This window comes from Thermomicrobiales bacterium (genome assembly GCA_037045155.1).
In the GTDB taxonomy this organism is placed as follows: Bacteria; Chloroflexota; Chloroflexia; order Thermomicrobiales; family CFX8; genus JAMLIA01.
The window spans coordinates 575,791-632,493 of sequence record JBAOIG010000002.1; the positions used below are offsets into that span (position 1 = coordinate 575,791).

The window sequence follows — 56,703 nt, forward strand, 5'->3', positions numbered from 1 at the left end:
TGCGCTCGTTCAAGCCAACCGGCCACCGGCACTCAGCCGAGGTGATCCAGGAGCTGTCGGTCAACGGCTTCTGCCCGAAGGTCAGCTTCACCGCGACCTCGGTCGAGGCAGTCCGCGGCATCCTGGCGACGGCGCATGCCTTCACAAAGGAACCGGTGACGGACAAGGATCTCTGGAAGATCTACCGTGGCGTCTATGGCAGCGAGCCGTTTGTCCGGATCGTCAAGGAGACGCACGGTATCCATCGCACGCCAGAGCCGAAGATCCTGTCGGGAACGAACTTCTGCGATGTCGGCTTCGATGTCGATCCGCACGGCAACCGGGTGGTCGTCACGGCTGCGATCGACAATCTGATGAAGGGCGCGGCCGGCCAGGCGCTGCAGGCGATGAACATCCGCATGGGCTTCGAGGAGACGCTCGGCCTGGAGTTCATGGGTCTGCACCCGATCTAGCTCAGCGGATTCGCTTACTCCCCTCCCTTCACAGGGGAGGGCGGGAGCCCTTTGGGCAATGGAGGGGTATGCTCGTCATCAAGCTCGGCGGCAGCGCCGGGATCGATTCATCCATGACGCTCGACGATCTGGCCACGCTCTGGCCTGGCGAGCGCATCGTGTTCGTCCACGGCGCGAACGCCGCGCTGGACGCCTTTCAGCGCCAGGTCGGCCACGAGCCCCGGTTGGTGACCTCGTCCACCGGCCAGGTTAGCCGCTTCACCGATCCGGAGACGATGGACGATTTTCTGGCGATTTACGCCGGCCGGACGAATAAACGTCTCGTCGAGGGGCTGCAGATGCGCGGCATCAACGCCGTCGGGCTGACGGCGCTGGATGGCGGCATCGCCCGCGGACCGCGCAAGGACGCGATCCGTATCGTCGAGGACGGCAAGCCGAAGATCCTGCGCGGCGACTACGCCGGCAGCATCAAACAGATCGATACACGACTGATCGACCTGCTGCTGGACAACGGCTACCTGCCGGTGCTGACACCGCCGGCTGTCAGCCTGAACGGCGAGGCGATTAACGTCGACGGCGACAAGCTCTCGCTGCGCCTGGCCGAGGCGTTGCAGGCCGACGCGATGGTCCTGCTTTCGAACACGGCCGGCCTGCTGGCGAATCTCGACGACCCGGACTCGCTCATTCGCGAGATCGACGTCGCCAACCCGGCCAGCGTCGAGGCAGCGATGACGGCGGCCGGCGGGCGAATGAAGAAGAAGGTCCAGGCCGGCATCGACGCCGTTGCGGCTGGCATCGGCCGCGTTGTCTTTGCCGACGCACGCGTCGAGCGGCCCGTCAGCCGGGCGCTGGCCGGCGAGGGAACGGTTGTGGGGTAGGAGTAGGAACCCCTCCCCCAACCCCCTCCCCTGTGAAGGGAGGGGAGATGGAGCTTAGTGCCCGCGGAAGGCTACGTCACGATGCCTCCCCCGTGGAGACGGGAGAGACGAGAAGAGCGGGTCGTGAACTGGACAGCAGGTCTCGTCTCTTCGTCCCCCTCCCCTCGAAGGGGAGGGGCGAGGGGAGGGGTCATCCCTTTCACTATAAGGAGCAACCATGACGATTACGACGGACATCATCAATGCTGACCGGACGCTCCAGCCGCCGCTGTATGCCAAGCGCGAGGTCGTGCTGGCGCGGGGCGAGGGGGCGACGCTGTGGGACAGCGAGGGCAACGCCTTTATCGACATGATGAGCAACTACGGGGTGAACGTGCTGGGACACGCCCACCCGGCTGTGACCGAGGCGATCGCCCGGCAGGCGGGGCTGCTCGTGAGTTGCCACCAGTCGTTCGTCAGCGACATTCGGGCGCAGTTTCTGGAGACGTTGATTGGGCTCGCGCCCGACGGAATGACGCGGGCGTTTCTGTCGAACTCGGGAACCGAGGCGATCGAGGCGGCGCTGAAGTTCGCCCGCGTCGCGACCGGGCGAGACGGCATCGTCGCCACGCGGGGTGGCTATCACGGCCGGACGATCGGCGCGCTGGCGGCAACGGCGGAGAAGAAGTATCGGGAGCCGTTCGCGGCGGTTCTTGCGCCAGCGACCCACGTGCCGTTCAACAATCTCGACGCGCTGGAGGCAGCGGTCAACAGCACGACGGCGGCGGTGATCCTCGAGCCGATCCAGGGCGAGGGCGGCATCGTTGTTCCGGACGATGACTACCTCGCCGGCGCGCGCCATATCGCCAGCGCGGCCGGCGCAATGCTCATCCTCGACGAGGTGCAGACGGCGTTTCGGACCGGGACATTCTTCGCCTGCGAGCCCAGTGGGATCGTGCCGGACCTCCTCTGCACCGCCAAGGGGCTGGCGAACGGTGTCCCGATCGGCGCGACGCTGATGACCGAGGAGGTTGCTGGCGTTCTCGGCGGCGGTGTCCATGGATCGACGTTCGGTGGCAACCCGCTGGCCTGCGCGGCCGGCCTGGCGACGATCGATGCGATCCGCGCCGAGGGGCTGCTGGAACGCAGCGTCGCGCTCGGCGAGCGGCTGCGCGGAGGGATCGAGGCGCTGGCGCATCCGAAGGTGCGGGCAGTCCGCGGCCAGGGGTTGATGACCGGGGTCGAGTTCCGCGTGCGGGTGACACCGGTGCTGAAGGGGCTGCAGGACCGCGGCGTGCTGGCGCTGCCGGCCGGCAGCCTGGTGATCCGGCTGCTGCCGCCGCTGGTGATCAGCGAAGAGCAGATCGACCGGGCTGTCGCCGCGCTCGGCGAGACGCTGGATGCGCTCGGCGGCTGATGACGCAGCCGGCAGCCAACAGCAATGCCGCGCGTCGAGTACCATACGCATCTATCGAGTTCCGATTCACGATCAGGGATGGCCAGGTCATGGCTGTCCCTGTTGTGTCCCGTTTGTGGGCTATTGAGCGATACAGGGGTGTGAGAGCGTGGATATTACCTATGTGGTCGTGTTCACGATCGTCGCCGGCTCGCGATTCATCGTGCCGTTGTTCATCCCTCGGTTCCCGCTGCCGGCCACGCTTGCCGCCCTGGTGATCGACGCCGTCGACAAGTCGATCTTCCAGATCTTCACCGACGCCGATCTCGAGGGCTACCAGTCCTACGACAAGGCGCTCGACGTCTACTACCTGGCGATCGCCTATATCGCCACAATGCGCAACTGGACGAATGTCTACGCATACAAGACCAGCCGATTCCTCTGGTACTACCGGCTGGCCGGCTCGACACTCTTCGAGCTGACCGGCTGGCGAGCGCTGCTGCTGATCTTCCCGAATGCGTTCGAGTACTTCTTCCTGTATGTCGAAGGCGTGCGGACACGATGGAGCATGCGCCGGCTGACGAAGAAGCACATCCTCGGGGCGGCGGCCTTCATCTGGATCGTCATCAAGCTGCCGCAGGAGGCGTGGATCCACCTGTTCCAGCTGGACGTCACCGACGCATTCAAGGAGCATATCCTGGGGTCGTCGCTCGACGAGAAGCTGGGGCACGGCAATCGGCAACAGCCTCTGGATCTTCCCGGTGCTGATCGCGCTCGGCGTCGCGTTGTGGTTCGTCATCCGGCGTGTTTCCGCCCAGCTGCCGACCGGAGACTGGCCGGCCACATATGACTCGGACGCGCATGCGGATAACCAGATTGCGATCCCGCTGAAGCCGGCCGCCGACCGGCACTGGCGCGAGGGGCTGGCCGAGAAGGTTGTGCTGGTCGGCTTGCTGGGCGTGATCTTCGCGCAGATGCTGCCGAACGTCCACGTCGGCGCGTTGCAGATGCTGATTGGCGTCGGCGCGGTCGTCGTCGCGAATGCGGCGGTCAGCCACTGGCTGGCCGCACGCGGGACGAACTGGCGCTCTTCGGCGACACAGTTCCTCGCCTTGACGGCGATCAATGTCGGTCTGGGCGTGCTCTACATGGTGATCACGCCCTCGTTCGGAGCGGATCTCGGGCGCGCCGGTCTGCTGTTCTTCGGCCTGTTGCTGACGACGCTTATCACGCTCTACGACCGGTATCGGCCGATCATCGATGCGCGGATGGCGGCTGAAGCAGCGGCTACTGCGTCTCGACCTGCGTCCGGGCCGGCAGCGCGCGCCTGACGAGTGCGACTGGCGACCAGCCGAGCTCGCCAGTCGGTTCGACACCGCGCCAGCGCTGGATGCGCTCGACGAGCTTCGGGATATCCATGCGGAACAGCAGGAAGACGCCGATCGTGCTTGCGACCTGCGTCGCGATGATCAGCGAGCCGGCGCCGGAGAGCGAGAACAGGTCGCCAAACGAGGTCACCGTCGTCTCGGCCGCCAACAGCGCGCCGAAGTAGATGCCAGCGCGGGCGACACCGTAGACGACCGCGCCCGGCAGGAGCGGGATTCGCGCGATCCCGGCGGCCATGAAGAGCATCGCTTTGGGGATCGGGCCGAAGGCGAACATCGCCAGGGCCGGCAGATTGAGCTTCGTGTTCTGGCGGATCATCTCAGCGTAGCGTTGGGCGTCGGCGCGCTGCCGGGCGGGGATAATGCGCTCGCCGAGCCAGCGGCTGGCCAGGGCAAGGATGATGCGGCCGAAGGTCGAGCCGACTGCGCCGACGATGGCGACCGGCAGGATCGGCAGGTTGTAGTGGACACTGAACCAGGCCAGTACTCCCCAGGTGGGCGGAGCAAGCACCGGGGTCACGTTGCAGAGCGCCGCGAGCGCCGCCACCAGTAGCCAGATCCAGAGGTCGCCTGGGAGCATCGCGGGGCCGCCTTCCGATTGCCGGCCGTCGCCAGCGCCACACGGGCGTTACCCCCGCGTCTATAACAATGCGCGCGGCGTCGGATCGTTATGCCTCACGCCGATCGACACTGGCCCGGCTAACGCGTGCGCGACAAGGGCGCAGCGCCATCGCTAGGAGTTCGGGATGTGGAGGATCATCCGGGCGACGGTGAAGTAGATCACCAGTCCGGTGCCGTCCACCAGCGTCGTGATGAATGGCGCTGAGACCACGGCAGGGTCGATCTTCAGCTGGCGCAGGGTCAGCGGTAGCACCGCCGCGACGAGCGCCGACCAGAGGACGATCAGCACAACGGTGATGCCGACGACCATGCCCATATCGACGCCGACATGCAGCGTCATCGCGCGGCCGAAGGTCACGACCGACAGCACCGCGGCGAGCATGATCGCGGTCAGAACCTCCTTGCGGACGATGCGGAACAGATCGCGAATCCGCACCTGGCCAAGGCCCATCGCCCGGACGAGCGTGGTGACCGTTTGCGAGCCGACGTTGCCGCCGGTGCCGATCAGCAGCGGGATGAAGAAGGCGAGCGCGACGGCGTTGGACAGCTCGTGCTCGAAGTGGCGCAGGACGGTGCCGGTGTAGGCCTCGGCGACGAACAGCGCCAGCAACCACGGAACACGCCGGCGAAAGAGGAGGAACGGCGTCGCGCGCAGGTACGGCTCTTCCAGTGGCTGCGAGCCGCCGAGCCGCTCGATGTCCTCCGTCGCCTCCTGTTCGAGGATATCGGCGACATCGTCGGCGGTGATAATGCCGAGCAGCCGGCCTTCGCTATCAACAACCGGCAGGGCCAGCAGATCGTGCTCGTTGAGTAGTTGCGCGGCCTCCTCCTGGTCGGCGGTGACAAGGATCGTGTAAACGTCCTCGATCATCAGGTCCCGGACGCGCGAATCCGGCCGGGTCAGGACGAGGTTGCGCAGCGAGAGGACGCCCAGCAGGCGCTCGTCCTCCTCCTGCACATAGATGTAGTTGATCGTCTCGGCCTCCTCGGCGACACGACGCAGGGCGACGACGGCCTGGTCGGCGCGCAGCTCGGGGCTGACCGAGACGTAGGCGGGAGTCATCCGGCCGCCGGCGGTGTCGGGCGGGTAGGCCAGCAGCTCGCGCAGCTCCTCGGCCTCCAGTGGCTCCATCGCGACCATGATCTGGCTGGCGGTGGCCGGGACGATCTCGCCGACGACATCAGCGGCCTCGTCGGGCTCCATCGCCTCCAGCACGTCAGCGGCGTGGGCGAGGGGGAGACGCTCCAGCAGGTCAGCCGCGTCGGTCGGGTCGAACTCGCCGAGCAGGTCGCCGACCTCGTCCGCCCCGAGGGCATGGGCGAAGCGCTGGAGATCGCGGGGGGAGAGCTGGTCGAGGTACTCGACAGGATCGTCGCCGGCCTCGTCGATCTGCCTCAGCGCCTCGGCGATGGCCGTGGCGTCGCCACGGTCGATGGCGTCGCGCAGTAGCACCCGGCGGTCGTCTTCAGTCAGCACGCGCCCTCCCATCTGGCCTCACCCGTCGCGCAGCGTCCCAGTGTACAACCATGGCACGAAGAGGGCCGCGCGTCAGCGGGGTTGCCGTAGAGAGACGACGCCCCGGCGAGTTACCCGCCGGGGCGTCGCTACGTTGAGTTCGCGTGATGACGCGGCGCTAGTTGGATTCGGTCAGGCCGCCGGCTCTCCAATTATCCTGGCCTGACGCCGTGTGAGTTGATCCGCCGCTGACGCTGGAGTAGTCGCCACTGGCTTCATTAGTTTCCCCACCGCTGACGCTAGAGGCGTAACCGCTAGCGGTGTTGCTGTACCCGCCGCTGACGCTGGAGTTGCCGCCGTTAGTAGTGTTGGACCCCCCGCCGCTGATGCTGGAGTAGCCACCACTGGCGGTGTTGCTGTACCCGCCGCTGACGCTGGAGGCCCAACCGCTGGCCGTGTTGTACTGCCCACCGCTGATGCTGGCGTACCCGTCGTTGGCGGTGTTGCTGGCCCCGCCGCTGACGCTGGAGGCCCAACCGCTGGCCGTGTTGAAGTACCCACCGCTGATGCTGGCGTACTTGCCGCTAGCAGTGTTACCGGTCCCACCGCTGATGCTGGCGTACTCCTTGCTGATGCTATTGTCGTTCCCAGCGACGAACCCGCCGTAGCTGCTATACGTATGACGTGAGCCGACGACGAGATTGTGTGATCCCGTTCGATTGTCGTCGTTGTCTTCGTTGTAGCCGACGATCAGGTTGCCGGTCGCGTTGGTTGTCTCGGTGCTGCCCAGACCGTTGACGATCTGGACGTTGCAACCGCTGAAGAGGGCCGTGCCGTCGTTAGCCGTCGACAGACAGGCCGGCACCTGGGCGCGGAGACTCGTATTTTCGGCTTGTAGCGTGGCCACCTTGCCTTCGAGGGTCGCCAGCCGCGCTTCGATGCCGGAGAGATCAGCGCCGCTCTGCCAGGAGGTGGCAGTCTCGTTGCGCAGGCAGGGCCGGCCGTTGGAGACGATGCGGACGAAGCCGGACATCTTGCTGACACAGGCGGAGACAGTGGTGGGCGGGCTGCTGGCCAGAGCGCTGTTGACGCCGATGCCGATAGCGACGCCGAGCGCGAGCGCGACGACAACGCTGGCGACGAGCCGCAGGGACGACGGAACCATCGCGAACTGACGCATGGGGGCAACCCTCCTGCTATTGACGGCCGCCGGTAGGCCCGGTTCAGCCATTATGTTGATGGAGACGGCGGCAGTATGACATGAACGGATTGTCATGTCGAGAAGGCCTGAATCAGCGTGGAAAACACAAACCAAGACGCCCCGGCAGATCGTCGGGGCGTCACTGCTTTGACTCTGGCTTGGCAGGGCCGGGCTATTGTGCCTCGGAGAGGCCTCCGCCGACCCACATATTTTGGCTAGCAGCTGTGCGATTACGCCCGCCGCTGACCGTGGAATAGATGCCGCTGGCAGTGTTGGTGTCCCCACCGCTGACGCTGGAGCCGATACCGGTAGCCTTGTTGATAGCCCCGCCACTGACGCTGGAGTAATTGCCGGTTGTAGTGTTGTAGTATCCGCCGCTGACGCTGGATTGGTGGCCGCTGGCGGTGTTGTTGTATCCGCCGCTGACACTGGAGGAGCGGTCACTGGCGGTGTTGTAGTATCCGCCGCTGACGCTGGATTGGTGGCCGCTGGCGGTGTTGCCCTCCCCGCCGCTGACGCTGGCGTAGTCGCCGCTGATAATGTTGTCGTACCCCGCGACCAACCCGCCGTAGCTGCTGTACGTATGACTTGAGCCGACGACGACGTTATGCGAGCCGGTTCGGGTGTCGCCATTGTCTTCGTTGTAGCCGACGATCAGGTTGCCCTTCCCGTTGACCGTAGCGGTGCTGCCCTGACCATTGATAATCTGGACGTTGCAGCCGCTGAAGAGGGCCGTCCCGTCGTTTGCGGTCGACAGGCAGGCCGGCACCTGGGCCGTGAGGTCGTCAATTGTGGCTTGCTGGGACGCGATCGTAGCCTGCTGAGTAGTTACGAGACCCTCCAGCGCGGTGAGCCGCGCTTCGACACCCGACAGATCGGCGCCGCTCTGCCAGGTCATGAACCGTTCGGTGCGCATGCAGTATCGATCGCTGGAGACGATGCGGACGAAACCGGACATCTTGCTGACACAGGCAGAGACAGTGGTGGGCGGGCTGCTGGCCAGGACGCTGTTCACACCGATGCCGATGGCGAGGCCGAGGGCCAGTGTCACGATGGCTCCGACGAGGAGTCGCAGGGACGTGGGGACAACCACGAGCTGACGCATTGGACAACCCTCCCGCTATTGATGGCTGCGGCCTGAGTTGGCGCAGCCCCTCCTGATGATAAAGATGAGAATAGCGTAGCAGCCGCTGTCAACATTGCGTACCGGTCGCGTCGGGACTTACGCGGAGCGATCATTTGTCGGAGAAGGGGGCGATGCAGATGCTGGGTCTCATGCAATGGCCCGTTGCACGTCGGGGATGAAGACATCGTCACGTAGCTCGTGCGTGTTGCGCCATCGCGCGAGCACGGGTATACGATAGCGGGCTATCTGGCCGGAGGAGGGAGAAACGCGGGTGCCGGTATCGAACGTGGAGCGCGGTTTGCATGCCGGGATGGTGGGCGTCGGGAATCCGTATCAGGTGCTGACGCCCGAGCGGCTGCCGCTGCTGCCAGCGTTGCTGGAGTATCCCGAGGTGGCGGGGCTGGCGGTTGCGCTCGGCCGGCCGGCCGGCGAGGTGCGCGCCGATCTGGAGGCATTGGCGGCGTCCGGCATCGTCGCGCTGGAGGGCGATCGCGCGAGGCCGCTGGCGCTGATCGTGAATGCGGATGAGATCGCGCGGGTGGACAGCCTGGCGGCGCGGGCTGGCGCTCAATTGGCGCAGGGAGTCGCCTCGTCCTGGCCACTGATCGAAGCACTCTGGCCCCGGCTGGATATCTCCCGACGATACACGCTGGCCGAGGTGTCGTTTCTGCTCGTCGGTGACCGGCTGCTGGACATCGGCCTGCTGGATGCGCTGGCGGACGACGGCCGGCTGATGCCGCCAGCCCCGCCGCGCGGTGGCCGCGACGATCCGGCGGCCCGCTACTATCTCTACGTCGTCGAAGGAGACGAAACAGCATTGGGCCAGTATGGTCAGCGAGTGACGGCGCTCCCCTGGCCCGATTGGGCGCACCTGACGTTCGGTCGCTACGGAACCACGGTGGCGCCGAACCGGGAGCGATCGCGTCACGACGAACGGCTCCGGGCCGCGCTCGACAGAGCGGATCCTCCGTTCGATGCGGCCGCGCTGGCCCGACAGGTCGGGCTGCCGTTTGTCGATGAGCACGACTCGCGGGTCTGGAGCAGGTTTGCTGGCGCGCTCGCCCGCGATCTGGTCGATGGCTACCGTAGCCTGCTCGGCGAGCTGACCGTGCTATACGATGGCCTTCGCGCGGCTCATGCGGGTGTGACGACGTTCGGCGAGTTTTTCTGCTGGTTCGATCACCTGGCCTACGCCTACGCGATCGATGAGCTGGTTGCGTCAGGCCGGATCGTGATGCCCGATGGCGGGGTCACGGCGGCGATTTGGCACGAGCAGGCCGGCGACGCCGCCTGAACCGAGCGCTCCCGGCGTGCAATACTCCCGTGCTGATCTGATACGAACGGACGACGGTGTCCGACGACCGACGGAGTGCGATATTCCATGACCAGGCTCCCCCTGGCCGGCCGGCTCGCAACACTGCTGCTGCTCGTCGTCGTCGGCGCCAGCCTGCTGCCCTCGCCGGCCAATGCCGCAGAGCCCCAGGATGGCAATCCCTTCATCTATGGCATCGCGGCGCACGCCTGGTGGCTCGACCCGGACGTCTACGGTAGCCAACTCCTCCCGGCGCTGGACGACCTGAACGTGACGACGGTCCGGCTGTCGATCGACTGGCGGCGCTTCGAGCCGACCCAGGGGACGTTCGACTGGCGGCTGTACGACGATGTTCTCGGCGAGCTGGCCAGACGCAACATCGTGGTTGTAGCCGATTTCAACACGATCCCCGGCTGGGCGTCGGTCGACAAGCCCGGCTGCGATAGCGCGCTCACCGAGATCTACCTCTGTGGCCTGCGCGAAGATATGGCGCCGGCCTTTCAGAACGCAGTGCGGGCGGCAGTCTCGCGATATGCCTGGATCGAGCACTGGGAGTTCTGGAACGAGCCGGAGATGTGGCAACTGCTGGGGCAGGATGCGACGGTCTATCTGCGTAACCTGCGAATGTTCTACGACGTAGCCCACGCGGTGAATCCGGAGATCGTCGTTGCCGCCCAGACGCTGGTCGGATCGGAGTACATGGACTGGATCTACAACCTGAGCGAGGCCTGGTATGGCAACGGGAATGAGCCGTGGGACGCAGTTTCGATCCATCCATACAACTGGCACTTCATCGCCGGCCCGGGCATCGAGCCGGAGGAGATCAGCTACCGGCGCATCGGTGATCTGCGCAACCTGATGGTCGCCCGCGGCGATGGGGCCAAGCCGATCTGGATCACCGAATACGGATGGGTGACGGATGTCGAGAACCAGGCGCGTAACCTCCGCGCGGCAGTCGACTGGATGAAGCGCCAGCCATACATCGAGTTCGCCCATCTGCACATGCTTCACGACTGGAACGAGGTTCCTGTCGATCTGTTCGGGCTAATGGAGATCGTGCCAGATGAGCATGGCGGGCGCTGGCTGGGGCCGCACACGACATTCCGGCCGAAGCCCGTCTACTACGATGCATTCAAGCACCTGCCGCGGGACGGCCGGCCAGCCACTACGTGGGACGCGACGGCGCAGCTCTTCCCGGAGACCGGGCAGTCGATCGATGGCCGATTCCTGCGCGCCTGGCAGCAGCGCGGCGGTCTGCGCATTCTGGGCCTGCCACTGACACGCCCCTACCCGCGCCTTCAGCCGGACGGACGATGGCTGCTGGCGCAGGACTTCGAGCGTGCCCGGCTGGAGTTCCATCCGGAATATCTCGGCCAGTGGGGCGAGGTCCTGGGGACGCTAGCCGGCAGCGCAATGGCCGCCGGCAGGGAGGGGGAAGCGCCATTCCAGCCGCTTGGCGGCTGCGCGCCCGGCCCAGAGCGCGCCTGCTTCGATGCCACCGGCCACTCGCTCTCCCACGGCTTCAAGGCATTCTGGGACGCACGCGGGGGGCTGGCGACGTTTGGCTATCCGATTTCCGAGGAGTTCTCGGAACGGAACCCCGACACCGGCGAGGTCTACACCGTCCAGTACTTCGAGCGTGCCCGTTTCGAATACCACCCGGAGTACGCCGGCACCGAGTACGAGGTTCTGCTCGGCCGACTGATCGCCAACGAGTTGGCTACCGACGGCTGGCTCTCCCCCGACCCTGCCAGTCGCCTCCCGACGAGCCGATCCTATCGGTAGCGGGGCGTGATCGGCGGACGCATAGGGACAGGATCCGGCCCCTGCTATGGAATATCTGGCTCGTCCCTCGTCCCCGCTAGCAGCCAGACGCCGGCTACCGCGATAAGCGCGAGTGCGACGAGGAATGCAGTCGACTGAGCGGTATTGAAGCCGATGCGCTGGAGGTGGAACGTGACGACGCTGATGTCCCGTCCTTCCCAGAGCCGTTGGGCTTCGACGACGATCGGCGAGGTCGAGAGGCGCCAGTAGATGTCCGGATCTGCGTTGCCGCGGCCGGCCGCCTCGTATTGCGCATGGATCTCGATCAGATACAGGTTGAAGTCAACCAGCGACCCCAGCAGCGCCACCCCGAACCCGAATCCCGCCAGCGCCCAGGCAGCCGTCCGCGCGCGGGCCGACGATCGCAGCAGTGGCCCAAGGCCGAGGATTGCGAACGGCAGCAGCGGCACGAGCAAGCGTGGCCCCCAGACCCAGCCACCCCACCACGACCACCACTTCGCATTCTGGACCAGCACGACCGCGGCGATCGCGGCGTAGAGCACGGCCTCGGCCCGCCGCTCGCGCCAGAAACGCGGCCAGCCGACGACCGCTAGCGCCGTCAGCGGCGCGTAGAGGAAGATACTCTTGCCCGGTGAGACGAGCAGTCCGGCCAGCCCTGACAGGAGCGGCGTGTCGAACCGCTCGCCCGTATAGCCGTTGTCGAACGGGCTGCCGAAGCGGACAGCGTTGTGCCACAGCAGCAGCGCCAGGCAGGCGGCCGCCGGGATGCCGAAGGCCAGCGCCGCCGCGAGCGCCGAGCGCCACCAGCCTGTCTCACTGGCCGGCCGCCGGATCAGCCGGCGCAGCGGCTCACCCTCCGGATGCGGCAGCGCGGCCCAGGCAGCGTAGGCGAGGAACGGCGGCAGGAGCAACGCCCCGACGACCCGCGTCAGCACGGCGTAGCCGAGACCGAGACTCGCCAGCGCCAGCCAGCCGTAGCGCCAGCGGTTGCCCTCCTGTCGGTAGGCCAGCAGCCCCAGCGCCGCCAGTAGCAGGCAGGCGGTGAACAACGGCTCGCTGAAGAACGTCTTCGAATATGGCCAGGCCAGCGTCGTCAACCCCCACGCCAACGCCAGCCCGACCGCGAGGCGGATGCCGTTGCCCAGACGGACGGCCAGTAGAAAGACGAGCGCGCCGCTGGCCGCGGTGACGACCTGGTTCAGTAGCGAGACAGCGTAGATGGAGAGCGCCTCATCGAGCACTCCACTGAGGATTGATTCACGGAGCGCCTTTGCCAGCAGGATCGGGATCGTCGCCAGTAGCGGCTGCCCCAGCCCATACTTCGAGAAGTACAGCCCGTGCTGCCCCCGGACGATCTGCCAGGCCACGTCGGGGTTCGGCGCCAGCACGATTGTGTGCTGCAGCGCCAGCGCCTTTGCCGTCGCATACATGACATAACCGTCGGAACTGTAGAACGTCCCGCCGTGGGTGAGCAGATAGCACGCGAGCAGGGTGAGGAAGACACCTGCGGCCGGCCGTGTCAGCGCCTTGCCGCTCGTTCCCACGCTCTCCCCGTTCTGCCTACCAGCCCGGCGTCGCCTCGAGCGCGGCGCGGCGGTATCGCTCCGTCGACGTGTCGGGCGGGGCGGCGTCATCGTTCAGATAGTATGTCATCGACTGCATTGCCCCGGTCGGGTCGATCTCTCGCACCCAGACATCCTCCGGCACGCGGAGGATCACCGGCGCGTAATTCAGGATGGCGCGCACCCCGCCCGCGACCAGCGCATCCGCAACCTCCTGGCCGGCGGATGCCGGGACGGCGATGATACCCATCCGGATATCCCGCTCCCGCACCACGCGGGTGATCTCGTCGGCAGTCAACACCGGCACGCCGTCCTCTGATGTCTGGCCGACCTTCGCCGGGCTGCGGTCGAAGATGGCGACGATCTCGAACGTCGTAGCGCCGAAGCCGCGGTAGGCGGCCAGCGCCTGCCCGAGGTGGCCGAAGCCAACCAGCGCGACATCCCACTGCTGATCAAGATGGAGAATATGCTCGATCGTGGCGACGAGCGTCGCCACGTTATACCCCTTGCCCTGTTTGCCGAACCTGCCGAAGTAGGACAGGTCTCGGCGAATCTGCGCCGCAGTAACGCCGATCAGGCGTGCCAGATCGTCGGACGAGACGGTCGGAATCCCCTCGCTGGCGATCAGCCGCAGTGTCCGAACGTAGATCGGCAGCCGCCGGATGACGATGTCGGGAATTGCGCGATCCGCGCGCGAATCGCTCGCTGCCTGTCCCATGGTTAACCCTGCTGCTCGTCGCACGGCCGGCCTGATCGCCGCCGTGTCCCGTTCCCCTCACCACGAGGATGCCCGTCGCTCACGGCGCCTCGATGCTGCCTGGGCGTTGCTGTCGATCCAGGCGTTCGAGCGGCACGGCCGTGCCGAGGCAATACCTGAAATGCTACATCGCAGGCAAACCAACGTTCAACCGGGACAATCCGACGCCAGATCCTCGCGCAGGGTGGCGACCTCCCTGTCGATGCGCGCGACGAGCTCCGCGCGCTCGCTGTCCGGCAAGAAGGCCGCCTCGGCTGCCCGCCGAGCCATTGCCGACAGCTCATCGATGTCGAAGCCGGCTTCCTCGGCCAGGGCGACGTACTCGCCGGTCATCGTCGCGTCGAACATCGGCGGATCGTCGGTGTTCACCGTTACCGGCACCCCCGCGTCGTGAAGCGCCCGGATCGGGTGAGTCGCGTAGCTCGACGCCACTCCAAGGCGGATGTTGCTGGTCGGTGAGACCTCCAGCACCACCCGGTTTGCCGCCAGGCGGCGGACAAGCTCCGGGTCGTGGATGCTCGTGACCCCGTGGCCGATCCGTTCCGCGCCGCTCTCCAGCGCGTCCCAGACGCTCTCTGGCCCGACTGTTTCCCCCGCGTGCAGACTGACCCGCGCGCCATTGCGACGCGCAAATTCGATCGCTGCCGCGTGAGGGGCTGCTGGATAGCCGATCTCGGTGCCGCCCAGCCCGATCCCGACCAACCCGTCGCCCAGATTCGCGACGCACCATTCGGCGATCGCAGTTACCTCTTCCGGCGCACGGACCCTGACCGCATCGACGATAAACTGGATCCGAACACCGAAATCGTCCCATCCCTGGCGCGCTCCGGCCCGGCAGCCGGCCAGCACAAGATCGGGCATTGCCTTCGTCCGTGGCTTCAGCGGCGAAGTCGGCGAGATCGTCACTTCCAGGTACGGGATATTCTCCGCGCGGGCCGTCTCGGCCAGCTCCCACGTCACCCGCTCGTAGTCTTCGCTGGTCTGGAGGCTATCGCAGACTGCCATGAAAACCTCGATAAAGTGGGGAAAGTCGCGGAACCGATACCAGTCACGCGCGCCGTTTGTGTCGTCGAACGGGTACACGACCCCGTGTCGTCGCCCCAGGTCGAGCAACGTCTCGGGTCGCACGGAACCCTCCAGGTGGACGTGCAGCTCCGGCTTCGGCATCCGTGCCAGGAACGCGCGCTCAGCGCCGGTCAGGCGAGTCGGGGTCTCTCGCATCGATGGATCCTTCCGATCGGGAGAACGAATGACGATTGTAGCAGCCGACCCTGGCGCGACGGGGGATAATGAGGCAGGTATTGGGAACGGACAGAAGAGGAGCACGCCAATATGGCAAGTTGGGTCGAGACCGCCAGCTTTATTGCCAGCAGTCCGGTGCGGGTCGGAGTCATGATCGCGCTGGCCCAGTCCGGCCAGACGCTTGACGAGATCACGCTGGCTCAGACGGCCGGCCTGTTGCACCAGCACATCACTGGTCAGCCGATCGAGACGGCGATCGTCATTTCGCAGATCAGCGAGCTCTCGCGCCACGGCGCTATCGCGCGCGACGATAGCGGCTTCCGCTGGCAGCTCACCGCGATCGGCACCCTCGTCAGCCGCCAATGGGCAATCGCGAGCCTGGAGCCGGAGGGAGACGCCCCGCTCGATCACGACGAGGTCCGCGCCTGGCGTGATGCGCTGATTGCACAGCTCGAGGAGGATTCCGACCTCGCCGAGGAGGCCGATATCTCGCCCGAGGAGCTGCTTGCCGGCCAGACCTCGAGGCTGTCCGAGCTGCGCGTCCTGAATCGCGTCATCGGCGACGAGCGGTTGCCGGAGTGGATCTCTGCGCTGGCGCGCTAGCATCGGGGTGACGGTCGATGACGATCTACGACGACCTGGGAATCCGTCGAGTACTCAACGCCGATGCGCGGCTGACTCGCCTCGGCGGATCGTTGATGCCGGACGAGGTCCGCTGGGCGATGGATGCAGCCGCGCGCAGCTACGTCGATATCGTTGAGCTGCACGATGCCGTCGGCAAGCGGCTGGCCGCGCTCACGCGAAACGACGCCGCTTGCGTCACGACTGGCGCAGCGGCCGGCCTGACCCTCGCCACCCTCGCCTGTATGACCGGCAACGACCCGGTCGCCATCGCCAGGATGCCCGACCGCCCCGGCCTTCCGTCGAAGATCGTCTACCAGCGTCCGCACCGCATCCCCTACCTTCCGTCGGTCGCGCTGGCCGGCGCGACGCTGGTCGAGATCGGAGTCGAGCCGGAGGTCCACCCGGTCGAGCTGGAATTGGCGATCGACGCCGACACCGCCGCGGTGCTCTTCGTCGCTGGCGAGCATCTCGCCGAAGGGGCTCTTCCTCTCGCAGAGGTCGTCCAGATTGCCCATGCGCGCTCCGTGCCGGTAATCGTTGATGGAGCGGCCCAACTTCCCCCGCCCGAGAATCTCTGGCGCTACACCCGCGAACAGGGCGCTGACCTCGCCATCTTCAGCGGTGGCAAGGATCTGCGCGGGCCACAGGCCAGCGGGCTGGTCGTCGGCCGGCCCGATCTGGTCGCCGCTATCCGCCAGCATGGGTCGCCAAACCCGCGGCTGGGTCGCTCGATGAAGGTCGGCAAAGAGGAGATGGCCGGCCTGCTGGCTGCCGTCGAGCGCTACCTGGCCGAGGATCACCTCGCGCGCATCGCAGGCTACGAAGCGGATGTCACCGGCTGGGTTGCCGCGTTCTCTGCGGTCCCCGGAGTCCGCGCCGAGCGTGAGTTTCCAAACGAGGCCGGCCAGCCGATGCCACGCTGCCGAGTGATCCTCGACGGCCGAGCAGCGACCTCTCGTCGTGACGCGGTCGTCCGCGCGCTTTGGGAGGGCGACCCGCGCGTCGCGGTCAAGGCGGCCGGCGATGACGCCATCTCGCTGACCCCCGACACCCTCGAGCCCGGAGAGGCCGCCACCGTCCGCGATCGCGTCGTACTTGCGCTGTACGCAAGTTTCCCATCCTAATACTCCCTGACAACGCACCTTCCGTTCGCCAGTCTGAACGTCAGTTTCCGCATAGGTGCGCACGTTCGCATGTTCGTACATGGTTGACGGACGTGGTTGTGGCGGTGTATCTTCAGGGTAGCTCGGATGGTTGATTTCTCATGTTGGCAATAGTTGCCAGCGAGTCACAGCAAGGAACCATCCGGCCGGTCGAGCCGGCAGCCAGCCGGTAGCCGTCAATGGCGTCGGGACGCGGAATTCGGGACCCCGTGGGCCAGCGCATCGCGATCGAGTGAATGTGAGTCGCCGGCCGAGCCGTGCCAGACAGGCATCGCCGGGCGGTGGCAGGAGAGTGACGAGAGATGCAGGCTCGAACAGGACGAACCGGCGCGCTCGCCATTGTGGCGCTTCTGGCATCGACGCTTCTGCTGGCCGCCTGCGGCTCTGCGGATGGAACCAGCCCGAATGGCGCGGCCGGCACCCCCGGTCGGCAGTTGGCCCAGACCACGCCAACCGCGCCGCCCCCGCCGCCACCAACCCCGACCCTGGCGCCGACGCAGACCGTTGTCCGCCCGGCAGCCACTCCGACCGCGATCCCTGCGCCGAAGCCGGCCATTGGCGACACCGTCACGACCGACGGCTGGGAGCTGACCATCACAGGCTACGATCTGTTCAAGAAGATTGGCGATAGCACGGCCGACGGGATGTTCCTCTACCTTCAGCTGACGGTGAAGAACACGCTGACCGTCGCGCGGCCCTTCCCCTACGACGGGCTGGTCGTCGTCGACATCGCCGGCAACTCGTACTTCCTCGCCACCAATGCCACCCGCGAGTCGCTCACCTACGACAAGGGCCTCGACATGACCGCGCCGATTGACCCGACGCAGGAGGTGCAGACCGCCGCTATCTTCGATACTCCCGAGAGCGCGACCGGTTTCACCCTGACCACCCCGTCGCGCGTCTTCGAGATCCTGCTGCAATACAAGCAGCCGTCGAAGTAAACCGGATACCAGTCGCAACGCCCCGCCCGGTTCAACCGGACGGGGCGTCTGCCTGCCAGACCGCTAGCCCGCGGACGCGCTCCAGCGCCGCTCGGTCGGAGATCGGCAGATCGAGCGCCAGCAGGCAGCGAAGCGCCCGCGCCAGCTCGGCCCGGATTGTGGCGGGGCGGTCGTCAAAGCGACCAGCCCCGGCGTTGAAGAATCCGTCCGACAGCGCGACCAGCAGCGTCCAGGCGATGGCCGGCCGGAGGTCGCCCATGATCGTCGTCAGCGACGCCCGTCCGGCCGCGTCCCCCTCGGGATCGTCGCGAAACAGCGTCGCCAGCCCAAGGATCACCTCCGCGCCGGTTACCGCCGGAACGCGCCCCACCACGAGCTGCAGCAAGTCCCCCTGCGCTGCCTCGACTAGCTCCCAGCTTGCTGTCGTGTGCGCCCGGAACGCGAGCCGATACGCCTCCGGCGTCGCATCCGTGCGCGCCTCCCAAGTGTCACCCGGCCCGCCGATACACACACCGGTCTGATTCCCTGTTGTCGCCATCCTCTCGATTCCCGTCCTCTCATTGCCTTGATGATTCGAGTTTTACAGTCCATCGTAGACCGACGAAATCCTGAGTCGCGGTCGTTGACGGTGACGTAAGACAAGGACATGCATCATGTTTTCACTGGATCATAGAACCAGCTATGGTATATTACGCTGTAGTACTGATACAGAAACTTTGACACATTTATGATACCGATTTGATGTCACAGGATCGTCGTTTGCGTCAGCCGGGAGGTAGTCAGTATGCGGGGCGACACCGACGCAACAATGGCCTACGCCCATTCCCGTAATCAACAAGGTAACCGACACTTGCTACTCGACCATCTTATTACCGTCGCTCAGACGACGCAGGGATTCGCGGAGGCCTTCGGAGCCGCGGAGTTAGGCTGGTGGGTCGGCCTTTGGCATGACCTGGGGAAGTACCATCCCGAATTTCAGCAATACCTCCTCGGTGTTGAACGTGACTTGTATACCCGGCGACGCGGCCCCGACCACAAGGCCGCAGGGGCGAAGCTGGCCGCACAGTATGCACCGCCACTCACCCAGCCGATCGTCGGACACCATGGCGGGCTTCGTGATCAGGAGACCGAGTTACGTGTGTGGCTGAATGAACGACTCCCGGAGCAACGTGTGAATGAAGCACTGGCGATCGCGCGGTCGGTCATTGCTGACTTGGAGCCGATGTCTCCGCTAGCAGCGCCACCCTGGCTGCGGTCACCCCTTTCGCTGGAATTTTTTCTCCGGATGCTCTTCTCCGCGTTGGTCGATGCCGACTTTCTGGATACCGAAGCGCACTTCGACCCTGGGCGGTATGACTCACGGCGCGCGACACTCCCGTCTATTCCAGAGTTAACTCACGAGCTCGAAGCCGATCAGAGAAGAATTTCGGGCAAGGGCGATAACGTCGTTGCCGATGTTCGGCACAGCGTCTATCTCGATTGCCTGAATGCAGCGATTCAGCCCCCGGGCTTCTTCCGGCTTTCTGTCCCGACTGGTGGAGGGAAGACTCGCTCTGGGCTTGCATTCGCGCTGCGTCACGCCGCACAACACGATCTCAAGCGGGTGATCGTCGCGATTCCCTATACGTCGATCACCGACCAGACCGCAGCCACCTACCGTTCGATCTTTCAGTCGTCGCATGCCGTCCTTGAGCACCATAGCGCAATCCAACGGTCCGAACCAGATGACGACATCGATCGCGATTGGGAACGGCTCGCGGCCGAAAACTGGGACGCGCCAATCGTCGTAACGACCACGGTCCAACTCTTTGAGAGCCTCCTCGGTAAATCGACGAGAGCGTGCCGCAAGCTGCATAACATCGCCAACAGTGTGATCATTCTGGATGAAGTACAGACGCTGCCGGAACGGTTGCTTGCTCCGATCCTGGATGTCCTTCGCGAACTCGTCACCAACTACGGCGTTACTGTCGTCCTCAGCACCGCGACCCAACCGGCGATTGATGCGAGTGCCGGATTTCGTGGACTCCCGAACGTCCGTCAAATTGTCTCCGATCCGATTGCGCACTTCGACCGGCTGAAGCGGGTTGTCTACCATCTGCCGGCTGCGCGCGGAGAGCAGTGGGCCTGGGAACGCGCCGCCGACGAGATGCGGACGAGCCCGCAGTCGCTCGCGATCGTCAATACGAAGTCCGACGCGCTAGCGCTGCTCGACGTGTTGGGCGATCCTGATGCGCGCCATCTGTCGACGCTGCTGTGTGGCGCACATCGGCGCGATGTCCTTTCGGAAGTAAAGGATCGCCTGCACAACGGTGAGCCATGTCGCGTCGTTGCGACCCAGGTCGTGGAGGCGGGGGTTGATCTCGACTTCCCGCTGGTATTGCGCGCCGTTGGCCCGCTCGACCGTATCGTGCAGGCGGCCGGCCGCTGCAATCGTGAGGGTAAGCTCGAGAGCGGCCGTGTTGTCGTTTTCCAGCCTGAAGAAGGCTACGAACCGCCGGGCGCATATCGGACGGGCACGGATATTGCTCGCGCGATGCTCTCCCGTCCGGGCTTTGACTTTCATGATCCCGCTGTCTATTGGGACTACTTCCGCGCTCTGTACGACCGTGTTTCACTCGATGCGCCGAGGATCCAGGAGGCACGCGCGAACCTCGAGTACTCCACTGTGGCTGAACGCTTTCGTCTCATAGCAGATGACACGGCATCAGTGCTGGTTCGGTACTGGACGACACTGCCGGACGGAGAGGAGGTGGATAACGCGATCGACCGTTTGCGGACCCGGCGCGGGAACCCGCGACTGATCTGGAGGTTGCTTCAGCCGTTGATCGTGAATGTCCGGTCGACGGTGCTATCGGGATACGCCCGAGAGGGACTCGCCGCCGAGATTGTCCCCGGCCTGTGGGAGTGGTTGGGGGAGTACGATCGCATCCGAGGTCTGGTCGGCGACCGCCGTGACCCCGAAGCTTTGGTGATCTGAGCGAAGAATGACAGGTGAGCTATGGCCGAACGTTCTCTCCTGGAAGTGAAGGTGTGGGGTGACCTGGCCTGCTTCACGCGGCCAGAGATGAAGGCCGAACGGGTGAGCTACCCGGTGATGACGCCGTCTGCGGCGCGAGGCATCCTGGAAGCGATCTTCTGGAAGCCGGAGTTAGCTGGATCGTGCGAGAGATATGGGTGTTGAATCCGGTCAGTTATACGCCCATCATGCGGAACGAGGTTCAGACACGGCAGTCATACCGTACCGCTACCGGTTGGGCCGCGGCTGGAGCCGGAAACTTTGTCGCTCCGGACGACAGGACGCAGCGTCACACACTTGCGCTGCGCGACGTCGGGTACGTCATCCGCGCTGACATGCAGCTTCGGGCGGATGTCCCCGATAACATCGCCAAGTACCGGGACCAGTTTCGTCGTCGGGTCGCGCGCGGCCAATGCTTCAGCATGCCGTATCTTGGCTGTCGCGAATTCTCGGCATCCTTTGGTCCGCTCGATGGCAACGAAACGCCAGTCGCGATCAGCGACGATCTTGGCGGGATGCTGCACGGGATCGACTACGACTTGACCACGCAGGGCGCGGGCACGCCGCGCTTCTTTGCTGCCCGCCTCGACCATGGGGTGCTGCGCGTGCCACCGGCTCCTGAGATTGGGGCGGACTGATGCTCCTGCAAGCGCTTCGTGACTATTCAACCCGGCTCGACGATCTCGGGCCACCGATGTACAAGCGTACGCCGATCAAGTACGAGGTTCAGCTCGATGTCGAGGGCAACCCGATCGGACTTGTCACACTGACTGGCGGCGAGGAGCTTCGGGCTGACCGGGGGCTTCCGATGCTTGTGCCGTTACTCGTTCGGACGAGCGGAATCAAACCGATTTTGCTGGCCGACCGCGGCGACTATGCGCTGGGCTGGGGTGACGGCCCCCGTACTGCGCAGGCTCACCGGGGATTCATCGATCTTGTCAGCGAGTGTGCTGATACAACGGGCGAGCGAGACGTCTTCGCGGTGGTTCACTATCTCGCTCAACCCGATGAATTGCGCATTCCGATGCCAGCGGACGCCGACCCACAGGCCAACGTCACGTTCAGTGTCGAGGGGCGGTGGCCGATTGACTCACCGGCAGTCCGCGCCTTCTGGGCTATGAAAGCCGACCGGTCAGCGTCGGCTGGTGACGGCGAGACCATGATGGAATGTATCGTCTGCGGGGAACGTCGCCCGCCACTACGTCGGATGCCGATCATGATCAAAGGGCTGGGGCCCGTCGGCGGTCAGTCGAGTGGCGCTGCTCTCGTCTCGGCGAACGTGGACGTCTTCGAATCGTTCCATCTCAAGAACAACCATATCGCGCCGATGTGCAGTGACTGCGCGGAGCGCGTCTCGAAAGCGCTCAATGCACTCATCGAAGACGAATCGTCGCGTCTTTACCTCGGGCGCGTCCTGTATGTCTTCTGGACGCGAGAGCCGACGTCGTTTGCCTGGGGTACGCTCCTTTCCCGGGCTGACCCAGGGCAGGTCGAGGCGCTCCTGACGGCAGCATATCGTGGCAGGTCTGGGGCGATGACGCTTGATGCGACCGCGTTCTACTGCGTCGGGCTCTCGGGCAGTGGCGGGCGCGTCGCCGTGCGGGGCTGGATCGACACCACCGTCTCAGAGGCAAGCCAGAATCTCGCCCGTTACTTCGCGCTCCAAAGGCTCGTGGATATCCGTTCCAGCGACCAACGCTACTTTGGCATTCGCTCGTTGGCCGATGCAACGATCCGTGAGGGGAGCAAGGATCCGCCGTTGCCAGATGTGCCGCAGGCACTGATGCGTCTTGCGCTTCGCGGTGGCGCGCTACCAATGTCGCTTGTTGCTCAGGTGATCCGACGGATTCGCGCCGGACAGGTGGTGAACTACCAGCAGGCGGCATTGATCAAGATGGTGCTCGCGTCGCAACAATCGGAAGGATGGGAGACGTTCATGGTTGGTCTTGACGAGCAAAACCGCGATCCCGCATATCTTTGCGGCCGGCTGCTGGCTGTGCTTGACGTAATTCAGCGGGAAGCACTCGGCGAACGCAATGCGACGATCATCGATCGATTCTTCGGATCGGCATCCACCGCACCACTTTCCGTCTTCGGCCGCTTGACCCGCGGCGCCCAGCCGCATCTCGCGCGCCTCCGTCGCGACAAGCCCGGCGCCTACATCGCGCTGGAGCGACGGATGCAGGACATCCTGGCGGGGATTGGGGCGTTCCCGCGAACGCTCTCGCTGCGCGAGCAGGGCGTGTTCGTGCTTGGCTATTACCACCAGCGAGCGGCTGATGCCGAAGGCCGCCGCCAGGGCGCGGCTGCGCGCCGTGCCAACGATTCAACGCCTGAGAATGAAGGGTAGGAGAACGAGATGACTGCTACGACCGCCGCAACCCACTTGGACCCGACCCGTCGCCACGATTTCGTCCTGCTCTTCGACGTCACCGACGGCAATCCGAATGGGGACCCCGACGCAGGGAACCTGCCGCGGATCGACCCGGAGACGATGCAGGGACTTGTCACCGATGTCGCGCTCAAGCGCAAGGTCCGTGATTGGGTCGATGTCGCGCGTGGGCATGAAGAGCGCTTCAAGATCTACGTCCAGAACCAGGGCATCGCGCTCAACGATCTGCACCAGCGCGCTTATACGGCGCTGGGAATCAAGTCCACCGGTAGCAAACAGAAGCGCGAGGACGTCGATCTGACGCGTCAGTGGATGTGTGAGAACTTCTACGACATCCGCACGTTCGGCGCGGTGATGACGACCGGCGTCAACGCAGGCCAGGTTCGTGGGCCGATCCAGTTGACCTTCGCGCGATCGGTTGACCCGATCGTGCCGCTTGATCTGTCGATCATGCGGATCGCGGTCACCAGAGCCGAGGATACGCGGACGGTTAGCGCCGAAGGCGACGAGACATCAGGCAAGACAACGGAGATGGGGCGAAAGGCGCTCGTCCCGTACGGTCTTTACCGGGCGAACGGCTTTTTCATCCCCAGCTTCGCGCAACAGACGGGCTTCGATAGCGAAGACCTTGGGCTCTTCTGGCAGGCTCTGACGATGATGTGGGATCTGGATCGCTCGGCATCACGCGGTCTCACCGCCTGTCGCGGCCTCTACGTCTTCAGCCACGAAAACCCCCTCGGCAATGCGCCAGCGCACAAGCTGCTGGAACGGGTTCGGATTCAGCGGGAGCCCGACGTCGAAGCGCCGCGTGGCTTTGGTGACTATCGCGTTCAGATCGACGAGACGGATCTTCCGACGGGTGTGACATTGGACCGGCTGACAGAAGGGTAGAAGCCATGGGCGGCGATTCGGTAGGCGAAGGGTTCGACGATGCGCTCGAACCCGTGATGATATCCGCGCTCGAACACTACAGCTACTGTCCGCGACAATGCGCGCTGATCCATCTGGATCAGACGTATACCGAGAATGCCTACACGATCCGCGGGCAGCATACGCACGAGCGGGTCGATCGTACGGATGCCGAGCGCCGCCCTGCCGTCCACCGCGAGTATGCGTTGCCGCTCTGGTCAGAGCGGCTTGGCCTCGTCGGGCGAGCTGACTTGATCGAGTTCACCGCTGCTGGTCCGTATCCGGTCGAGTATAAGAGCGGCAAGAAGCGTTCCTGGGGCCATGAGGCGATTCAGTTATGCGCGCAGGCGATATGCCTGGAAGAGATGCTCGACTGCACAGTGCCTCACGGCGCAATCTACTACCACGGCTCACGTCGTAGACGGAGCGTCTCGTTCGATGACGTGTTGCGGGATCTGGTCGCAGTGACGACGGCCGCGGTGCGCGGGATGTTGGAAGGCAACACACTTCCACTGCCAATGCGTGACGCGCGTTGCACGCATTGTTCGCTGGCCGACGTATGTATGCCAGACATCGCTACGCGCATCTCTTTCGGCGCGCGGGTGATCGACGACCTGTTTATGTGCGATGAGGAGGAGGGGTCGTGAGATGATACAGGCGCTGAATACGCTCTACGTCATGACGCCCGGAGCCTACGTCCGGCTCGATCACGATACTCTCAAGGTTGAGATCGAGCGTGAGGTCAGGCTCCAGGTTCCGCTGCTCCATCTCGGTGGGATCACCTGTTTTGGGAATGTACTGCTCACATCCGCGGTCATCCACCGGTGCGCCGATGAAGGACGCAGTATCGTGTTGCTTGACGGAAACGGACACTTCAAGGCTCGGATGGTCGGAAAGACCAGCGGAAATGTGCTGTTGCGCAGGGCACAGCATGAGGCAGCGATGAGCAATGAACGCGCTGCGGCAATCGCCCGCAACTCCGTCGCTGGCAAGCTGCAGAATTCGCGACAAGTGGTGCTGCGAGCTGGGCGCGAGGCGATAACGACTGATGATACTGCAGCATTTGCCGACGCAGCCCGCCGAATCGCCGATAGTATCCGCAGGCTCGGTGTCAGTCAATCCGGCGACCAGATACGCGGTTATGAGGGCGAGGCGGCGCGGACCTACTTCTCGGTATTTGATCGAATGATTCGAAGTGAGCGCGAGGAGTTCCGGTTCTCGGGTCGGGTGCGCCGGCCACCAATTGGCCGGACGAATGCGCTCCTGTCGTTTCTCTACGCATTGCTTCTGAATGACTGCGTCGCTGCATGCGAAGGGGTCGGGCTCGACCCGCAGGTTGGCTTCCTGCATGCAATACGACCGGGCCGGCCAGCACTTGCGCTCGATCTGATCGAGGAATTTCGCGCCTACATCGCTGACCGTCTCGTGCTGACGCTGATCAACCGCCAGCAATTGCGAGCGAATGACTTTGAAATCCTCCCCGGTGGCGCAGCGCGTTTGACCGATGCTGCTCGAAAGCGCGTCGTTGTCGCATACCAGGAGCGCAAGCGAGTAGAGGTGAATCACCCAGTGCTTGGGCGCGCGGTGCCGATTGGTATCGTCCCGCATGTTCAGGCTCAGCTGTTGGCTCGCCATCTTCGTGGTGATCTCGCCGCGTACCCGCCGTTTCGCGCCAGGTAGCGGCTAGCCAGGCATGAGTGCGGACGGAGAATATGCGCATACTCGTCACATACGATGTCTCGACGGAGACGGCCGCGGGCAAGAGACGACTGAGGAAGGTGGCACTCGCCTGCCTTGCTTTCGGCCAACGCGTACAGAAGTCAGTGTTCGAATGTACGCTCACCGAAGCCCAACTGATGGAGTTCGAGCATCGACTCCTCCGCTGCATCAGCGAACAGGAGGATAGCTTACGCATCTATCGGCTCCGCGAGGATCGCGACCAGTACCTGAAAACCTATGGGGTGACACATGACATCGACTTCGATGCTCCCCTTGTTGTGTGATTGCGCGAACCCTGAGGTCCCATCAACTGCGGCTGGGTTCGCGCGCCGAACTTCCTGCACTGATATGGGCATTTCGGCCCATTGTTGTCGAGAGAAACGGCTCATTGCGAAGCAGCGGGAGGGGTTCGCGCGAACGACCCTCTTTTCCCTGTCCACATCATCAGGAATTGATGTGGAGTCGCACCCAGTCTGAGGATTGGGTGAGGATTGAAACGTTGAGCGTGTGAAACGTGCCGTGCATCGAGTAGCGTCGCACCCAGTCTGAGGATTGGGTGAGGATTGAAACGTCGGCCAGCCGCAGGATGAGGTCTTCGTACTCGGAGCGTCGCACCCAGTCTGAGGATTGGGTGAGGATTGAAACCCAAGATGGACGAGTTGTCTGTCAACCACATGCCGTCGCACCCAGTCTGAGGATTGGGTGAGGATTGAAACACGGTGCTACGGCAGATGTTCCCGGCGCGGGAGTTGTCGCACCCAGTCTGAGGATTGGGTGAGGATTGAAACGATGCGCTGAGGGATATCGGTGGTGTGCGGGCGGTTGTCGCACCCAGTCTGAGGATTGGGTGAGGATTGAAACCTCCGACATGCCCTCGCGGTGCGCGACAACGGCCGTCGCACCCAGTCTGAGGATTGGGTGAGGATTGAAACATTGGCATTCGGTCGGCGTGTGTGCGGGGAGTGTGCGTCGCACCCAGTCTGAGGATTGGGTGAGGATTGAAACTCGTCACGCAACCGCGCCATGTCGCGGTCTCCCTTGTCGCACCCAGTCTGAGGATTGGGTGAGGATTGAAACCGTAAGAGCGCCATGCCTCCCGCGCCTGTCAGCCGTCGCACCCAGTCTGAGGATTGGGTGAGGATTGAAACCTGTCTCGCTGGGCATGAGCGGCAACCCCGCTCGTGTCGCACCCAGTCTGAGGATTGGGTGAGGATTGAAACGCGATGCGCTCACCGGCCGCGTGCGCCGCAGCCCGTAGCGTCGCACCCAGTCTGAGGATTGGGTGAGGATTGAAACGTGTTCCGGCTCAAGGAGATGGAGGACGGCATCGAAGTCGCACCCAGTCTGAGGATTGGGTGAGGATTGAAACTACGAGCCGCTCGAGGTCGGCGCGCCGCACGAGCTGTCGCACCCAGTCTGAGGATTGGGTGAGGATTGAAACCATCACCTCGTCAGGTGTCGCCGTCTGTGTCGCAAGTCGCACCCAGTCTGAGGATTGGGTGAGGATTGAAACGTGGTGCTCAGGTGCACGGACACCACGTCCCGCATGTCGCACCCAGTCTGAGGATTGGGTGAGGATTGAAACCACGGCACGTACCTGCCAGCCTACGGCGGCGGCCGTCGCACCCAGTCTGAGGATTGGGTGAGGATTGAAACTATCGCCGGTGGCCCGTCGCGCCAGACGTGCCACCGGGGACCATCAACCCCCGGCCAGCTCCGCTCGCCCCAGATACCGCCGCAGGAGCAGCAGCAGCGCCAGTAGCGGCGCCGTCGCGATGAGCGCGACGATGAGCGGCAGCTCGGGGGATTGCTCGTAGAGCGCGCCGGCGATGAATGGCGCGATGGCGAAGCCGGCCCCGCCCAGGAGCTCGGCCAACACAAACGTCCTCGACCGCAATCGCTCCGGCGCAGCGTCGCCGAGCGCGGCGTACATCGTGCTCCACGCCACCAGGTACGCCCCACGTGTGAAGTAGGCCAGCGCGAACCAGATGATGGCTGTCCCGGTGGCGAACAGGGCGAGGGCAACGGCTGAGAGCGCGACTGTCAGCAGCAACGCATTCATCGGCCGGCCAAACACGCCGACCTTCGCGATGATGATGCCGAGGATGACGCTACCCGCCGCCGACACCGAGCCGAATTGTCCGATCGTCCCGAAGCCGATACCGTGGACATCGCGCAGGAAGTTCGGCACCAGCGTAAAGCCGGTTGTCAGCACCAGCAGCATCAGCAGAAAGAACCCGGTCAGCAACGCGACCGGCCGGTAGGCCAGCGCCGCCCGGTAGCTGCCACCGGACTGCGCCGCGTCGCTCGATTCGACCGGCCGCAGCCGCGAGAAGAACAGCACCGCAACCAGCTGCCCGACCGCCCCGGCGAAGAAGATCGAACGCAGGCTGACTGTGTCGGCCAGCACGCCGCCAAGGCTCGGCGAGAGCAGCGTTGCCACGCTTGGCCCGACCGTGTAGATCAGCGTGAACGCCCGCGTGCGGGTGCGGTCGTCGGATGAATCAGCGACCACCTTCGAGATGGCCGGGAAGGCGATGTTGCCGGCCGCCAGCAACACGATTGCCGGGAAGAGGTGCCACCATTCCTGCGCCAGCCCATACGCCGCGATCCCGACAACCGAGAGCGACCGCGCCCCGACGATCAGCGTCCGCGGCGACATCCGGTCGGCGATCATCCCGGCCGGCGCGAGGAAGATGAGCCGCGCCACCCCCTGCAGCCCGATCACCAGCCCGACGATTGCCGGGCTGGCCCCCAGCGACTCGATATAGAGCGGCAGCAGCACCTGGTAAAACCCGAACGACAGCTCGTTGAACAGCATCCCCCAGAACAGGATCAGGTTGTTATGGCCCAGCCCCAGATCGTTGCCGATGCCGGGGATGCGCCCGAGCACACCGCTCCTGCGCTGTTGGACGCCTGGTTCGACCTCGACTTGCTCTGCGCCCGACACCGAATGCCCCGCCCGTCTGTGGCATGCCGACGCCCGGCGCCGATGGCCGGGCGAACGCGATAGTATAGCCGCGCGGACAACCCCGCGCTGCTGCCATCGCGACGAAAGGAACCAATCCGATGCCCGACCGCCTGATCGACCTCTCCAGCGATACCGCAACCCGCCCCTCCGCCGAAATGCGCCGCTTCATGGCCGAGGCCGAGGTCGGCGACGAGCAGAACCGCGAAGACCCAACTGTCAATCTGCTACAGGATATGGTCGCCCAGCTGCTGGGCAAGGAGGAGGCGCTCTTCCTCCCCTCCGGCACGATGTGCAATGCCATCGCGATCACGCTCCACACTCGCCCCGGTGATGAGATCATCCTCGACCGCCACGCTCACCCCTACACGTCGGAGGGCGGCGGCCCGGCCGCGCTGGCCGGCGTCTCGGTTGCTCTGCTCGATGGCGAGCGTGGCGTCTTCACCCCCGACCAAGTCCGCGAGGCAATTCGCGATTCCGGCCCGCATTCACCCCGCTCGCGGTTGCTCTCGATCGAGAACACGACCAACCACGGCACTGGCAAGATCTGGCCACTGGAGAATGTTCGTGCCGTCGTCGCGGTCGCCCGCGAGGCCGGCCTGCGAGTCCACATGGATGGCGCGCGACTGATGAACGCGGCCGTCGCCAGCGGCACCCCGGCGCGCAACTACGGCGCGCAGGTCGACACCATCTGGCTCGATCTGTCGAAGGGCCTCGGCGCGCCGGTCGGCGCGGTGCTCGCCGGATCGCACGCCGATATGGCCGAGGCCCGCCGGCTGAAGCACCGGTTCGGCGGGGCGATGCGCCAGGCCGGCATCATCGCGGCCGGCGGTGTATACGCCCTGCGCTACAACGTCGAGCGCATGGCCGACGACCACGCCAACGCACGCCTGCTGGCCGAGGGTCTGTCCCAGATCCCCGGCATCCAGTGCGACCCGGCCGATATCGAGACGAACATCGTCCACTTCGATGTCGCCGAGACTGGTCGGAGCGGAGGCGAGATGAATGCCGCCTTCACCGCGCGCGGTGTTCGGATGGGCGGCGGCAGCGGCCCCCGCATGCGCGCCGTCACCCACCTCGACGTCTCGCGCGCCGACATCGAACGCGCCGTCGAGATCATGCGCGAGGCAGTGCTCGCGGGGTGAAGGATGGGGGATAAGAGCGGTCCGTAGGGACAGGGCTCGCCCTGTCCACGCCCCGCAGGGCGCCCCGCCGATCCCCAACCCGCCAGCATCGTTGAACGTGTCCGACGATCGCCAGGGGCGAACACGAGGTTCGCCCCTATACCCCCCTCATCCCCTCCATGAGCGCCCACTGCCGCAGCCGCTTGCCAGCGTTGACGACCTCGTGGGTTGCGGGCTCGCCCATCGCGTCGGTAGATTCGCGTTCTCCGCTCGCGCCGGAATCCGACGTGGCGCCGAGTGGCGCACGCGGCGCGTTCAACGAATCTGACAGACTTGTCATCCTTGCAGCATGCGGTTGATGAGAGTCTGTGCATCTTCGCCCCGGAAACACGATGATGCATCTATGCGCTCTGTGACAACGGTTGACAATTGTCTCGATGTCATCCAGATTTGACAACACACGCATAGCCGCGTGAGTGGAGGATGGATTGCTAGCTGCGTAGTCAAGGAGACCAATGTGGCCGCACGTTCGCGCAACTCAATGGGGCCGAGGATCCGTGAGCTGCGGATAGAAAACGGAATGACACTCGACGAGCTTGCCCATCGTGCCGGGATCTCTGCAAGTCATCTCTCACGCCTGGAGCGTGGGCAGACCGCGCCGTCGTTCAAGGTCGCGGCCGACATTGCCCGGGAGATCGGCGTCAAGCCCAGCGAGCTGGCGGCGATCCAGCGTGAGCAGTCGGATGTCGACGCCGCGCTGATCGAGGAGCTGGTGGAGCTGGGGTTGAACATGGAAATCTCCCAGCACATCTGCGACCGTATCTCGACCACGGCTCGTGCGGCGCTGCTGGAGGTCCTGCGGCCCAGCGAGGTCGTCGAGGAGAGCTAGTCTCCCAGCCGCTTCGCGTAGATCCAGCGGGTATACAGCAGCTCGAAGCCTCGTCGCTCCATGTTGCGCGGCGAGGCGTTTTCGGTGCCCGTCTGCGCCGTTGCCAGATCGGCCCCCGCGTCGAGCGCGTCGCGTAGACGCTGGCGGATCAACGCACCCTGGCCACCTCGGCCACGGAAATCGGGCATCGTCGTTGCGACGAAGAGTTGGGCAACCCCCTCCGAGACGTAGAGCGCCGATGCCGATCCCGGCTGGCCGTCATATTCCACGAGGTAATGGAACCAGCCGCGATGCTCGATTGTGCTGGCGAAGACATGGCCGCGCACCGACTCTTCCGGAAGCTCGTAGCCGATGTTCAGCACGCGCGCAAACGCTGCGGCGTCGGCCCGGGTGGCGTGACGGGCGACAGGGCCGGCCGGTTCGTCGCCGGACGCGTCCAGATCGGCGCGGCTGAGGCGTCGCCCCCACATGTGCTCCTGGTAATCGCGCGCGAATCCCAACTGGTGGATTCGCTCATCGCCAATAGCAGCGACGACCGCCGGCGATCCGTCGATACCGAGCACCGGCGCGCCGGTCTCACGGACAATTGCCTCAATTCTGCCGATCGTCGACGTTGGGTCGATCGCGATGTCGAGGTTGATAACGCAGTTATAGCCGGGGTCGTCGTCGTGGCGCGACCAGACAGCTGCAACGCCATCCACCTCGACGGTGCTTGTGCCATATCCCGAGGCGGCGCGATACATGCTGGTGAATGCCTCGTTCTCGGCGCGCTCGATTCGCTCGACCATCTCGCGTTCCATCACCGGCTCCCTCGGTCGGTGCGCATCGTGCCTGTGCTCGCCTGAGTATAGGTCAATGGCCGGGTGCTATCCTCTCGCGGGAGGGTTGCCGGGAGATGGGGATGACCAACGATGACGCGGGCGACCAGCAGGCGCGGCGAGCCTGGCTGGATCGCGAGCGGGACGATTGGGTGCGCTCCTTCGTCGGGGCGCTTGATGATGCGATCCAGCACCTGCAGCAGATCATCTTTGACGAAGGCTGGGACAGGCTCGTCGCCGAATATGGCGACGAAGAGTCGGCGCTGCGCGAGAGTGTTCGTCATTACGAACGCGGTCTGGCCCACCTCTTCGGCTTCGTCCGAGCCTGCGGAACGCTGGCCGATGATGTCGCCTGGTCGTCGATGAAGACCGAGTACCGCCGCTCCGCGCTGGATGCTGGCGTCGAGCTGACGCTCCGCTCCGCGTTGGAAACCGGCCTCTATGCCGCCGAGCAGGCGCAGCTGGGCGGCCACGATGTCTGGCTGGCCTGGACCGACGCGCTGATGCTCTTTCTCTACCAATGCGCGGCCAGCGCTCCGCCGCACCCCGGCCCAGCAGCCTCGCAGGACGACGAGCTTCTCTGGGCCTACGACGTGCTCCAGCAGATTGAGGAGCATGATGCCTTCCACGCCGCGCTCGCTGCGTACCTCGCCGATCAAGCTATTGGACAGACGGTCGAGACGCTGACGGGGGAGCCGGTCGCTGTCATTGTCGAGCACGAAGCGCGATTGCTCTCGTTGCAGCGGTTCGATCTGATTCTCAACACCGGGTTGGCATGGCTGGCCGGCGCGGCTGCCCGCACTCCGATCGACTCGTCCGACTGAACGACCTGCCGGCCGCCCCGGGCTGGAATACTTCGGCCGGGAGGAAAGCGAGACCATGCGTGTGAGACGATCGACGGGACGACGAGGCTGGGTGAGCGTGGCGCTGCTGGGGCTGGCGGCGTTGTTGCTGGGCGGGTGCGCCGGATACGGTGGGAGGACGGTCGGCAAAGACGGCGCGGATGCGCTCGTCAAGACGGAGGGCGAGCACTGCGCGATCACCCTGCCGACGGGCTGGACCTGGTATCCCGCCAAGTGGACCGCCGAATCGCCGACCGGAACGCAACTGTCGTTCGACGAGATTATCCTCGGCCGGCCGCAGAACCCCGACTGGAGCGAGTTGCGCCAATCGACGATTGCCGATGTCACCCGGCGTAACCCCAGCGCGGTGATCGAAGCGGATGATAGCGTGATCCGGATCGACTACGGCGCGGCCGGCGGGCTCAGTGTCATCCGACGCTTCGACCGCATCGGCTGCCGGCTGGCGTTCAGCAACAGCCGTGGCACTCGGGCGGCCGAGGCGCAAATCTGGCAGGGAATCATCGATTCGCTGGAGCGCGCCAGCCCGACGCCGAACTTCACACCGTCGCCAGAGGATTGATCGGGAAGGAGGCTGGATGATCGCGACTGGCTCGATTGCCGAGCGGGTGGGCCTGAATCTCCGGCGCACAACGCCGGCCCAGCAGATAGGCCTGATCCAGCAGGCAGAACAGGCCGGAGTCCAGGGAGTCTGGATGACGATGGGCGCGCTGGCTGCCGATACGTTGTCGATTTTCGCCGCGGCAGCGATGGTCACCCAACGGGTTCGGATGAGCTCGGGCATCGTCCCAGCTTTCACTCGCCACCCGCTTGGGCTGGTGGGCCAGGCGGCAGTGCTGGACGATCTGGCGCCCGGACGGGTCCGGATTGGCGTCGGCACGAGCCACGGACCGTCGATGGCGGCCTATGGGCTGGACCTCGATCGCCCGCTGGACTGGCTCGATGAGTACCTGCGGGTTGTTCGCGCAGCGATGCAGGGCGGGCGCGCGACGTTCGATGGACGCTGGTTCTCGATTGACGCGACGCTTCCTGCCGCCACAGACGTGCCGCTGCTTGTCTCAGCACTTCGCCCGCGTGCCTGGGAGCTGGCCGGCGAGCTGAGTGATGGCGGGATCTCCTGGCTCTGCCCGATCGATTACCTTACGGGCGAGGCACAGGCGGCGCTGCGCCGAGGCGCGGAACGGGCCGGGCGCGCGACACCGCCGCTGATCGCGCATGTCCCGGTTGCGCTGACAACCGACCGCGCCGCAGTCCGCGCCGCCGCCAGCACGCAACTGGCGACCTATCGCAGGCTCCCGTTCTATGCGCGGATGTTCGCGGCAGCCGGCTATCCGCTCACCGGCGATGGCGAGTTCACCGACGGGCTGCTCGATCACCTGGTCATCAGCGGGAGCGACGACGAGATCGCGCGGCAGCTGGCCGAGCGGCTCGACCTGGGGCTGGACGAGCTAATCGTCGCGCACCTGCCGGTTGCCGACGCCGCCGCCGAGGAGCGGCGGCTGATGGCGCTGGTCGGGTCGCTCTAGTGGGCCGCAGCCGCTGATCGAACGCCGGGTATACTGCCGCCAGGACGACAGTTGAGAGCGTTTCGCCCCTGATCTGGAGATGATGACGATGGATCTGCGCTATACGGCAGAGGACGAGGCGTTTCGGGCGACGGCGCGCGCATGGCTGGCGGAAAACACGCCGCGAGAGCCGCTGCGGACGGTAGCCGGGAAGAAGGCCTGGCATCGTCGACTTTATGAGGCCGGCTACCTCGGGATGGGCTGGCCGAAGGCCTATGGCGGGCGCGAGGCGCGACCGCTTGAGCAGGCGATCGTCGTCGAGGAGATGGCGCGAGCCAATGCGCCGGCCTCGATCAACTGGGCCGGCCTCGGTCTGGTTGGCCCGACCCTGATCCACCACGGCAGCGACGCCCAGCGCGAGCGTTATCTGCGCAACATCCTGCTCGGCGATGAGGTCTGGTGCCAACTCTATTCCGAGCCGAATGCCGGCTCCGATCTCGCCGCGCTGCAGTGTCGTGCCGAGATCGACGGTGACGAGTTCGTCGTCAACGGCCAGAAGATCTGGACCAGCACCGCGCCGGAGGCGGACATGGGCATCCTGCTGGTTCGCACTGACCGCGACGCGCCGAAGCACCAGGGCATCTCGTATCTGATCGTCGATATGCACCAGCCGGGGATCGAGGTGCGTCCGCTGCGGCAGGTGACCGGTATTGCCGACGAGTTCGCCGAGGTGTTCTTTACCAACGTCCGCGTCCCGGCCGATAATCTCATCGGCGAGCTGAATACCGGCTGGCGAATCGCCCAGACGACGCTCTCCTACGAGCGCGGCGGAGACATGATGGGGATCGTCGCCCGGCTGCAGCAGTCCTACGCCCGGTTGCTGGAGATCGTCCAGACGCCGCGAACCGATCGCAGCCGGCTGATCGACGACCCTGTCGTGCGGCAGAAGCTCGGACAGATCATGGCCGAGATCGAAGTGGTGCGCTACGCCGCGTTGCGCGTCGTCTCTGCCGCCGAGAAGGGCGGCCAGCCCGGGCCGGAGTCGTCGATCTCGAAGCTCCACTATTCCGAGGCGGACAAGCGCGTCTATATTCTGATCCAGGAGATCCTCGGCCCATACGCGCAGATCGTCGATGATGTGCCGGATGCCTATGCCTATCTCGTCGACGGTCATGGAGACGCGCACGACAACTGGCCCTACCTCTGGATGCATCCGTTCTCCGAGACGATCTACGCGGGATCGTCGGAGATCCAGAAGAACATCATCGGCGAACGCGTCCTCGGCCTGCCGAAGGAGGTCCGCGCCGACCGACTGGCGCGCCAGGGCGCCTAGCTGCTGAAAGCCTCAGAGGTCGAGGACGCGTAGGTCATGGCTGGTGGCGTTGAAGTTCTCGCCGCCGTCCGGTGTGACCATGACGACATCCTCGACGCGGATGAACGAGCCGTCCTCCATGAAGACGCTCGGCTCGATCGTGAAGCACATTCCGTCGCGCAGGACGGTGTCGTCCCCGTCCAGGAGGAACGGCGGCTCGTGGACATCCTTGCCGATCGAGTGGCCGAGCCGATGGATGAAATGCGGACCGTGGCCGGCCTCGCTGATGATGTCGCGGGCGACGGCGTCGAGCTCCGCCGCCGTGATCTGACCGTCGCGCATCGCCGCGATTGCGGCCGCCTGGGCGCGGATGACGAGATCGTAAACCGCGCGATGCTGTTCGCCCGGTGATCCGATGAAGACCGTGCGGCCGAAGTCAGAGCAGTAGCCATCCTTGAGCATGCCGAAGTCGAAGGCCAGCGCCGTCCCGCGCTGAAGCGTGCGATCCGTCAGATGGTCGTGAATCGATCCCTCGCGCTGGCGATCGCCCCCTCCGATGCGGATGCCGGTGTGGAACGAGACGAACTCGCCGCCGTGCTCGGCAATGGCCCGGTCGATCAACCAGGCGATATCACGCTCGGACATCCCTGTCTCGATCCGCGGGAGGATCGCCTCGTACACCTCGTCGGTAAGCCGCGCGTTGCGGCGCATGACGGCGCGTTCCTCCTCATCCTTGATCGCTCGCATCGGCCCGATGATCTCGGCGGCGTTGATGAGCGCTGCCTCCGGCGCGGCGCGGCGCAGGTCGATCACCGTCTTCGCCCACGCGCGCTCCCCGACGGCGATGTCGCCGGCCCCTCCTCGAAGCTGGCCGGCCAGGCGCAGCAACGCGCCGGTGTAGTCGTCCGGCTCTCCGAGCACCAGTAGATCCGCGACCCATGGCTTGTCGCGTAGCTGGGCTTCCATCCGATCGCTGCCCATGCGCGGCTCGATGATGACCGGGCCGGCATCAAGGCCGAGATACATCCCGGCGACCCAGTCGCCTGGGCGATTGGACTCGGTGGGATTGGGTATGTCTCGGCAGATGCCCGTCAGGTATTCGAGGGCGCTGGATTCGGGCAGAAAGAGGAGGCCGATCCCGCGGCGGCGCATCGCCTCACGGACGGACTCGATTCGCGACGCGAAATCTGGCATGCTGCCTCCATCAGATGCATTTGACACGATCCTGCTGGCTGCCTATAGTACGTCAGGTTGTTCCAACACAGGCAACACAGGCAGACGAACTCCACGGGCGGCCCCGTGGATGCTGGGGCGACCGTCACGCCTGATATCGGCCGCATCGACCGGCGAACGACCGATGACCCGGCCACGGGGCCGATGAGCGGACCCAAGATCGCTCGGAAGGAGCAACCGTCACGATGAAACCGACCCCTCGGCGATGGATGCTTGTCTTCGTCGCGGCACTGGCGGCGATTGTCGTTGCCGGTTGCGGCAGAGTGAACCTCGAGGATCTCACCCCGGCGGTGGCGCGGACGGAGATCGCCGGCACCGCTTCCGCGATCGCCAATGCGCCGACGCCGACGCAGATCGACGCTCCGAGCTCGGTGATCGACGCGTTTGCCAACGCCGACATTGCCGGCGGGAGTGCCCTCTATAACACCTGGTGTTCTGGCTGCCATGACGGCGGGCGCGCCCAGCCGGTCAAGGGCAAGGTGCTCGACCCCGCCGAATGGATCCCCAAGCTGCGGGCGAACTCCGGCGCGGCCGACCCACACAAGCCAACCTACACTGAGATGGAACTGAACGATCAGCAGATGACCAACATCCTCGCCTACATCGCCTCCGTGAAGTAACGGCCGCGCGCCCGACAGCGTCCGGTACAATCGGGCAAGTGTCGGTAGACGCAGGCTGGGTGGGGGCGATAATCGATGGTGATCTTCCCGATCGTAGCGGCGATCCTGGCATTTGGTTGTGCCGCCGCCGTTGCGCGTGACTATCTCGCGCGGCCGAGGCCGGCCGGCCTGGTCTGGTCAATCGCCTTTGCGATCTTCGGTGTCGCTGCGCTGTGCGAGGTGATCGGAACGCTGTCCGGCTGGACACCGCTCATGGCGCGCATCTACTATGTCCTTGGCGCGACGCTCGTCGTTGGCTATCTGGCCCTCGGCGAGCTCTACCTGCTGATGCGGCGCTTCTGGGCAGACAGGGCCGCCGGAGTGATGATCCTCCTCACCGCGCTGGCGGTCTCATTGATCTCGCAGACTCCAATTGGCCCGAACGTCGTCGATGAGGGGTGGCGCGCGCTCGAGCGTGGCCCCGGAATGACCGCGATGACGATCGGCATCAACTCAACCGGCACGGCGATTCTCGTCGGCGGTCTGCTGTATTCGGTCACCTCTTTCCGTCGCAAGCGGATCATGCGCAACCGGATGATCGGTCTGTCGTTGATCGTGGCCGGCACACTGGCCGTCGCCAGCGGCGGGACGCTGACCCGGCTGGGAAGCGACCAGCTGCTCTACATCGCGATGTCGATCGGAATCGCGCTGATGTTCGCTGGCTACCTCTGGACGCGCAAGCCCGACGCCCGGCCTGTGGCGGCGCCCGGCGGCGCCAGCGGCGGCGCCTGCGGCGGCGGCGAGCGCGCCGATCGCGTTCCACGTCAGCGAGTCCGCCAGCGCGGCGTCAACAGCCGTCGATGGCAGCGAGATCGTGATGGTGCGCCTGACGCTGGAGCGGGCTGCCGACGGCGCATGGCGGCTTCTGTCCGGCGAGATTGAGGGCAGCAGCCCAGCAACACTGCGCCCCGAGGTTCGGCTGCGTCCTGTCGTGGCTGGCGACGTGGCGATCTTCTACGATCGCCAGACCGACCCGGAGGCCACCAGGATGGCGGCCCTGCCAGCGCAGGACAAGCCGTCGTTCGACGCTCGCTGGGCCCGTATTCTGGCGGACGAAGGGATCGTGAAGCGGGCGATCATTGTGGATGGCGTCGTGGCCGGCAACATTCTCTGCTTCGACGTGCTCGGCGAGCGCCACCTCGGCTACTGGCTCCGAAGTGAATACCGGGGCCGGGGGATTGCCGGCCAAGCACTGTCCGGGTTCCTTACCGAGATCCACTCCCGCCCGCTCTATGCCAGCGTCGCCACCTGTAACGACACCTTCCGCCGTGTCCTGGAGGAATGTGGCTTTACCCCCGTCGTCTCCGAAAGCGGGGGCGATGAGACACTCTACGAGCTGCGCAGCTGAGCTTCACCGGACGAGCACATCGGGGTTATGCAAGGCCAGGTTGGCGACCTGACCTTGCTTGCGATTTCAGCGGAACGGCTACGCTCGCCGGAGATCCGTGTCGACCCCGAGCCGACGAGTGAAGCCGGCGATGACGGCGGCGCAGTTGTCCAGGTCCGTGAGGCTGACGATCTCGCTGGGCGAGTGCATATACCGATTCGGAATCGAGACGAGGCCGCACGGGATACCAGCTCGCGCGTAGGCGATCGCGTCGGCGTCGGTGCCGGTTCGCCGTGGAGTTGCCTCGATGGTGTGCGGGATGCCATCGGCCTGTGCCGCATCGACCAGCATCCGATGGACTCCCGGATGAACCGCAGAGCCGCGCGCCAGAGCGGGCCCGCTGCCCAGCTTGCAGATTCCATTGCCGCGCACGTCAGCGTCGGGGTGGTCGGTCGCATGGGTGACATCGATGACGATCGCGACCGCCGGATCGAGGTGGAAGGCGCTGGTGTGCGCTCCGCCGAAGGTGATCTCCTCCTGCGCGGCGGCGACTGCCCAGACGTCGGCGGCCGGCCGCTCGCCTACGCTCAGCTTGCGTAGCGCCTCCAGCGCGACGAACGCGCCGACGCGATTGTCGAGCCCCCGGCAGGCGATGAGGTCATCGCCGAGTGTCAGTAGCGACTGCTCGATCACGCCAGGATCGCCGACCGAGACCTTCGAGCGGGCGTCGTCGCCATCCTTCGCGCCGATATCGATCCAGAGGGTGCGGATCTTCGAGACCTTGTTCATATCCTCTTCGGTCATCTGGTGGCGCGGCTTCTTGCCGATCACCCCGACGATCGTCCCGCCGGACCCGAGGATGCGAATACGCTGGCCGACCAGCACCTGGTCGTCCCATCCGCCGATTGGCTGGAACCAGAGGAAGCCGTCGTCGTCGATATGCGAGATCATGATGCCGATTTCGTCGATATGGCCCTCGATCATCACCGTTGGGCCATTGCCGGCGAGCCGCGCGTAGGAGTTGCCCATCGCGTCGACGACGACCTCATCGGCGAATGTCTCTGCTTCCGCGCGCCAGGCGCGGGCCGCCCCTTCCTCGAATCCAGACGGGCTGGCGGTTGCCAGCAGGCGTGTCAGGAAGGCTCTCGTCTCGTCGTTCACTCGTCTCTCCCCCAGCGTCGAAGGTCTGTGCCGGCCGGGGCCATCCCGCCGGTTTCGAGCGCGCATCGTACCATGCTCCCTCGAATCGTCAGCCGGCCGCCACAGTGAGGGAGCGGAGATCGAAGCGCCAGCCGGAGGACAAACCGGGTCTGCGGATCATCCAGGTCGTAGGCGCCAAGCTCGGCGACGCGCTGGAGCCGGTAGGCGAGGGTGTTGCGATGGATGCCGAGCGCGTCGGCAGTCGGCGCCAGCGCACCGCCGTGGCGCAGCCAGGCCTCCACCGTTGGGATGAGCTGGCTGCGTCGCCGACGGTCGTGCTCTTCGAGGGGCCCGAGGATCGCTGTCGCGAATCCTGCCAGGCGCGCGCGCAGGTCGTTCGGAGATGTATCGGCCCCGGCTACGATCGGAAGGAGCAGGCCAAAGACGCCGAGGCGGCTCGGGTCGTCGGCGCGAATCAGCTCGCCACCGAGCAGGCCGGCCGTGGCCAGCCGAGCCAGGATTCTCGTCTCCGCCAGCGCTACCTCGGCGGACGCGACCGACGCCACTGGCTCGCTGACAACGATCCGCGCCTCCGGATCGGCGCGCTGAATGCGTCGGATGGCGGAGGCGAGGTCGACGAGGGTGATGTCGAGATGATCTTCGTCGGTGATCAGCGCGGCGAACTCGTGCTCGCCCAGCGCCGCGGTCGCGCGACCCCTCTGGTCCGAAAGCACCGAGCGGGCGCGGTGCGAGAGGCCGGCAGTGGGAGAGGTGAAAAGCGCCACCCGGGCTGGCCTGGTTGGGTCCAGCCCGATCATCCGGGCGCGGCTCTCGGCAGCGGCCTGGCTGGTGAGATGTCCGGTCAGCAGCTCGGCAACGAGCGGCTCTCGCGCGCTCCACTCTCGCCCTCCGCCGTCGGCCGGCAGCGCCTGGGCAAGCACAACCTCCAGCGTCGCCGCGATCTGCGAAGCCGCCAGTCGTTCCGGTTCGCTCGACGCGTCCGGCGCCAACCCGATCAGCAACGCCATGGCGCGCCGCTCCCCCGTCTCCGCGCCCGGCTGGATCGGTTGGAGAAGCCAGCCGTGGCCCTCGGCGCCGATCAGTCGTGGTTGATCGCCGGCGCGCAGCCCGGCGGCGATCGCGGCTGGCTCAACCGGACAATCGGCGGGGGCATCCTGTGAACGGGCAACGACCGCGCCATGTGTCTCGACCAGCAGCAGCGGCCGTTCGATGACGCCGCGCACGGCATCGAGCAGCTGGCCGAGCCCGGCCCCTGAGATCGTGGCGGTCGACAGCGCTCGCGAGAGGTCCGAACCGATCCGATACAGCTCGGCGCGCCGTTCGATGATCAGCCGGTTCAGCGTCGACTCAGCGTTGTGAGGGAACGTGCCGCTGCTGATGAGAAGCGGCACGGCCACCTGCGTTTCGCTAAAGCCGGGGTCGACCATCAGCGCGGCGATTGGCTGCCCGGTCAGCGCCCTCACCAGCGCCGCGCTGTCCATCATCTCCGACTCGCGCACCTGTTCCAGCAGCCGAGGCGGCGCAATGACAATCTCGCCTCCTCGCAGCGGCGGCAGGATCGGCGCTGCCGCGCGGATCGTCACCGCCCAGGAGACGTTAGCGTCGATGCCAGCGTCCATCGGCTTGCCGGCCGGCGCTCGGTACGTCAGCCCACGCTGCCAGTGGAGGATGTCGTCGATGGTGATGTCGGCCATGTCTGAACCCCCACGTCCCAGGCCCCGCGTCTCATTCGCCGACGAATATCATGTCTGTGCGCGACGCACAAGTGGATGCATCCACCTGCCCCTGTTACCGGCTAATCTGGCAGCGAAGACACCCAATGTGCCACAATGGCTGGCATTGGCACAGGCCATTGTTCCGGGAGGTTGCCAGGGAGCGCCGCAATGCACGTCATCCTCGACCGCGACGGTCCAGTTCCAATCTATCTCCAGATCGCTCAGCAGATTCGCCAGTCCATTCTGGACGGAGAGCCGGCCACCGGCGCGCGATTGCCGCCGGAGCGGCGGTTGGCCAAGCTTCTCGGAGTCAACCGCACAACCGTCGTCAATGCCTACCGGGAGCTCGCAGCGGATGGGCTCGTCGCCGGGCAGGTCGGCCGTGGGACGATTGTTACCTACGGCGCGCCCGAGGCAGAACCGACCCCGACCGGATCTGGCGAATGGCCGCGTTACGACACCAACGGTGGGCGACTATCCGGCTACCTTGTCGAGGCTGGACGGTCGCGCGCGACGCCGATCCCGTGGGCGCAGCTCTTCACCGCCACGACCGACGTGATGGACGACCCGCTGCTTCGCGATGCGATGACTGTCTCGGCTCGTCCCGATGTCATCCGTCTGGCAACCGGCATCCCCTCGCCAGAGCTGTACCCGATCGAAGATATCCGCGCGATCTTCGATGAGGCGCTCGGCAATGCCGGCCAGACGCTTCTCCAGCATACGCCGACCGAGGGATACCCGCCGCTGCGCGACGAGTTGGCGCGCTGGATGGACCGCGCTGCCGCCGCGGCCGGCGCGCCGAGCTCCCTCGACCCGAACCATATCGTCGTCGTCGCTGGTTCCCAGCAAGGACTCTATCTGCTGGCCCGGACATTGATCGATCCCGGTGACCTGGTCGTCGTCGAGTCGCCGACCTACCTTGGCGCAGCGCAGGTGTTTCGCGCTGCCGGCGCGCGCCTGCTGACTATCCCGGTCGACCAGGATGGCATGCAGGTCGATCTGCTCCAGGAGGTGCTGCCTCGCCGCCGGCCAAAGCTGATCTATACCCTGCCGACATTCCAGAACCCATCTGGCGCCGTGTTGTCGATGGGCCGGCGGCTGCGCCTGCTCGATCTTGCCGCCCGCTACCAGATCCCCATCGTCGAGGATGATCCCTATGGCGCCCTGCGTTACGACGGTCGCACACTGCCGACGCTGTCGGCGATCGACCAGGCCGAGGGGCGGGCGAACGTGATCTATCTCTCGACTGTCTCGAAGATGCTCTTCCCGGGCTTTCGGATTGGCTGGGTATCCGCGCCGAAGCCGGTTGTCGAGCGCCTGACACTGATGAAGCAGCTGGTCGACCTCGACACCAACGCGCTTGCCCAGCGGGCAGTCTGGGCATTCTTCTCGCGCGGGCTGCTGGATCAGCACCTCGCCCGCGTCAACCGCGTCTATCCGCAGCGGCGAGACAGGATGCTGGCTGCCCTGGAGGAGTACTGTGGCGACCTCGTCACTGCCAATCGGCCGGAGGGCGGGATTTATCTCTGGTGCCGGCTGGCCGAAGGGATTCGAGTTCGGGATCTGTTGCCGGAGGCAGCCCGCGAAGGGGTGGTCTTTGCGCCCGGCGAATCGTTCCACGTCGATGCCGCCTCGGGCCGTGGGCGCTACGATATGCGTCTCAACTTCACCCTGCCCAGCGAGGAAGAGATCGACGAGGGCGTCCGCCGACTCTCCAACGCCATCCACCGTCTTGCCGACCGTCGCGAGGCCAATAGCCGCTACCCGCAGCCGGCGCTGACACCGATCGTCTGAGGAATAGAGAAGTAGTAGGGACCCGGCCCGACCATCCGGCTGCGCTGCTGATCGGCACAGCCCCGGGGAAGACGTGAGCACTCGCTGGCCGGCCCTTTGCTTCCGAACATCTGTTCCGCTACAGTAACGCCATCTGGTCGAAGCGAGGGGGACGATGACGGACGAGCGCGAGGACGAGATCGAGCGAGTGAGCCAGCCGCCACTGTTCGATGTGACTGGTCGGAGCAACTACGCGCCGCGGATCGGTGGAATCGGCGCGCTGACGCCACGGTCGTCACTTCCAGTTGCTCGCTACTGGTACCGCCGCTCGCTCGAGCAGGCCCAACACCCAAAGAACACCGTCGAGTCATACCTCTACGATCTGGCCATCTTCGAGCAAGTCATCGGCCCGAAGCCGATCGACGAGGTGACCTCGCGTGATATCGCGCACTACCTCGGCGAGGCCAACACACGCTCGACCCGCAAGCGCCGCCTCACCTCAGTGAGTCAGCTATTCAAGTGGCTCGTGGTGAGCGCGAAGATGCTGGACACCGATCCGACCGCGTCCTTCTACCCCGACCATATCCCGCTCAAGACGCCGCGTCCACTCTTCGAGACCGAGCAGCGCGCCATCCTCGACGCTGCCGCCGCTGACTCTTCCCGCGCGGTGATTATCGTCTGGCTGCTGTTGAATCTGGGGCTCTCGCGGGGGGAGCTACTGGCGCTGCGGCGCGATCACGTCGACTTCAGCGATCGAGACGCGCCGGTCGTCTATGTCTTCTACGATAACCCTCGCTGGCGCGGGAAAGAGCGTAAGCTGAGCGCCGCCCCCGAGCTGGCCGTGCTCTACGACGCCTTCGTTGCTGAGTACGTGCCGACCGATCACCTCTTCGAGCTACTGCCGCAATCGGTCAATAAGCTGGTCGAGCGGGTCGCCCGTGCCGGCGGGATCAGCAAGCAGGTCTCGCCCCAGACGCTGCGCGACACCTACGCCGTCGAGCGCGCGCGCGATGGGGCCGACGAAGAACAGCTGCTGACACTCCTCGGCCTGGCCGATGATTCTCGCAACCGGATGAGCGTCCGTCGCTACCTCAAGCTGGCCGCCCCGCCGGTCAATGCGCCGACCGTCTGAACGCTGATTGCCGGCCGGTTGCCGTCTCCTGTATCATTCCGGGTTGTGGCCGACGTTTCTTCCTGCCCGTATTCGGGCCGTCGGTTCGAGAGGGTATGAATCCGGACAGGGAGTAGGGAACGTTATGGCCGGCACATGTGAGATCTGTGGCAAGACCGTCACCTTTGGGCGCAACGTCAGCTTCTCGAAGCGGCGCACCAACCGCGCCTTCCGACCGAACATCCAGAAGACGCGAGTGCTCTCCAGCGGGCAGCTGACCCAGATTAACGCCTGCACTCGCTGCATCAAGACGCTCGCCAAGCCGGGCATCGAGCTGGATATCGACAAGGCCCGCAAAGCCCGCGCGTAACCCTCGACGCCGTAATCAATACCGGCCAACGGGCGCCCAACACGGGCGCCCGTCGCACGTTCACACGACATGAATCGCGCGGGGGCGATCACTCCGGGTTGCCGACGATCATGTAGCGCGCGTCTCCGGCCAGGTCTGGCTCGATCCGGGCTGGCCGGCCGGTGGCCTGCCTGGCAAATGAGACGGCGAACTCTCCCTGCGCCGGATCGATTTCGCCGACGAGCAGCCCCTCCGGCGTGAGCTGGTCGCGCGCCTGACGCAGCAGAGCACGATGCAGGTCGAAGCCGTCTGGCCCGCCGAACAGCGCGACCGGCGGTTCGCGGCGGGTCGAAGGGTGGCGCTGGTCAGGGCGCAAGTAGGGCAAGTTGGCGAGGATCAAGTCGAACGGCCCACGCAGGCCGGCCAGCAGGTCGCTCGCAACGAGATCGACCCGGTGACGCAAGCCCAGCCGCTCGCGATTCAGCGCGGCGACTGCGAGCGCCTCGCGGGAGACGTCGCTCCCGATGATCTGGACGTCGGGCCGATGCTTGCCCAGCTCCGTCGCCAGCGCGAGAGCGATCGCCCCTGAGCCGGTTCCGACGTCGATTGCCCGGCACGGCCCGGGGTGCGACGCGAGCCAACCCAGCGCCAGCTCGACGAATCGCTCCGTCTCTGGCCGCGGGATCAGGACCCGATTATCGACGCACAGCTCGATCGTGCGGAACCAGCGTTGCCCCAGGATATATGCCATCGGCTCGCCAGCCAGCCGACGCTGAAGCAGCTGCGCGAACAGGGTATCCTGCGCGGCCGGCAGCGGTTCGCCGTAGCGCATGAACACTCCCACCCGATTCAGCCCGGTTGCCTCACGCAGGAGCAGCTCCGCGTCGAGCTGCGGCGATTCGCTGGTGTCCTCCAGCCGCGACGTCGCGTCCTCGATGGCGTCCCAGATCGTGCGGCTCATCGGGACGAGGGCCAGGTGAGGAAAGGATGAGGGATGAGGAATGGGGGCCGGTGGGTGGAGGACGGGTGTGTCAGACACGTCGGTCTGACCCCTTGGTTCGCCCTTGTGCCCGTGCAGACCTCCACCAATCCACCTCTCATCCCATGTGCCTCATCCCCCATCCCTCCTCTATCCCCCCATTCCTGCCATCTGCAATCGCTCGGCCTGGTCGAGCGCCTGAAGCTCGCGGACGAACGTCTCGATGTTGCCGTCCATGACGCTTGGCAGGTTGCTGAGGTTCAGCTTCAGACGATGATCGGTGACGCGATCCTGCGGGAAATTGTAGGTGCGGATCTTCTCTGATCGATCGCCACTGCCGATCTGCGAGCGGCGCATGCCGCCACGTTCCGAATCGAGCCGCTGCTGCTCGATGTCGTACAGCCGCGTCCGCAGGACAGCCATCGCCTTGGCTCTGTTCTTCAGCTGTGACTTCTCATCCTGGCAGGTGACGACGATACCGGATGGAAGGTGGGTGATGCGCACTGCCGAGTCGGTCGTGTTGACGCTCTGACCACCGTGGCCGGTCGAGCGGAAGACATCCACGCGCAGGTCGTTGTCGTTGATCTGGATATCGACATCCTCGGCCTCTGGCAAGACGGCAACGGTTGCTGCCGAGGTGTGGATCCGCCCGCTCGATTCGGTGACAGGCACTCGTTGGACGCGGTGGACGCCGCTCTCGTAGCGCAGATGGCTATAGGCGCCACGACCGCGGACCTCGACAATCGCCTCCTTGATCCCACCGACGCCAGTCTCGTTGAGGGTGAGGATATCGGTCTTCCAGCCCTGTCGCTCGGCGTAGCGCGAATAGAGACGCAAGAGCTCGGCGGCAAAGAGGCCGGCCTCGTCACCACCCGTCCCGGCGCGAATTTCGACGATCACGTCCTTCTCGTCGTTCGGGTCTTTCGGCACGAGCAGGGCGCGTAGCCGGGAGACCAGCGGCTCGCGATCGGAGCGCAACGTACCCAGCTCATCACGGGCCAGCTCGGCCAGCTCCGGGTCGCTATCGTTGGCCATCGCCTCGGCGTCCGCGATCTGTCCCTCCAGTGCCTTCAGGTTGCGGAAGGCGACGACGACATCCTCGATCTCGGCGCGCTCGCGACCATATTCCATCAGCTTGTCGGGGTCAGTCGCGACGGCCGGATCGGCCATCATCTGGGTGAGCTCGTCGTAGCGGCGATCCAGCTCTTTGAGGCGGTCGAACATATCGGTCATTGTCTGGTCTCCTGATTCGTCAGTGGGCGGTCGCGGTCACGGCGGTTCCGTCGGAGGACGCTAGCCGTGGTCATCAATCTCGGGGATACCGCTGAACGACCATTCTCCGACCGTGGAATAGGTCGGGCCGGCCGCGCCGAGGATGCTCCGGACAAGCTGCAGCCGGTCGATCGTGAACGGGATCGAGGGGAGGTTGAGGCCGGCCGCTATCGCCGCGAAGCCAGTTGGCGCGGGCGCGCCATCACGCAGCCGTGCCAGCGTGATATGCGGCGCGAACGGACGGCTCTCTGGCTTGCCGAACCCAGAGGACGCAGCATCGACCCGCGCTGCCAGCGCGGCGAGCGGGTCGATCGTTCCCGCCAGGCCCAGCCAGATTACCCGGGGTCGGGCAGCCGACGGGAACGCGCCGGCGGTGGTCGTGCGTATGCGCAACGCCCCGGCGCCTGCGGCAACGGTTGCCAGGCGCATCGAGAGATCGGATAGTCGGTCGGTGGAGATATTGCCGTAGAACTTCAGCGTCAGGTGGGCCAGCTCCGGCTTCACCCACTTCATCGGCCAGCCACGGAGCGCTAGCGTCTCTTCAGCGCGACGCATGAGCTCCCGAACCTCGTCGCTGACCGGCACGGCGGCGAAGACGCGCCATGCGGCGGCCTCGCTCTGCGGTCTCTGTTGCTGTCGTTGTCCGCTCGTCACCATAACGCTCAAGTATAGTCGACTGACTTGGTTGGCCCCGATCGCGATAATCCATTGGCGCCTCGTGTCGCCAGTGACGCCGTGGGCCACAATGATGGGGTCGGCGTCTTAGAGCCTTGAAAGGAGATGGCATGGGGAATACGCGCGTTGTGATCGAGACGGCGCTTGGGGAGATCGTGGCCGAGATCTTCGAGGACCGCGCGCCGATTACCGCCACGAACTTCCTGCGATACCTCGATGCCGGCTTCTACGAGCATGGCCGCTGGTATCGCACGGTTGTGCCGGATAACCAGCCCGACACCGAGATCCGTATCGAGGTGATCCAGGGTGGCATCAACCCGGAGCGCGAAAGCGAGCGCTTCCCGCCAATTCCGCTGGAGCGCACGAGCGCCACTGGCCTCCAACATCTGGACGGCACGCTCTCGATGTCCCGCTTTGCGCCGGACAGCGCGCACTCGGAGATCTTCATCTGCATCGGGGACTGGCCGTCACTCGACTTCGGCGGAATGCGAAACCCCGATGGTCAGGGCTTCGCGGCGTTCGGTCGCGTCGCGCAGGGCATGGACGTCGTCCGGGCGATTCAGCAGTCTGCGCGGGACGAGCAACGCCTCGTCCCACCGATTGCGATCGACGTAATTCGCCGCATGGCGGGTTAGCGTCGAGCCAGCCGGTGGGCTGCCAGCCCGAGCAAGCCGAGAAGAACGAGGCTGCTGGAGATGTGCGGGATACGACGGGCCGCCCAGCGCGGCAGGAAGATGTCCGAGACGGTTCCGCGCTCTGCCCCCAGGTCCTCGACGATGCCCGTGAGCGGGCAACGGCCGCCGTTGGTAGTGATCACCACCGCCTCGACGCCGACTGACGCCAGCGCCAGCCCCATCCGGCGCGACCAGCGTCCGCGCAGACCCGACCACGCGAACCAGACAATCAGGCTGGACAGAATCAAGAAGATCAGCGTGTGGGCCAGCTTGACCGCCGTGATCACTTGTTGCTGCCAGCCACGCTCGACAATCGCCGGCCGGAGATGTTGCCAGACGCTCGTATCGATCACCGCGCCGAACGGCGCATCAGGCTTCGACCCTCCGTAGAGAGCGCCGATCGCAGATGTCAGACGCGTGCCTGTCCAATTGTGGGCGTCATCCCGAGTCATGGCCGTCTCCTCTCGGCGTCAGGGCGCGTCGCGTAAGCCTCGCGCCGCGTATACTCGCACCGTTCATCGTAATTGGCAGCGGAGCGGAGGCGGAGCAGGATGCGGATAGCGTTTCTCGGACCGGTGGGGACGTTCAGCGAGGAAGCGGCAATGCGTGTTGCCGGTGAGGGCGACGTGCTGATTCCGTTCGCGTCGTTTCCGGCCCTGATCTCGGCAGTCGAGGCGGATGTTGCCGATGTAGCTGTATTGCCGGTAGAGAACTCAATCGAAGGTTCCGTATCTGGGACGCTCGACCTGCTGATCCACGAGACAACGCTGCAGATCTGTCGGGAGGTCGTCATCCCGGTCCGTCACTGCCTGGTGACGGTCGCGGGGGCGGAGATCACCGGGATCAAGACGGTTCACAGCCACCCGCAGGCGCTCGGCCAGTGCCGCCGATTCCTGGAGCGTGTGCTTCCAAACTCCCACCAGACCGCGGCACTCTCGACAGCCGGCGCGGTCGAGGAGGTTGTCAAGCGGGGCGACCCGACCGTCGCAGCGATCGGTCCGGCCCGCGCCGCCGAGACGTATGGCGCGGAGATCCTGGCTCGAAATATTGAGGACAACCATCAGAACGTCACACGCTTTGTAGCCCTCGCCGAGCGCGACCATCCGCAGACGGGCAAGGACAAGACCTCATTGACCATTGCGGTGCGCAGCAACGTGCCGGGCTCGCTCTTTGCCGTGCTGGAGGAGTTGGCCGCAGATTCGATCCAGATGACTCGTCTGGAGAGCCGGCCGGCCAAGAACGTGCTCGGCGAGTACTACTTCCTGATCGACATCGAGGGCCACCGGCTCGATCCGCAGATTGCCTCGGCGCTGGAGCGGATGCGGGCCAAAACCGATATCTTCAAGGTCTTCGGCTCCTATCCGAAGTTCGCCGAGGAGACGCCCGAAGACTGACACGCGGCTGGCGACGGTGCTCGTTGCAGGACGAGCCGGAGGTACGCGAGATCGCCACTCCGGAAGCCGCTGTTCATCATGGTTCCTTCGAGAGCCATGAACTCCCGCGTGGGTCCGCGCAGCAGCCTTGGCGAATGTCGCTCGACGATCTCTTGCATTCTCCGCGAGTTGTCCTCCAGAGAGCGCACGACATTCTCCGTTATTTGCTCTTCGTCGACGATGATGAAGCCGGCACTGTCGAGCTGGCGATAGAGGTCGGCTAACTGGTCCGCCTTGCGAAAGTCCGCGAACAGTAGATAGCCGGAAGGGCGAAGGACGCGATGCGTCTCGCTCAGGAACCTGTCAAAGTCGGGGTAGGCGTGTGACGACTCTATGTTGATTACCGCGTCGAAGGATGATCCGGGGAACGGGAGCTGCTCGGCGTCGCCCTGAATAAACCGCATCCGTGCGTCGTGATGGTTTGCGATACAGTGGGCGATCGCACGATCCGCGAAGTCGACACCGGTGACACTGCGCGGCGCCATCGACGTGAGCACGAAAGCCGCGCCGCCGCCGCGCCCGCAGCCAACCTCGAGGACGTCTTTCCCTGCGAGGTCAATCGCGCCCGCGACGACGCGGTACATCTGGTATCCCCACCGTTCCTGCTCCTTGCCAGGGGGCAGCGTGAGGCTGTTCGTCGCGCCGGCCGGCGCGTATCCATAGTTCATGACCGAGACGGTTTCCGCGACTCCGCGCCGGTTCACGAACTCGTAGAGCAGCCTGTTCGCCGGCCGCATGGCGAGAGTCCCGAATCCTGGAATCAACCGAAAGACGATCGTCAGGAGTGAGATGACGGGGCGAATGCGACGAGCGCGACGTTGCTGGGCGATCGGAACCGCCACAACGCATGCGAGGATGCCGGCCAGCACCCCCAGCCCGAACCGTTTGATTGCCATCGGTTTTCACCTCGTTCTTCTCGAGTGCCTTGCCACGGCGACCACAGGACGCGAACCCGAGCCGCCGTTCGTCGAGGAGAGATGGGTGGAGGAAGATAAAATCTCGTTGGCCGGCAGCCAGATCGTCCCGCGCGGATACAGCCGGAACGTTCGCTCTAACAACCCGAGCCAGCGACGTTGGGGCAGAATCATCGCGCCAGCACGGTATAACGCATATATTGTGCCACCCCCGCGTGTGCGACAAACAACAACCGGCTGGTCGCGGACAACGTCGTCGATCGGGATCGTCGGGAATGGCGGTATGGCGACATAATCGTATGGTGAGCATCCGGTCCCGGCGACGGGGCCGGGGCAGACCGTGATTACCCGGAGTCCGTGCTGGCGCTTCTCCGCCCAGAGAGCCTCCCCGAATCGAAGGAGGAACGCCTTGGTGGCGGCGTAGACTGCGGGAGAGATGGCATCGACGCGCTCCTGAGGCTAGCGCAATGGCGACCGTGCCGCAGCGGGCGTCTGGTCGAGAATTTCCAGCACGGGCGCGAACGCCTCGATGCCGGCCAGGCTGTTCGGCCGGAGCCGCACCTGGACTTCAGAGACGCCAAGCGCGGCGAACACTCGCAGATCGCAAGCCAGCTCCTCCGGCGAGCCGGACAGCGCGGTGACGTTCAGCTTTGCGAGTCGGGATACGATCCGCTCGGCCTGGCTATTGAATCGAGAACGGAACCGTGTGGCCGCGTTGGATGGCACAGCCTGGACCGCGATCGAGCGCTCGATAGCGGTGGAGTTCCGGCCAACTTCCGCGCAGGCAGCATTGAGCCGGTCCAGAAACGGGATTGCGGCGGACGGCCGGCTATCGCCGAAGATGAGCCAGCAGTTCCACCGATCCGCGTGCCGGGCCGCCAGCCGGAGCATGCGGTCGCCGCTTCCTCCCATCATAATCGGCGGGCCGGCCGGTCGCGGCCCCGGCGGGCGCAGCTCCGCGTTGCTGACCTGGTAGTAGCGGCCGCTGAGATCAGCCGAGCCTTCCCGCAGCATCCCCCGGATGATGGTCAGCGCCTCCTCGAAGCGTGACGCCCGGTGGTCGAACGGGTAGCCGAACGCCAGGTACTCTGCTTCTCGCCATCCCGCGCCGATGCCGAGGACCAGCCGGCCGCCGCTGATCTCGTCGACCGTTGCCGCCATCTTCGCCAGCAGTGCCGGCTCGCGGAAGCTGGTCGAGCTGACGAGTGGGCCGAGCTCGACCAGGCTGGTTGTCGCGGCCAGCGCGGCCAGCAGCGACCAGCACTCCCAGGGTCCGAGCTTCACGACCGGACCGAAGCGCGTCAGGTGGTCGGAGACCCAGAGCGAATCGAACCCGACCTCCTCGGCGCGCCGGGCCATCGCCAGGATGTCGGTCCATCTGGGCGTCTGGCCGTCCATGTGGCGCTCGCCGTGGGGGAGGAAGAGCCCGATTCTCAGCGGCCTCGTGCGAGGGCATGCGGCGTTGGGATCTGTTGGCATGCCATGCTCCAATGCACAACGCATGTTCGCCTGGTCGATCCACAGCCCATCCTACCCGGTTCTGCTCCGGCGTCCAGCGTCCTATTGCGGGCCGTTCGCGCGAACCCAGTTCAGGTAGATAGCGACGCCCTCGTCGAGCGGCGTGCTCGGCGCCCAGCCGAAGTCGGCAAGGATGCGGTCGTTCTTCGGGCGTGGGCCGCGTGGCGCGTCGCGCAGCGGAGTGTTGGCCTCGTCTTCCGGCACGAGCCGGTACTCGATCTCCGGCCAGGCGCGCTTGAACGCCGCGAGCATTTCGCCGATCGAATATTGCCGGCCACAGGTGATCGAGTAAACGTCGTGCGGCAGGTTCGGAGTGGCCCAGGCGCGAACGATTCCTTCGGCGATGTCCTCGACGAATGTCCAGTCGTGGTACGGCCCGTCCAGGCTGGCCACGCGCAGCTCCTCGCCGGCTGCTAGCACCCTCAGCATCTCGCGGAGCTCGGTTGCCCCTACGTAGCCCGGTGTGTCACGTTCCATCGGGCCGTAGACGTTCGCTGGCCGCATCGAGACGATGTCCAGCCCGAACAGCTCCTTGTAGCGCATCGCGATCCGCTCGCTGGCGTACTTCGTGATCCCATAGAGGTTCGTGGTCCGGCTGGGCGCGTCCTCGTCGATCGTTTCTCCAGTGTGCCCGCTGCCCCAGACAGCGCCGGAGCCGACATAGACGAATCGCTCGAAGCCAGGCAGGGCACGGGCAGCCTCGAGGGCATTGATCGTTCCGCCGAGGTTGACATCGATCACCCGTCGCGGCTCCTTCTGCTCGCGCCAGAGACGTGGGGTGATCGCGGCCGTGTGGATGATCCTCGTGACGCCGGCCTCCTGGGCGATATCCAGCAGGTGCTCACCGTCGGTGACATCGCCATGGACGAAGGTGACGTTGGCGACCGCGTCATCCAGGTGCTCGCGCAGGACATCGTCGACTGGCATCAGGTCGTACGAGATAACGCGCTCGCCGCGTTGCGCAAGCTGGCGCAGGACAAAGCTGGGAACCCACCCGTTCCCACCGGTCAGAAGCGTCGTCACGTCGTTTGTTCCTCTCGTCTCGTCGTCGATGGCGCTGGATACCAGTATGCGTCGGCGTGACACAGCGTGGATTGTCGATTGGCGTGATTCCTGCTAATCTGGCCAAGCCGCCTCCGAATCGCGGCGAAACGGGAGATCTGCGTATGCGTCATCGCCTTCCCGGTAGCTCCATCCTCGGTCCGGTTTCTGACCTCGCGACGGTTGCCCTCCTGCTCGCGCCGCTCGTTGTCGCTGCCGCCATCACCGCTGGTCTCGTGGCGTTGGCCGGCCGGGTTATGGCTTGGTCATGGTACCTGGCGCTCGTCCTCAGTCCCGTGATCTACGTCGTCTGGTTGTGGGTATTCCTGGTCCTCTCCGGGCTCATCGTCGGCGCGATCGGCCGAAGACATCCCAAGCCGAGATTTCGCGCAATCCCAGGCCAGACACATGTCCGCGCTGTTCTGAAGGATGATCTCGGCGTCATCACCGCGATTGTTTGCTACCGCCGCCTGGCGCTCGTTCAGGGGTTGCCCTTCATCCACGTGATCAGCGCAATGCCGCTCTTCTTTCGCACGGTCCTGCGGGCGTATTCGCCGTCGGCAACGATCGGGCATGGAGGCGTGAGCTGGGGCGTCATCTATGACCCCGATCTCACGAGTATCGGCGACCAGGTCGTTATCGGTGGCGGGGCGGTGGTTGTGGCGCACAGCCTGTCGATGCGCCCCGACGGGGGATTGGTCTACGTGAGCGCGCCGATACGGATCGGGAACCGCGCGACCATCGGTGGCGAGTCGCGCGTTGGCCTCGGCTGCACGATCGAGGATGACGCAATCGTCGAGCCGGGCGCGGTCGTCGCGGCGCTCACCCACATCCCCGCCGGCGAGGTCTGGGGCGGCAATCCGGCGCGCTTCCGGCGCAAGCGGGACGACCTCGGCCCAGCGCGCTCCCCGGCCGATCAGCCAGTAGCCAGCGTCATGCAACCCAACGGCGCGTATTCGGCGGCGCCCGACGACCTGCGTCGACTCGTGATCTCCGCGCTCAGTCTCGATGAGCGCGAGACGCCGGCCGATCTGAGCAGCGACACATGTACGGTCTGGGACTCGCTCGGCCAGCTCGCCATCGCCGCCGCAATCTTCGACCGCTACGGGGTAACGGTCGCCGAGGACGACATCTATAAGCTCAGGTCGCTACACGATGTCGATGATGCGATCCAGGGACGATTGGTCCCGGCGACGAGAGAGCATGAGGACGGCGTTGACGCCCCGGTCACACAGCCTGGTGAGTATCTGCCGCTGCCCGATGACCTCGAGATGTTGCCGTTGCTCGACCATCAGGCTGCGACACGGGCGATCGCTGCCCGCCACGATCCCCCCGTCGCCACCACTCAGCAGATCCCGGTCACCGTCGCGGCGACATTTGTCGCGCAGCCGCTTGCGCCCGCGCTGCGGCTCTGGGGCGGCGTGATGGGGTTTGACATCGACTGCAGGTTTGCCGACTACGACCAGATCGTCCAGACACTGCTCGACCCGTCCGGCCCGTTCGCGAACGGTCTCTCGGTGGTGAACGTCGTCCTGGCGCGACCGGAGGACCTCTGGGCCGGCAACGAGGCCGATACGACGGCGCGACTGGATCAGATCGTCGCGGCGCTGGGGCAGTCTGTCGCGGCGCGAGGGGCGAGCGAGCTGCTGGTCGGGACGCTGCCGCCGGCCGTGTCGGCATTTTCCCCGCTGGCCAACGCCGATACTGCCTGGCTGCGCCATCAGTGGCACACGCGGATCGGCGGGCTGCCCGGCGTTGGCTGGTTCGACTTCGCGGAGGTCGTCGAGCATATCGGGGTCGAGCGAGCGCGAGATAGCGCCAGCGAATCATTGTCGCGCGCGCCGTACTCGCCACTCCTCTACCAGGAGCTCGGCATCGCGCTGGCCCGCCACGTCCGCTCGCGGCGGCGCAGCCCGGCCAAGGTGATCGCAGTCGATTGCGACAACACACTCTGGGGTGGGGTTGTTGGCGAGGTCGGGCTGGACGGAATCGAGCTCGGCGAGGATGGCCCCGGGCGCGCCTACCAGCTTCTTCCAGCAGCAGCTGAAGCGGCTCAAGGAGCGGGGCATCCTGCTTGCGGTGGTCAGCCGCAACGAGGAGGCGGATGTCCTGGAGGTGTTCGAGCGCCACCCCGGCATGGTGCTCCGGCCGGACGACATCGCGACCTGGAGCGTCAACTGGCGCCACAAGTCGGAGAACCTGCGCTCGCTCGCCGAGGAGATGAACCTGGGGCTGGACAGCTTTGTGTTTCTGGACGATGACCCGGCGGTCCGGGCGGAAGTGGCAGCGCGCGCGCCGGAGGTCCACGTCGTCCCCTTGCCGAGCCGCGCGACGGGATACGCCGAGGCGCTCGCGCGGCTCTGGCTATTCGATGGCGCCCAGGCGACGGATGTGGACGCGGCGCGGACGCAAATGATGCAGGAGGAAGGACGACGCAAGCGCGAATCGACGGCAGCCGCCAGCATCGACGAGTTCCTCGCCGGGCTGGACCTGCGGGTCGAGATGCGACCGCCGGAGGACACTGAGTGGGCGCGTGTCGCTCAACTCACCCAGCGCACCAATCAGTTCAACCTGTCGTTGAAGCGTCGCACCGTCGAGGAAGTCCGGGCATTGGCCGGCGAGGAGGCGGTTCTTGTCTTGAAGGCGGCCGACCGGTTCGGAGATTACGGCCTCGTCGGGGTGGTATTCGTCCGGACGCCGGACGCGGCCCGCTCGGCCGAAATTGACACGCTGCTGATGAGCTGTCGGGCACTCGGCCGGGGCGTCGAGGATGCGTTCCTCGCTGGCATGGCGGCGCTAGCCGCCGGCCAGGGAGCAACAACCCTGGTCGCGCCATACGTCGAAGGAAAGCGCAACGCGATGGTGCTGGACTACCTGCGACGCAGTGGATTCACCGAGCAGGGCTCCGGAGCATGGACGCTCTCGATCGTCGATCCGCCCTCACTGCCGGCCCACGTCCAGTTCGATAGCCCCTTGCTCGTCACGACCGGCGCTCCCGGGGGCAACTGAAAGGATCGTCTTGATGGAGACAGTGTCTTGCCTGCTCTGCGGATACCCAGGGAGCACGGTGCGCGTGACTGGGTGGGATCGTATGTGCAATGTGCCGGGGGTGTACACGCTGGTCGAATGCGACCGATGCGGCTTCCTCTACCTGTCGCCGCGCCCCGATGCGGAGGAGATCAAGCGTCACTATCCGGAGGAGTACCCGTTCTACGCATCGTTCTTCGACCAATCCTCCTACATCAAGTCGATCGGTGTCTATGAGCTGACCAAGCGCGCCCAGCAGGTGCTCGACGCGGTGAGTGGCGGGCATGACGTGCTCGATATCGGCTGTGCCGTCGGCGACTTCCTGTCGATGATGAGCTCGAAGGGCTGGAATGTGCGTGGGGTAGAACCCGACCCTGGCGCGGCTGCCTATGCCCGCAAGCGACACGGGATCGACGTGTTCAACGGCTATCTCGAAGAGGCTTCATTCGA

At 65.4% G+C, this 56,703-nt stretch carries 56 protein-coding genes and 1 CRISPR repeat array (2 of these 57 cut by a window edge); of the genes, 35 read left to right on the plus strand and 21 right to left on the minus strand.

Annotated features, from left to right (window positions below):
• The 5 genes from argC to V9F06_02890 all read left to right on the plus strand — a co-directional run.
• Window positions 1-452 carry the final stretch of an N-acetyl-gamma-glutamyl-phosphate reductase gene (argC, locus tag V9F06_02870; GenBank protein ID MEI2616570.1) on the plus strand. The gene continues 601 nt to the left of window position 1, outside the view, so the window shows 452 of its 1,053 coding nt (coding positions 602-1,053); its start codon lies off the left edge, out of view; it ends in the stop codon at window positions 450-452.
• A gap of 68 nt (window positions 453-520) precedes the next feature.
• Window positions 521-1,330, plus strand: coding sequence for a [LysW]-aminoadipate kinase (locus tag V9F06_02875; protein MEI2616571.1), 810 nt, complete (start codon window positions 521-523; stop codon window positions 1,328-1,330).
• 217 nt (window positions 1,331-1,547) lie between these two features.
• On the plus strand, window positions 1,548-2,726 hold the full coding sequence (locus V9F06_02880) for an aspartate aminotransferase family protein (protein ID MEI2616572.1): 1,179 nt from the start codon (window positions 1,548-1,550) through the stop codon (window positions 2,724-2,726).
• A gap of 148 nt (window positions 2,727-2,874) precedes the next feature.
• Complete coding sequence (locus V9F06_02885) at window positions 2,875-3,555, plus strand: hypothetical protein (GenBank protein MEI2616573.1); 681 nt, start codon at window positions 2,875-2,877, stop codon at window positions 3,553-3,555.
• Entirely contained in the window at window positions 3,467-4,036 is a 570-nt protein-coding gene (locus V9F06_02890) for a hypothetical protein (protein MEI2616574.1), read from the plus strand. The genes V9F06_02885 and V9F06_02890 overlap by 89 nt, the downstream gene beginning before the upstream one ends.
• Here the strand turns inward: V9F06_02890 and V9F06_02895 are convergent.
• The 4 genes from V9F06_02895 to V9F06_02910 all read right to left on the minus strand — a co-directional run bounded on the left by V9F06_02895 (window position 3,993) and on the right by V9F06_02910 (window position 8,473).
• Complete coding sequence (locus V9F06_02895; protein MEI2616575.1) at window positions 3,993-4,670, minus strand: hypothetical protein; 678 nt, start codon at window positions 4,668-4,670, stop codon at window positions 3,993-3,995. The genes V9F06_02890 and V9F06_02895 overlap by 44 nt on opposite strands.
• A 153-nt stretch (window positions 4,671-4,823) precedes the next feature.
• Complete coding sequence (mgtE, locus tag V9F06_02900; GenBank protein MEI2616576.1) at window positions 4,824-6,188, minus strand: magnesium transporter; 1,365 nt, start codon at window positions 6,186-6,188, stop codon at window positions 4,824-4,826.
• Between the two features lie 157 nt (window positions 6,189-6,345).
• Entirely contained in the window at window positions 6,346-7,347 is a 1,002-nt protein-coding gene (locus V9F06_02905) for a hypothetical protein (GenBank protein MEI2616577.1), read from the minus strand.
• A 193-nt stretch (window positions 7,348-7,540) separates the two neighbouring features.
• Window positions 7,541-8,473: a hypothetical protein gene (locus V9F06_02910; protein MEI2616578.1), complete on the minus strand. Its 933-nt coding sequence runs from the start codon at window positions 8,471-8,473 to the stop codon at window positions 7,541-7,543.
• A 292-nt stretch (window positions 8,474-8,765) separates the two neighbouring features.
• Here V9F06_02910 and V9F06_02915 point away from each other — a divergent pair, with 292 nt between their 5' ends.
• On the plus strand, window positions 8,766-9,788 hold the full coding sequence (locus V9F06_02915) for a hypothetical protein (protein MEI2616579.1): 1,023 nt from the start codon (window positions 8,766-8,768) through the stop codon (window positions 9,786-9,788).
• 87 nt (window positions 9,789-9,875) lie between these two features.
• Window positions 9,876-11,591 carry a glycosyl hydrolase gene (locus tag V9F06_02920; GenBank protein ID MEI2616580.1) on the plus strand — a complete coding sequence of 572 codons (1,716 nt, stop codon included), beginning with the start codon at window positions 9,876-9,878 and terminating at the stop codon, window positions 11,589-11,591.
• 44 nt (window positions 11,592-11,635) lie between these two features.
• On the opposite strand, the gene V9F06_02925 is transcribed toward V9F06_02920, so the two are convergent.
• The 3 genes from V9F06_02925 to add all read right to left on the minus strand — a co-directional run bounded on the left by V9F06_02925 (window position 11,636) and on the right by add (window position 15,131).
• Complete coding sequence (locus V9F06_02925; protein MEI2616581.1) at window positions 11,636-13,135, minus strand: phospholipid carrier-dependent glycosyltransferase; 1,500 nt, start codon at window positions 13,133-13,135, stop codon at window positions 11,636-11,638.
• Between the two features lie 16 nt (window positions 13,136-13,151).
• Window positions 13,152-13,871: a redox-sensing transcriptional repressor Rex gene (locus V9F06_02930; protein MEI2616582.1), complete on the minus strand. Its 720-nt coding sequence runs from the start codon at window positions 13,869-13,871 to the stop codon at window positions 13,152-13,154.
• A gap of 186 nt (window positions 13,872-14,057) precedes the next feature.
• On the minus strand, window positions 14,058-15,131 hold the full coding sequence (gene add / locus V9F06_02935; protein MEI2616583.1) for an adenosine deaminase: 1,074 nt from the start codon (window positions 15,129-15,131) through the stop codon (window positions 14,058-14,060).
• Window positions 15,132-15,242: 111 nt separating this feature from the next.
• Here add and V9F06_02940 point away from each other — a divergent pair, with 111 nt between their 5' ends.
• The 3 genes from V9F06_02940 (at window position 15,243) to V9F06_02950 (ending at window position 17,880) form a co-directional block, all read left to right on the plus strand.
• Complete coding sequence (locus V9F06_02940; GenBank protein MEI2616584.1) at window positions 15,243-15,755, plus strand: hypothetical protein; 513 nt, start codon at window positions 15,243-15,245, stop codon at window positions 15,753-15,755.
• 17 nt (window positions 15,756-15,772) lie between these two features.
• Window positions 15,773-16,900 (plus strand): aminotransferase class V-fold PLP-dependent enzyme, encoded by a 1,128-nt coding sequence (locus V9F06_02945; protein MEI2616585.1) that lies wholly within the window; start codon window positions 15,773-15,775, stop codon window positions 16,898-16,900.
• A 341-nt stretch (window positions 16,901-17,241) separates the two neighbouring features.
• A complete protein-coding gene (locus tag V9F06_02950) occupies window positions 17,242-17,880 on the plus strand; it encodes a hypothetical protein (GenBank protein MEI2616586.1) in 639 nt (212 codons plus the stop codon).
• A gap of 31 nt (window positions 17,881-17,911) precedes the next feature.
• Here V9F06_02950 and V9F06_02955 read toward each other — a convergent pair whose 3' ends face one another.
• Entirely contained in the window at window positions 17,912-18,418 is a 507-nt protein-coding gene (locus V9F06_02955; GenBank protein ID MEI2616587.1) for a hypothetical protein, read from the minus strand.
• Between the two features lie 246 nt (window positions 18,419-18,664).
• Between V9F06_02955 and cas3 the strand changes: the two genes are divergently transcribed.
• The 8 genes from cas3 to cas2 are packed head-to-tail and all read left to right on the plus strand — an operon-like array spanning window position 18,665 to window position 26,200.
• Complete coding sequence (cas3, locus tag V9F06_02960) at window positions 18,665-20,857, plus strand: CRISPR-associated helicase Cas3' (protein ID MEI2616588.1); 2,193 nt, start codon at window positions 18,665-18,667, stop codon at window positions 20,855-20,857.
• Between the two features lie 21 nt (window positions 20,858-20,878).
• Window positions 20,879-21,061: a CRISPR-associated protein Cas5 gene (cas5, locus tag V9F06_02965; GenBank protein MEI2616589.1), complete on the plus strand. Its 183-nt coding sequence runs from the start codon at window positions 20,879-20,881 to the stop codon at window positions 21,059-21,061.
• Window positions 21,040-21,534, plus strand: coding sequence for a type I-E CRISPR-associated protein Cas5/CasD (locus V9F06_02970; protein ID MEI2616590.1), 495 nt, complete (start codon window positions 21,040-21,042; stop codon window positions 21,532-21,534). Before cas5 ends, V9F06_02970 begins: the two co-directional genes overlap by 22 nt.
• The gene (gene cas8c / locus V9F06_02975; GenBank protein ID MEI2616591.1) at window positions 21,534-23,246 is read left to right on the plus strand and encodes a type I-C CRISPR-associated protein Cas8c/Csd1; all 1,713 of its coding nucleotides are present in this window, start codon (window positions 21,534-21,536) and stop codon (window positions 23,244-23,246) included. The genes V9F06_02970 and cas8c overlap by 1 nt, the downstream gene beginning before the upstream one ends.
• A 9-nt stretch (window positions 23,247-23,255) precedes the next feature.
• On the plus strand, window positions 23,256-24,179 hold the full coding sequence (cas7c, locus tag V9F06_02980) for a type I-C CRISPR-associated protein Cas7/Csd2 (protein ID MEI2616592.1): 924 nt from the start codon (window positions 23,256-23,258) through the stop codon (window positions 24,177-24,179).
• A gap of 5 nt (window positions 24,180-24,184) precedes the next feature.
• Window positions 24,185-24,844, plus strand: a complete 660-nt coding sequence (gene cas4 / locus V9F06_02985; protein MEI2616593.1) for a CRISPR-associated protein Cas4 — start codon at window positions 24,185-24,187, stop codon at window positions 24,842-24,844.
• Between the two features lies 1 nt (window position 24,845).
• On the plus strand, window positions 24,846-25,877 hold the full coding sequence (gene cas1c / locus V9F06_02990) for a type I-C CRISPR-associated endonuclease Cas1c (GenBank protein ID MEI2616594.1): 1,032 nt from the start codon (window positions 24,846-24,848) through the stop codon (window positions 25,875-25,877).
• A 32-nt stretch (window positions 25,878-25,909) separates the two neighbouring features.
• The gene (gene cas2 / locus V9F06_02995; GenBank protein MEI2616595.1) at window positions 25,910-26,200 is read left to right on the plus strand and encodes a CRISPR-associated endonuclease Cas2; all 291 of its coding nucleotides are present in this window, start codon (window positions 25,910-25,912) and stop codon (window positions 26,198-26,200) included.
• A 177-nt stretch (window positions 26,201-26,377) separates the two neighbouring features.
• Window positions 26,378-27,572: direct repeats of the CRISPR family, unit length 37 nt; unit sequence GTCGCACCCAGTCTGAGGATTGGGTGAGGATTGAAAC.
• A gap of 43 nt (window positions 27,573-27,615) precedes the next feature.
• Here the strand turns inward: cas2 and V9F06_03000 are convergent.
• Window positions 27,616-28,866: an MFS transporter gene (locus V9F06_03000; protein ID MEI2616596.1), complete on the minus strand. Its 1,251-nt coding sequence runs from the start codon at window positions 28,864-28,866 to the stop codon at window positions 27,616-27,618.
• 119 nt (window positions 28,867-28,985) lie between these two features.
• On the opposite strand from V9F06_03000, the gene V9F06_03005 reads away from it, so the two are divergent.
• Window positions 28,986-30,029: a GntG family PLP-dependent aldolase gene (locus V9F06_03005; protein MEI2616597.1), complete on the plus strand. Its 1,044-nt coding sequence runs from the start codon at window positions 28,986-28,988 to the stop codon at window positions 30,027-30,029.
• Window positions 30,030-30,165: 136 nt separating this feature from the next.
• On the opposite strand, the gene V9F06_03010 is transcribed toward V9F06_03005, so the two are convergent.
• Window positions 30,166-30,348, minus strand: coding sequence for a hypothetical protein (locus V9F06_03010; GenBank protein MEI2616598.1), 183 nt, complete (start codon window positions 30,346-30,348; stop codon window positions 30,166-30,168).
• 177 nt (window positions 30,349-30,525) lie between these two features.
• On the opposite strand from V9F06_03010, the gene V9F06_03015 reads away from it, so the two are divergent.
• Window positions 30,526-30,897: a helix-turn-helix transcriptional regulator gene (locus V9F06_03015; GenBank protein ID MEI2616599.1), complete on the plus strand. Its 372-nt coding sequence runs from the start codon at window positions 30,526-30,528 to the stop codon at window positions 30,895-30,897.
• On the opposite strand, the gene V9F06_03020 is transcribed toward V9F06_03015, so the two are convergent.
• Entirely contained in the window at window positions 30,894-31,697 is an 804-nt protein-coding gene (locus tag V9F06_03020; GenBank protein ID MEI2616600.1) for a hypothetical protein, read from the minus strand. The two genes, V9F06_03015 and V9F06_03020, sit on opposite strands and share 4 nt — an antisense overlap.
• Before the next feature lie 101 nt (window positions 31,698-31,798).
• On the opposite strand from V9F06_03020, the gene V9F06_03025 reads away from it, so the two are divergent.
• The 4 genes from V9F06_03025 (at window position 31,799) to V9F06_03040 (ending at window position 35,413) form a co-directional block, all read left to right on the plus strand.
• Window positions 31,799-32,539: a hypothetical protein gene (locus V9F06_03025; GenBank protein ID MEI2616601.1), complete on the plus strand. Its 741-nt coding sequence runs from the start codon at window positions 31,799-31,801 to the stop codon at window positions 32,537-32,539.
• A 91-nt stretch (window positions 32,540-32,630) separates the two neighbouring features.
• Entirely contained in the window at window positions 32,631-33,137 is a 507-nt protein-coding gene (locus V9F06_03030) for a hypothetical protein (protein MEI2616602.1), read from the plus strand.
• Window positions 33,138-33,153: 16 nt separating this feature from the next.
• Window positions 33,154-34,101 (plus strand): LLM class flavin-dependent oxidoreductase, encoded by a 948-nt coding sequence (locus V9F06_03035; GenBank protein MEI2616603.1) that lies wholly within the window; start codon window positions 33,154-33,156, stop codon window positions 34,099-34,101.
• A gap of 88 nt (window positions 34,102-34,189) precedes the next feature.
• Window positions 34,190-35,413, plus strand: a complete 1,224-nt coding sequence (locus V9F06_03040) for an acyl-CoA dehydrogenase family protein (protein MEI2616604.1) — start codon at window positions 34,190-34,192, stop codon at window positions 35,411-35,413.
• A gap of 12 nt (window positions 35,414-35,425) precedes the next feature.
• Here V9F06_03040 and V9F06_03045 read toward each other — a convergent pair whose 3' ends face one another.
• Window positions 35,426-36,586 (minus strand): Xaa-Pro peptidase family protein, encoded by a 1,161-nt coding sequence (locus tag V9F06_03045; GenBank protein ID MEI2616605.1) that lies wholly within the window; start codon window positions 36,584-36,586, stop codon window positions 35,426-35,428.
• A 224-nt stretch (window positions 36,587-36,810) separates the two neighbouring features.
• Here V9F06_03045 and V9F06_03050 point away from each other — a divergent pair, with 224 nt between their 5' ends.
• The 3 genes from V9F06_03050 to V9F06_03060 all read left to right on the plus strand — a co-directional run bounded on the left by V9F06_03050 (window position 36,811) and on the right by V9F06_03060 (window position 38,632).
• Window positions 36,811-37,245, plus strand: coding sequence for a c-type cytochrome (locus V9F06_03050; protein ID MEI2616606.1), 435 nt, complete (start codon window positions 36,811-36,813; stop codon window positions 37,243-37,245).
• Window positions 37,246-37,320: 75 nt separating this feature from the next.
• Complete coding sequence (locus tag V9F06_03055) at window positions 37,321-38,166, plus strand: hypothetical protein (protein ID MEI2616607.1); 846 nt, start codon at window positions 37,321-37,323, stop codon at window positions 38,164-38,166.
• Window positions 38,102-38,632, plus strand: a complete 531-nt coding sequence (locus tag V9F06_03060; protein MEI2616608.1) for a GNAT family N-acetyltransferase — start codon at window positions 38,102-38,104, stop codon at window positions 38,630-38,632. Before V9F06_03055 ends, V9F06_03060 begins: the two co-directional genes overlap by 65 nt.
• A 78-nt stretch (window positions 38,633-38,710) precedes the next feature.
• Here V9F06_03060 and V9F06_03065 read toward each other — a convergent pair whose 3' ends face one another.
• Together V9F06_03065 and V9F06_03070 are read right to left on the minus strand one after the other, a co-directional pair.
• Window positions 38,711-39,772 carry a M20/M25/M40 family metallo-hydrolase gene (locus V9F06_03065; protein MEI2616609.1) on the minus strand — a complete coding sequence of 354 codons (1,062 nt, stop codon included), beginning with the start codon at window positions 39,770-39,772 and terminating at the stop codon, window positions 38,711-38,713.
• Window positions 39,769-41,466, minus strand: a complete 1,698-nt coding sequence (locus V9F06_03070) for a helix-turn-helix domain-containing protein (protein ID MEI2616610.1) — start codon at window positions 41,464-41,466, stop codon at window positions 39,769-39,771. The genes V9F06_03065 and V9F06_03070 overlap by 4 nt, the downstream gene beginning before the upstream one ends.
• Window positions 41,467-41,655: 189 nt before the next feature.
• On the opposite strand from V9F06_03070, the gene V9F06_03075 reads away from it, so the two are divergent.
• The 3 genes from V9F06_03075 (at window position 41,656) to rpmB (ending at window position 44,741) form a co-directional block, all read left to right on the plus strand.
• Window positions 41,656-43,281, plus strand: a complete 1,626-nt coding sequence (locus V9F06_03075) for a PLP-dependent aminotransferase family protein (protein ID MEI2616611.1) — start codon at window positions 41,656-41,658, stop codon at window positions 43,279-43,281.
• Between the two features lie 154 nt (window positions 43,282-43,435).
• Window positions 43,436-44,392, plus strand: a complete 957-nt coding sequence (locus V9F06_03080) for a tyrosine-type recombinase/integrase (protein MEI2616612.1) — start codon at window positions 43,436-43,438, stop codon at window positions 44,390-44,392.
• Window positions 44,393-44,516: 124 nt separating this feature from the next.
• On the plus strand, window positions 44,517-44,741 hold the full coding sequence (rpmB, locus tag V9F06_03085; GenBank protein ID MEI2616613.1) for a 50S ribosomal protein L28: 225 nt from the start codon (window positions 44,517-44,519) through the stop codon (window positions 44,739-44,741).
• Between the two features lie 88 nt (window positions 44,742-44,829).
• Here rpmB and prmC read toward each other — a convergent pair whose 3' ends face one another.
• From prmC to thpR, 3 genes are all read right to left on the minus strand, one after another.
• Window positions 44,830-45,759, minus strand: coding sequence for a peptide chain release factor N(5)-glutamine methyltransferase (gene prmC, locus V9F06_03090; protein MEI2616614.1), 930 nt, complete (start codon window positions 45,757-45,759; stop codon window positions 44,830-44,832).
• 90 nt (window positions 45,760-45,849) lie between these two features.
• A complete protein-coding gene (gene prfA / locus V9F06_03095; protein ID MEI2616615.1) occupies window positions 45,850-46,932 on the minus strand; it encodes a peptide chain release factor 1 in 1,083 nt (360 codons plus the stop codon).
• A 60-nt stretch (window positions 46,933-46,992) separates the two neighbouring features.
• Complete coding sequence (gene thpR / locus V9F06_03100; GenBank protein MEI2616616.1) at window positions 46,993-47,628, minus strand: RNA 2',3'-cyclic phosphodiesterase; 636 nt, start codon at window positions 47,626-47,628, stop codon at window positions 46,993-46,995.
• 128 nt (window positions 47,629-47,756) lie between these two features.
• Here thpR and V9F06_03105 point away from each other — a divergent pair, with 128 nt between their 5' ends.
• Window positions 47,757-48,281, plus strand: a complete 525-nt coding sequence (locus tag V9F06_03105; GenBank protein ID MEI2616617.1) for a peptidylprolyl isomerase — start codon at window positions 47,757-47,759, stop codon at window positions 48,279-48,281.
• Here V9F06_03105 and V9F06_03110 read toward each other — a convergent pair.
• The gene (locus V9F06_03110; GenBank protein MEI2616618.1) at window positions 48,278-48,772 is read right to left on the minus strand and encodes a hypothetical protein; all 495 of its coding nucleotides are present in this window, start codon (window positions 48,770-48,772) and stop codon (window positions 48,278-48,280) included. The genes V9F06_03105 and V9F06_03110 overlap by 4 nt on opposite strands.
• Before the next feature lie 99 nt (window positions 48,773-48,871).
• On the opposite strand from V9F06_03110, the gene pheA reads away from it, so the two are divergent.
• On the plus strand, window positions 48,872-49,714 hold the full coding sequence (gene pheA, locus V9F06_03115; GenBank protein MEI2616619.1) for a prephenate dehydratase: 843 nt from the start codon (window positions 48,872-48,874) through the stop codon (window positions 49,712-49,714).
• On the opposite strand, the gene V9F06_03120 is transcribed toward pheA, so the two are convergent.
• Window positions 49,678-50,649, minus strand: coding sequence for a class I SAM-dependent methyltransferase (locus V9F06_03120; GenBank protein MEI2616620.1), 972 nt, complete (start codon window positions 50,647-50,649; stop codon window positions 49,678-49,680). The genes pheA and V9F06_03120 overlap by 37 nt on opposite strands.
• 85 nt (window positions 50,650-50,734) lie before the next feature.
• On the opposite strand from V9F06_03120, the gene V9F06_03125 reads away from it, so the two are divergent.
• The gene (locus V9F06_03125) at window positions 50,735-50,962 is read left to right on the plus strand and encodes a hypothetical protein (GenBank protein MEI2616621.1); all 228 of its coding nucleotides are present in this window, start codon (window positions 50,735-50,737) and stop codon (window positions 50,960-50,962) included.
• A 164-nt stretch (window positions 50,963-51,126) separates the two neighbouring features.
• On the opposite strand, the gene V9F06_03130 is transcribed toward V9F06_03125, so the two are convergent.
• Window positions 51,127-52,170: an LLM class flavin-dependent oxidoreductase gene (locus tag V9F06_03130; protein ID MEI2616622.1), complete on the minus strand. Its 1,044-nt coding sequence runs from the start codon at window positions 52,168-52,170 to the stop codon at window positions 51,127-51,129.
• A gap of 57 nt (window positions 52,171-52,227) precedes the next feature.
• The gene (locus V9F06_03135; GenBank protein MEI2616623.1) at window positions 52,228-53,208 is read right to left on the minus strand and encodes an NAD(P)-dependent oxidoreductase; all 981 of its coding nucleotides are present in this window, start codon (window positions 53,206-53,208) and stop codon (window positions 52,228-52,230) included.
• 2,022 nt (window positions 53,209-55,230) lie between these two features.
• Between V9F06_03135 and V9F06_03140 the strand changes: the two genes are divergently transcribed.
• Complete coding sequence (locus V9F06_03140) at window positions 55,231-56,235, plus strand: HAD-IIIC family phosphatase (protein ID MEI2616624.1); 1,005 nt, start codon at window positions 55,231-55,233, stop codon at window positions 56,233-56,235.
• Window positions 56,236-56,293: 58 nt separating this feature from the next.
• Window positions 56,294-56,703 carry the 5' portion of a class I SAM-dependent methyltransferase gene (locus V9F06_03145; GenBank protein ID MEI2616625.1) on the plus strand. 514 nt of this gene lie beyond the right edge of the window, so the window shows 410 of its 924 coding nt (coding positions 1-410); its start codon is at window positions 56,294-56,296; its stop codon lies beyond the right edge, outside the window.

Coding starts and splice junctions, on each gene's coding strand:
- V9F06_03050 (MEI2616606.1), top strand. CDS start 36,811: ATGAAACCGACCCCTCGGCGATGGATGCTTGTCTTCGTCGCGGCACTG.
- V9F06_03025 (MEI2616601.1), top strand. CDS start 31,799: ATGACCAACGATGACGCGGGCGACCAGCAGGCGCGGCGAGCCTGGCTG.
- V9F06_03035 (MEI2616603.1), top strand. CDS start 33,154: ATGATCGCGACTGGCTCGATTGCCGAGCGGGTGGGCCTGAATCTCCGG.
- V9F06_03120 (MEI2616620.1), bottom strand. CDS start 50,649: ATGGCAATCAAACGGTTCGGGCTGGGGGTGCTGGCCGGCATCCTCGCA.
- thpR (MEI2616616.1), bottom strand. CDS start 47,628: ATGGTGACGAGCGGACAACGACAGCAACAGAGACCGCAGAGCGAGGCC.
- V9F06_02880 (MEI2616572.1), top strand. CDS start 1,548: ATGACGATTACGACGGACATCATCAATGCTGACCGGACGCTCCAGCCG.
- V9F06_03105 (MEI2616617.1), top strand. CDS start 47,757: ATGGGGAATACGCGCGTTGTGATCGAGACGGCGCTTGGGGAGATCGTG.
- V9F06_02940 (MEI2616584.1), top strand. CDS start 15,243: ATGGCAAGTTGGGTCGAGACCGCCAGCTTTATTGCCAGCAGTCCGGTG.
- V9F06_02955 (MEI2616587.1), bottom strand. CDS start 18,418: ATGGCGACAACAGGGAATCAGACCGGTGTGTGTATCGGCGGGCCGGGT.
- V9F06_02920 (MEI2616580.1), top strand. CDS start 9,876: ATGACCAGGCTCCCCCTGGCCGGCCGGCTCGCAACACTGCTGCTGCTC.
- V9F06_03130 (MEI2616622.1), bottom strand. CDS start 52,170: ATGCGTTGTGCATTGGAGCATGGCATGCCAACAGATCCCAACGCCGCA.
- V9F06_02930 (MEI2616582.1), bottom strand. CDS start 13,871: ATGGGACAGGCAGCGAGCGATTCGCGCGCGGATCGCGCAATTCCCGAC.
- V9F06_02895 (MEI2616575.1), bottom strand. CDS start 4,670: ATGCTCCCAGGCGACCTCTGGATCTGGCTACTGGTGGCGGCGCTCGCG.
- V9F06_02905 (MEI2616577.1), bottom strand. CDS start 7,347: ATGCGTCAGTTCGCGATGGTTCCGTCGTCCCTGCGGCTCGTCGCCAGC.
- V9F06_03110 (MEI2616618.1), bottom strand. CDS start 48,772: ATGACTCGGGATGACGCCCACAATTGGACAGGCACGCGTCTGACATCT.
- cas3 (MEI2616588.1), top strand. CDS start 18,665: ATGCGGGGCGACACCGACGCAACAATGGCCTACGCCCATTCCCGTAAT.
- V9F06_02875 (MEI2616571.1), top strand. CDS start 521: ATGCTCGTCATCAAGCTCGGCGGCAGCGCCGGGATCGATTCATCCATG.
- V9F06_03080 (MEI2616612.1), top strand. CDS start 43,436: ATGACGGACGAGCGCGAGGACGAGATCGAGCGAGTGAGCCAGCCGCCA.
- prfA (MEI2616615.1), bottom strand. CDS start 46,932: ATGACCGATATGTTCGACCGCCTCAAAGAGCTGGATCGCCGCTACGAC.
- cas1c (MEI2616594.1), top strand. CDS start 24,846: ATGATACAGGCGCTGAATACGCTCTACGTCATGACGCCCGGAGCCTAC.
- V9F06_03060 (MEI2616608.1), top strand. CDS start 38,102: ATGGTGCGCCTGACGCTGGAGCGGGCTGCCGACGGCGCATGGCGGCTT.
- V9F06_03055 (MEI2616607.1), top strand. CDS start 37,321: ATGGTGATCTTCCCGATCGTAGCGGCGATCCTGGCATTTGGTTGTGCC.
- cas8c (MEI2616591.1), top strand. CDS start 21,534: ATGCTCCTGCAAGCGCTTCGTGACTATTCAACCCGGCTCGACGATCTC.
- pheA (MEI2616619.1), top strand. CDS start 48,872: ATGCGGATAGCGTTTCTCGGACCGGTGGGGACGTTCAGCGAGGAAGCG.
- V9F06_03020 (MEI2616600.1), bottom strand. CDS start 31,697: ATGGAACGCGAGATGGTCGAGCGAATCGAGCGCGCCGAGAACGAGGCA.
- V9F06_03040 (MEI2616604.1), top strand. CDS start 34,190: ATGGATCTGCGCTATACGGCAGAGGACGAGGCGTTTCGGGCGACGGCG.
- V9F06_03045 (MEI2616605.1), bottom strand. CDS start 36,586: ATGCCAGATTTCGCGTCGCGAATCGAGTCCGTCCGTGAGGCGATGCGC.
- add (MEI2616583.1), bottom strand. CDS start 15,131: ATGCGAGAGACCCCGACTCGCCTGACCGGCGCTGAGCGCGCGTTCCTG.
- V9F06_03075 (MEI2616611.1), top strand. CDS start 41,656: ATGCACGTCATCCTCGACCGCGACGGTCCAGTTCCAATCTATCTCCAG.
- V9F06_03070 (MEI2616610.1), bottom strand. CDS start 41,466: ATGGCCGACATCACCATCGACGACATCCTCCACTGGCAGCGTGGGCTG.
- cas5 (MEI2616589.1), top strand. CDS start 20,879: ATGGCCGAACGTTCTCTCCTGGAAGTGAAGGTGTGGGGTGACCTGGCC.
- rpmB (MEI2616613.1), top strand. CDS start 44,517: ATGGCCGGCACATGTGAGATCTGTGGCAAGACCGTCACCTTTGGGCGC.
- cas4 (MEI2616593.1), top strand. CDS start 24,185: ATGGGCGGCGATTCGGTAGGCGAAGGGTTCGACGATGCGCTCGAACCC.
- cas7c (MEI2616592.1), top strand. CDS start 23,256: ATGACTGCTACGACCGCCGCAACCCACTTGGACCCGACCCGTCGCCAC.
- V9F06_03140 (MEI2616624.1), top strand. CDS start 55,231: ATGGCCCCGGGCGCGCCTACCAGCTTCTTCCAGCAGCAGCTGAAGCGG.
- V9F06_03005 (MEI2616597.1), top strand. CDS start 28,986: ATGCCCGACCGCCTGATCGACCTCTCCAGCGATACCGCAACCCGCCCC.
- V9F06_02950 (MEI2616586.1), top strand. CDS start 17,242: ATGCAGGCTCGAACAGGACGAACCGGCGCGCTCGCCATTGTGGCGCTT.
- V9F06_03010 (MEI2616598.1), bottom strand. CDS start 30,348: ATGACAAGTCTGTCAGATTCGTTGAACGCGCCGCGTGCGCCACTCGGC.
- cas2 (MEI2616595.1), top strand. CDS start 25,910: ATGCGCATACTCGTCACATACGATGTCTCGACGGAGACGGCCGCGGGC.
- V9F06_02945 (MEI2616585.1), top strand. CDS start 15,773: ATGACGATCTACGACGACCTGGGAATCCGTCGAGTACTCAACGCCGAT.
- V9F06_02910 (MEI2616578.1), bottom strand. CDS start 8,473: ATGCGTCAGCTCGTGGTTGTCCCCACGTCCCTGCGACTCCTCGTCGGA.